Genomic DNA, 54,441 nt, shown 5'->3' on the forward strand with positions numbered 1-54,441 from the left:
TGATGATTTAAGTTTTCTCATGCCAATATTCCCGCGCTCCTGATGATTTAAGTTTTCTCCCGCCAATATCCCCGAGCTCCTGCTGATTTAAGTTTTCTCCTGCCAATATCCCCACGCTCCTGCTAATATAGGTTTTCTCCCGCCAATATCCCCGCGCTCCTGATGATATCCCTACTCCCACTCCCATCCCCAACAAAAAAAAAGAAAGCAAACTACCTAAAAGTAGTCTACTTTCCCTCTCTCCGTTCTTTTTCATTTAATACATCTGCTAATTCGTCCTCTATTGTTGAATCCGCTAGCTTTACCTTTGCACGGTATGCTGCTCGGGTAATTAGGTGACCCGCTACTGGAGATGTGATAAATACGAATATTATTCCTAGCAAAAGGCGTACACTAATGAACCCAGTCGTTGTCACAAAGTATAGGAAGGCACCTAGAAGTGTTAGTAATACTGCTAAAGTTGAACTCTTTGTTGCAGCATGGGATCGTGTGTAAATATCTGGAAAACGAATAATCCCAATTGCACTAATCAAAGCCATGGCAGCACCTATTAATATGAGGAGTGCAGCGATAAACTCAGCTATCGTGCTTGCGTTCAATAATAACACCCCTCTCGATGTATTTAGAGAATGCAATCGTGCTTATAAATGATAATATAGCTAAGATTAGAATAACCTCTAGAAACGCCGTCGTGTGAAATAATACTGAAATAATGGCGATTGCAGATACAAGGTGAACTCCTATCATATCTAAAGCAATGACACGATCTGGCAGACTTGGACCAATGATAATTCTGCAAAGCGAAATGAAAATAGCGATTCCGAACAATACAAGTGCAGCAGTTAACATTATATTAATCATGACCTTGTCACCTCCATAATTGCCTTTTCAAACTTGCTTAATGATCGTAATAACATTTCCTTCGATTCTTTTACATCCATACCATGAATATAAAAGGTGTCGCCCTCAGGTGTTACTTCCATAACGACAGAACCGGGGGTCAATGTTAAGAGCATCGCAAGAGCAGTAACTTCTACATCACTTTCCAGTATCGTCTCATATTTGAATATTCCTGGTTTAATATGAATTTTAGGGCTTAGTATATGCTTCAGCACAAGATAACTAGACTGAATTAATTCGGAAATAAAGAGCAGAACTAATTTTAAAAAGGCATAGAACCTACCTAAATAAAATCTTTCTCCATAAAACCGATGCAATAAATACACAATTCCGATCCCTACTATATATCCTGTAACAAATGTCGTAATTTTAAAGTAGTCCTCATCCTGGAAAAGCGTCCATAGAAAGGCGATAAACAAATTGGTAAAAAATTGAGCCGCCATAAAGCACTTCCTCCCTTATAATATCAATCGATTATTTATCATATAAAATCGCATCAATATATATTTGTGGATTTAATAAGGTGTTTGCTGCATCACTAACATATGGTGCAAATACTTCTGTACCTAGTCCCAAACCAATCGTCGCTGCAGAAAGCAACACACAGGGGATTAACCAACCCATTTTCATCGGTACTTCATCCTCAAAGCTAATCATTGTTTCACCCCAGAAGCAATTTAGGAAGATACGTAAAAGCGAATAAAGTACGACAATACTAGATAGAAAGGCAAGAGCAAGAAGCACATAAGAACCCGTTTCAACTGTTCCCTGCCCGATTAAAACCTTCCCAATAAATCCACTTAGTGGCGGCATTCCGGCAAGTGATATCATAACAATGAAAAATAGCCAACCAAATAGTGGGTAATTTCGAATCAGTCCACTCATCTCATCCATACTAGCCGAGCCCGCTACCTTAATCATTGTGCCGGCAAGCAAAAATAATAATGCCTTTACGATCATATCATGCATTAGATAATAGATAGATCCCTCTAGCGCCGCCTGTGTACCAACAGATAATCCAATAAGAATAAAACCAACACCAATAACCACATTATAGGAGACGATTTGTCGAATATCCTTATAGGCTACAGCTCCTATACTTCCGCCTATTAAGCTTACTCCTGCTAGAATACCGATAATCGTATGTGTAAAGTCTGGATCATGGTAAAAGAATAATGTAAATACACGGATAATAGCGTAAATCCCTACTTTTGTAAGTAATGCACCGAATAAAGCAGCAACCGCAGTCGGTGGTACACTATATGAACCTGGTAGCCAGAAATAAAGTAAGAGGCCAGATTTCAATGCAAACACAGTTAGGAATACCATACTAATCCCAGTCAATAAAGGTGTTTGGCCAGATTCTGCAATTCGTTCAGAAATATGTGCCATATTCAACGTTCCGACAGAACCATATAAATAGGCAATTGCGATTAAGAAGAACCAAGATGAAAGCACATTAATTACGACATATTTTATCGATTCTCTTAATTGAATCTTCTTCCCTCCAAGGGCAATTAATACATAGGATGCTAATAACATCACTTCAAAGTTTACATATAGATTAAATAGATCTCCGGTTAAGAAAGAACCATTCACTCCTGCAATTAAGAAGTTAACAAACGAATAAAAGAGCATTTTTTCATGTGATTTGCCAATTGACGAAAAAGCATAGAGCAAACAAATAGCAGCAACAATGCTTGTAATTAGCACTAAAATAACGGAAAAGGAGTCTGCTACAAATAGAATGCCAAAGGGTGGTTCCCAGCCTCCAAAGTCTAAACGAAGAATCCCCTCTTCTTGAATTCGATTTAACAAATAAATAGCAATCCCAATATTCGCAAAGCTAACACCAAGACTTATTCCTCGTTGCAGCTTTATTTGATTACGGAAGAAAATGAGTATAATTCCAGCGAGAACAGGGAGAGCCATTGGTAATACTAGTAAATTATTCATGCTTATTCCCTCTCAGTTCATCTAGGTTATCCGTACCGGTTTCTTGATATGTTCGATAGGCTAATACAAGAGATAAGGCCGTTACTGCAAAGCCTATTACGATGGAAGTTAGGATAAGTGCCTGTGGAAGCGCATCTACATATGGTCCCTGTTCTTCTCCATCAAGTAACGGAACCACTCCCCCTTTTAAGCCACCCATTGTCATAATCATTAAATGTGCAGCATGTGAAAGAATAGCAGTTCCTAAAATCACGCGTATCACACTCTTCGATAAGAGAAAATAAGTAGCTACTGTCACTAAAACACCTGCTAGGATGGTGATTAACGTTTCCATATATTACACATCCTCACTAATACTTAAAATAATCGTTACGACGACACCAACAACAACTAATGCCACACCTAGTTCAAAGATTGTTACTGTCGTTAATTCTACTTCTCCAAAGAAAGGAAGATTAAAATAGCCAAAAGCCTGTGTTAAGAAAGGAACATCAAAAACGAATGCTCCAAATCCTGTACCAACAGCTAGAAACGCACCAAGCGCCGCTACTTTTTTGAAATCAAAAGGTATCGCTTTTTCTATCGTTTCAATATCAAAAACAATAAACAGCAGAACAAAAGCAGATGAGAGGACCAGCCCACCGATAAACCCGCCACCTGGATTATTATGTCCCGCTAAAAATAAATACACGGCTAGCGTTAATATGATATAAACAACAATTCTAGTGACCGTTCGTAAAATAACATTATTTATTTTCAAGCTCTTCCTCCCCCTTTCTAGCTTTTAGTTTAATTAGTGTGAAGATACCAATTCCAGCTATTAGGAGTACAATTACTTCGAGCATCGTATCAAATCCACGGAAATCACTTAAAATTGCATTTACAATATTCTTCGCTCCTGCAAGTTCATATGAATTTTCGAAGTAGCTTGAGATTGATTCGAACAGTTTACCATTTTGGACTGCTAACGCAACGGTAACAAAGATTGTCCCGACTAAAATTGAGATCAATAAATTGACACTTTTTGTTCGTCTAGGGGAATCCTCTTTCTTCCATTCTGGTAAGAATTTATAGGCTACAAGGAAGAGTACCGTTGTCACAGTCTCAACTACTGATTGAGTCAGCGCTAAATCTGGTGCACGTAGTAATACGAAGAAAAGAGCCACACCATAACCAATAACACCATTTAATAAAATCGCAGTCAGACGTGATTTGGCAAAGATAACTGCAATTGCTCCTACACTCATCGTGATTGCAATTACCCAGTCAATAGGATCAATTGGTGCATCATCCACGATATTAAAGTCGAGTGCACCAGTGTAAATCAATGTACCACCAGCTAAGATTATAAAGAATATATAGATATACACGAGATAATCGCGCAGGTAACCAGTCATATAGTAATTTGTTATTTTATTCGAGTTTATTTCTGTTTTTTCTAAAATAGCATTATATAACGAATCAAAAGACCAGCTTTCTGGTAGAAGTGCGTAAATCCCCTTCCAGTACTTTAATGAAATAAATAGTAAAACACCAAAGACGACAACACCTATCGTCATCCATAATTCCGGTTGAAACCCATGCCAAGCAGAAATCGTCACGCCAAGATCTGTCTCCGCAGCAAACGTTGGAAAAATACTAGCCATTGCTGGGACAATTAAATAATTTCCTAGTACATTCGGGAAGAAGAAAATTACGATAACGAGTATCCCAAGGATGATGGGCGCAATGAGCATACCAACTGGCGCCTCATGTGCTGGTCGCTCCAACCTTTCTTCTTGATATTTGCCAAGAAATGTCTTAAATACGATTATCATACAATATATAAAGGTAAATACACTAGCAACCCAAGCTATTACAGGCAGCATCGTGCCCCAGGTCTCTAGGGAATAAATGTTGAGTTCACGAATATTTAATACTGAAGTAAAGAACATTTCCTTACTTAAAAACCCATTGAATGGTGGTAATCCTGCCATCGAGAAGCTACCAATCATGGCAATTGTAAACGTGATTGGCATATACGTTGCCAGCCCGCCAAGCCGACGGATATCACGTGTTCCAACACCATGGTCAATAATACCAACAACCATGAATAGCGCACTTTTAAATGTTGCGTGATTAATTAAATGGAATAACCCAGCGAAGGCAGCCTGCGTATAGACAACCGAATCTGTTGAATAGCCATTATTAAGGGCTGCTGAACTCATTCCGAACATACTCATAATCATACCTAGCTGACTAATCGTCGAGTAAGCCAGCAATGCTTTAAGATCAGTTTGCCGAACTGCGGTAAAGGATCCCCAGAACATTGTAACTAAACCAATTCCGGTAACGAGCCAGAACCAAGCTACTTCTCCGCCAAATATTGGGGTAAACCTGGCAACTAGGTATAAACCGGCATTTACCATTGTAGCCGAGTGTAAGTAAGCACTAACAGGTGTTGGTGCCTCCATCGCACTTGGCAGCCAAATATGAAATGGAAATTGTGCTGACTTCGTAAATGCACCGAGTAGAACTAATAGCATTGCCGGAATGAATAAATGATGGTCATAAAAATCCGGGATAATTTCGATAATTTCACGAAAACTAAACGAACCCGTAATGCTTCCAATCATAATAAAGCCGGCAAGCATTGAGAATCCACCACTTACCGTAATAAGTAATGCTTTTTGTGCACCTTCCCTTGATCTTTTTCGTTGAAACCAGAAAGCAATCAAAAGGAAAGATGAAATACTCGTTAACTCCCAGAATACATATAAGACCATTATGTTATCTGAGAAGATGACACCGAGCATCGCTCCCATGAACAACATTAAATAAGCATAAAAATGTTCCAACGATTCGTTCTCATTTAAATAGTAAATAGAGTATAAAATTACTAAGGCCCCTACCCCTGTAATAATAAGCCCAAAAATTAAACTAAGTCCATCTAAATAAGTAGAAAAATTAATGCCATATGTAGGAAGCCAATTAACCATAAATAAATACGTCGCTCCACTGGCAATGCTCGGAATATACAGCGCTAGGAAAATAAATAAGATGATGGGTATTAGTAATACGTACCAGCCGATATGTAATCTTGATATCCTTTTATGTAGGAAAGGAATTAGAGCAGCTGCTAAAAAGGGGATCATAATTAATAAGTTCACAGATACCAAAATCAAACCTCCATTTCTAATAGTGAAGTATTATTAAGTGTTTAAGTTTACGTAATAAAGTAGCATCTTGAGCATGTTTCACATTTAGCAAGAATAATTTGCTTTAAAAGATGAAAAGAGATAGAATTTGCATTTAGTGGATTCACCCGAACACAATTTTACAGATTAAAATAGTAATCAAACATAGTAAAACAGGTTTAACATATTAGGATTCCTCGCATAAACATACTTAGGAATACGAATACGAAAACCCTACCTATATATTTCCCCAGTTATTCTTATATTATAGCCAGATTAGATAACTTGGTTGTCACATGCCTTTAGGTGACCACAGTTATGTACTACAGAAAGTTGTTATACTTTCTTATCTACTAAATCTTTCTGACGACTTCTTAATTGGTATACAGCGTTAACCTTAAGGTTAAGATTGTAAAAGAAACCTATTTGCAATAAATATTGTAGAATTACCATTTTAGTTGATTAACAAAGTAGAAAACGCTCCAACCAAGAGTGGTAAGAGGGATTTTTGAATGATTCTAGTTCAGTGGACGAAATCGAGTGTAAAATGAACATGCGATATTATTGAAAGTGGTACCATTATTATTTAATAAACTTTTACACATAAATAATTATAACGTAAATTATCTCTCAATGCACATTTGACAATTGATAAATGGAATTCGTTCCAAGCTAGAAACGTATTAATTAGGGGTTCCCCTTAATTTAATCATTATCTATGGCATTAAATTAAGAGATGGCTTATGCTATAGAAGATGAAGGAATACTTGTAATTTTACTATGTATTTTTTTGATAAATTTTTTTCAAAATAAGGGTTCACGAAATCAATATAACATGTTAAAATGATACGGTTTAATGGATAAGATCATAAAATAGATAATATTTAAATAAGTATATGAAAATTCAAGAGGTGAATTTACCGTCATGAGGAAAATAAAAGGTCGGATGGATGAAAGCATCCTAGTCTGTGTTTACTATGGTCCAAACGGCGAAAGACTAATTAGGCGCGGTCATAAATTAGCTAAAATAATGGATTGTCCTTTATATGTGTTAACAGTTGATTCATTACCCTATGATGAATTCGATGCCGAAAAGTCAGGGTATATTGAACGATGGAAAGAATTATGTGATGAATTAGATGTAGAAGAATTCATTATTCGTGATAATGAGAAACGTTCTTCTGTAAAAGCAATAGCAGAAGTAGCACATAATCATAATATTACGCAAATCATTGTTGGACAAAGCCCACAAAATCGATGGGAAGAGATTACGAAAGGTTCCTTTGTTAATGTATTATTACGGGAAATGACCTTTATCGATATTCATCTCGTTTCTATTGATCGAACCATTAAAAGTGAAGAGGACATTTTATTTGAAAAGGGTGTTCGTGGCTTCTTAAGGAAGGACGAAGACAATTATCGACTTAGCTTTACAAGATCGAAGCAAAACCTCTATGAAGGTATTTTCTATAAAGAGATTGGAACAGATTTTAATAATGGTGTTTTTAAATTCATTAATAATACCGGCAAAACCTGTCAGGTACACATTACCGAGGATATTGTAACAGGAAAGATAAAAGAACCTCCAAATGTGAAAGCAAAATAAGAACAAAAGCAAGCGCAAGCGCCCGTTTAGCGACGTACGGGGGTGAGGGTAGTCTCGCTAGTCGTTGGGCGCTGGAGCTGGACGTAGCCTCTCTTGTCACTTGAGTTGAAAGATGGAAATTTTAATACTTTCTTATTTAGCTAGTAAAATAACCCACGAAAAGCAAATTGCAATTCGTGGGTTATTCTTTCCTCCTAATTGTGAGCGTGCATTATTCATAGAGATCTGGCATCCTACTATCAAATACTGGTACATCCTTTCTAATCTTCGTAACAAGATTAAGCGAAAGTGACGCTGTAATAGTCTCTTCCAATTTCTCACTACCAATTCGTAAGCTGTTTCCCCACGGATTAATGATCATGGAGCTTCCTGCAAACGTTTCTCCATCATAACTACCAACCCGATTACAAGAAACTACGTAATACTGATTTTCAATTGCTCGGGCAATTTGCAATGCCTGCCAATGTCCCAGTCTCACACTTGGCCATTCGGCAACAACATAGAGAATTTGGGCACCTTGAAGTGCTAGACTTCTAGACAGTTCAGGAAACCTTAGATCGTAACAAATAATAACGCCCATTTTTACTCCATCCAGCTCAAACACCTTTACTTTCTCAGTCCCACCTGCTAAATACTGCGGTTCATTCAGCATTGGTACGAGATGAATTTTGTCATATTGATAGACAATGTCCCCATTACAATTAACTACAATGCTAGAATTATAAACTTTCCCTTCCTTTTTATTGGCAAAAGAGCCACCAATAATATTAATCTTGTAATTCTTTGCAAGTCCCTGCAAGAATCCAGTTGTTGGTTCACCGTCTCTATCTGCATAGAGTTCAAGCTCTGGTAATGTATAAGCTGTCGTCCACATCTCAGGAAGGATAACGATATCAGGGTGCTCCGCCTCTACCGTCTCCTTTATCCATTTTCCCACACGCAATCGATTCAATTCAGGTTTGCCCGCAACAATATCCATTTGAAAAATAGCTTGCTTCATATGCAAATCTCCTTTCAAAAGTTAACCCGATTGGTTCAACTAACAATTAAACGATGAAAAACCCCCACTGATCTGGGATAATTCATCCTATTTAAACCATCCTTTTTCTTTAAATCTTGAAATAGCTGCAATCCGATTGCTAACATTTAATTTATCTAAAATAACAGAAACATAATTCCTTACTGTACCATTCGTTAGGTATAGTTCGCTGGCGATTTCCTTAGTATTTTTCCCATCAGCAATAAGCTTGATTATTTGCTCCTCCCGCTCCGTTAACGGGTTTTCCTCTTCATAGGCTATATCAATCAATTCTGGGGCATATACCTTTCGCCCCTCCATAATAATTCTAATTGAGTTTGCTAATTCCTCACTTGGACTATCCTTTAGCAAATAGCCACTAACCTTTGCTTTTCGGGCACGGTCAAAGTATCCTGTTCTAGCAAAGGTGGTTAAAATAATAATTTTGCAAGCGTTATTTATCAATTCTTCTGCGACATCTAGTCCACTTTTCACCGGCATCTCAATATCCATTATACAAATATCTGGTTGCTGTTGCTCCACAAGGACAAGTGCTTCTGCTCCGTTGCTTGCCTTACCAACAACTTCCATATCCTCTTCCAAATCAAGTAATGACCCAAGTGCACCAAGTAATAACCGCTGATCTTCAGCAATTACAATCCGAATCATGCGCGCCCCTCCTATTCTACTCTGAATTAATAAGACTGCTTTCTATATAATATAGCTGCTCTTTCACGTAATTAATAGTCGATGTAAAGCGTTAACTAGTTTAATGTGTCAATGACTCTCGGGCCAGTCGCTTCAGAAATACACTTCGCTTTCCGCGGGGAGCTGGTGAGCCTTCTCGTGCTAGCGCACTTCGTAGTCTCACCTAGGCTCTTCTTCCCGCAGGAGTCTTCGTGTATTTCTTCCGCTGGGGATGTGCGAGTAAAAATAATTTTCTATCCCAATATAAGATAGAGACCAATTTTCCTCTCTTGTGGGTGTTGATTGGAGCCGCGGACAGGAGACTTCTCGAAAATAAAGAACGATTTTCTTTCGAAGGAACTGAAGCGTTGCCCGCGGAAATCAACATTGAGCCTAGTCCGCAGTTTATATAAACAACACCAAACTATTCCTGCTTAATAACAGTCGGAACTTTAATTGTGAGGGTCATTCCATCGATTGATTCGGTTTGTAACGTCCCATTGACAAATTCCAGTCTTTCCCTCATCCCTTCAAGTCCATGCCCCTTAAACGCACCCAATTTATCACGCATACCAATACCATTATCCTCGACAATAATGGTCAATTCGCTAGATGACTGCCGAAGGGATATTTTGCAGAACGTAGCCTTGCTATGTTTAACAACATTTGTAGCTGCTTCCTTTAAACACATACTGAGTACATTTTCTACGAATACTGGAATCCCTATACGCTTAGGATCCCCCTCCAGTTTATATTTAACTTGTGCGGCCTCTAAAACCTGCTGTACGCTTATCAGCTCATCGACTAATTTCGTGCTTCTCATTGTCGAGACGATTTCACGAACTTCTTTTAAAGCAGTTCTGGCGGTTTGATTAATGTCGTATAGCTCAAGTTTTGCCTTTTCCGTATCTCTAACTACTAACTTGCTCGCCAAATCGCTTTTTAAGCCAATCAAAGAAAGCTTCTGCCCCAATGTATCATGTAAATCCCGTGCAATTCGCTGCCGTTCTTCAATAATCATTAATTTTGAGATTCGCTCATTTGCATCTTCCAATTGAATTTCCAGCTTTTCGCGTTTGACTCTATTATACATTTCGAATGGCAGCAGGATGACTCCAATAATACAAAGCACAATGAATGGAATTTGTGAGAAAAAGAGCTGTTCCTGAGTAAAAAACCCAAACCCTACTGCAACAACTGTTGTAACGAGATTGACAACATACAACGCTATAAAACCCGCCCTATTTTGAATATTACCAATGAAAAATGCTAGAAATAAGGAGAAATAGACATAACCAAAATAAACGGTCATGCCAATGCTTATTGCCATTTCTATTCCTACCGAAACATAAACAGTCCAGCCTTTTTTTATAAATGCTAATCGATAAGTAATGAAGAACAAAAGAATCATCAGGATACCAATAATAATTTCTGCAGGTGTTGATGATTTAAAGATAAAATAGAAAGGAAGTAGACAAAATGCAATCCATGCAAAAAGACTAATTCCAGTTTTTTTCGGAAAAATATGATACCACGTTTGCATGTTCTTCCTCCCTATGAATAAAATTACGATTATTTATTTCAGTATAACAAAGTATATAAGAAATAACCCTCAACTAAATGGAAGCTTGAGGGAATCTTTTTATTTCTCTTGGAAACTTGGGCGGCTTGCCTTCATCCGTAGCGTTGTCTTTTTATTACGTTCAAGTGCTTTGAAATCCTTAAAGCTAATAAAAGATCTACTTGCCTGATCATACAGACGAAAACGAATCGATGCTAGGCTTGATGCTAACGTAATCGTCGTTGCTTGATGTAATGGCGGCGTCGATTCATGTGCTCTCTCCAAATTATAATTAGGTACCCTTGGCGCTAAATGATGGACATGATGGTAACCAATACTGCCAGTAATCCACTCTAATACTTTCGGCAACTTATAATAAGAGCTTCCATCTACTGCAGCCTTTACATAATCCCATTCATCTTCATTCTCAAAATAGGAATCTTCAAACTGATGCTGTACATAGAACAACCATATTCCAGCAGAACCAGCAATCATGAGGATTGGAAGTTGGATAATTAAGAATGCCTGCCAGCCAATAGCCCAAATCAAAAGCGCATAAATGACTGCAATTGAAGCATTAATTAAGTAGGTGTTCAAACGCTCCTTCTGTTTCGCACCTTTTCGATTGATTCTATTTTCAATAAAGAACAGATAGATTGGTCCTAAACCAAATAACACAAATGGATTCCGGTATAATCGATATGCTAGTCTGCCCCAGAATGATGCTTCTGCATATTCATCCACCGTCATTACCCATACATCACCAGTCCCACGTTTGTCTAAATTACTACTTGTTGCATGGTGGATTGCATGGTTTCTTTTCCATTTCTCAAAGGCAAAATGGGTAATGATTCCTGTAATCGTACCGACAACTCGATTCGCTTTACTATTTTTTAAAAAAGACATATGTGTACAATCATGAAAAATTATGAAGATCCGCACGACGAATCCCGCTGCGACTATAGAGAATAGAAGACTTAACCAAGTGGAAATGGTTAAACTCTGATATGCAAGAAACCAAAGTAGAAAGAACGGAACAATCGAATTTATTAATTGTATTATACTTAATTTTGTATTTGAGCTCGCATAGGGTGCAACGCTTTTTCTTAATTGTGCCTGTTTTTGTTTACTCATATTATCCTCCTATTAATGCCGAATATTGTTACTATCTAGCATAGAGGAAAACCACCTGGTTTATAAGTCATAAATGTCAAGGATTGCATATGACAAATGTCATGTGTAGACAGGGGGGTGCCTGTAACTCCCTAAATTTTGTCAGAAGATGTTGGTGGTGATAGAGCGTTTTAATGATATGGAAGAGCTCCAAAATGTTTTATCGGAGCGGATTATTCATACTCCTGAGTTCTTATAGGTCCAGTCTAGCTATCAAATGGTCACACGAGCTTTCATGGACCAAGTGGAGCGCACAACGTATAAGCGACTAGGCACGCTAACAAGCTTAAGTCAAAGCCATAAACTAAACATAAAAGACCACTATCCAATTAATTAGATAGTAGTCCATAGCCTAAATTATTGCAGCATCATTTTTTCCAATTCCAATGGTTCAATATATTCGCCGTTTTTATATGCTCGCATATTTCCACCAGAGATTTCATCGATTAAGAGGATTTGATTGTTCGCATCTCTTCCAAATTCTAGTTTTATATCATATAATTCAATATCTTTCTTCGCTAGTTCATCTTTAACAACTTGAGAAATTTGCTGTGTCAATGTTTTCAGTGTTTCATATTCATCATTTGTAAGAATCCCAAGCATATGTAAAGCATCCTTCGAGATTGGTGGGTCTTGACGTTCATCATCCTTTAATGTAACTTCAACAAACGCATCTAAAGTCTGACCATCTTCTGCATATTTACCATATCGTCTAAAGAAACTACCAACCGCACGGTAACGGCAGATTACTTCTAAACCTTGACCAAATACGGATGCTGGCACAACTGTCATCGTAGCTTCTTCAATGTCCGCAGCAATATAATGTGTTGGAATTCCCTTTTCTTTTAAAATCTCAAAGAAAAATTGGGTCAATTTTAAACCTGCTCTTCCAGCACCTTCAATAGATAGTCCAACAGTATTAGCTCCGGGATCAAAAACACCATTCTCCCCTGTTACATCGTCCTTGAATTTCAGTAGAAGATTCCCTTCCTCTAATTCATATACATCTTTCGTTTTACCTGTATAAAGTTGCTTCATCCTTTGCACCTCTCCCGCTGGAATATATCATAATTATTGCATAAAATAGATAGACTGTCACTTTCCGCTTTTTTGCTAATATATATTAAGTGGTCTTTCTAATACATTGACTTGTATAATAGTATGAGGAGGTGACTTAGTTGGACGCATCAGATATTATTAATAAATTGAAAGACCGAGTACCATCTATCCTCGGTTATGAGCAACTTCGAAAATCCGCTGTACTTCTTCCTTTAGTTGAGATAGCGAATGAAACACATATTCTATTCGAGGTTAGATCGATGGAACTTCGCAATCAGCCTGGTGACATCTGTTTCCCCGGTGGCAGAATTGATCGAGAGGACCCAGACCCCAGATATTCTGCCGTTCGCGAAACGACTGAAGAATTAGGTATTAATGAATCAACGATAAGAGATGTTCTCCCACTTGATTATATCGCAATGGAACGTGGCAGATTAATCTATCCATTTGTCGGCAGAATAACAAATCTAACGGAATTGAAACCAAACCCTGCTGAGGTTAGCGAGGTATTCACGGTACCACTAGCCCATTTTGTTAATACAGATCCAGAAAGATATAAAGTAAACTTGCAAGTAGTTCCTGATTCGAATTTTCCTTTTGACTTAATTGTTGGCGGGGAGGATTACAATTGGCGCACACACCATGTCGAAGAGCTTTTTTATAAATATGAAAACAAAGTAATTTGGGGATTAACAGCGAGAATTTTAACCCATTTTATAGAGTTGCTGAACGAGAAATAGAAAACAATCCATCCTTTCGAACAATATTTAGGATGGATTGTTTGTAGTTTTAGAAATCTAAGAGGTAATTGTTATTTTCTTATTTGTGATTTCAAGACTAAACTAATCATTCACAAAAGGTTTATTCACATAATAATACATCCATCCCATAAAGATACTCCCGCCAATTAAGTTTCCAATTGTGACTGGAATAAGATTGTGAATCATACCGCTGACTGTCACTGAATCTGGATGTCCAAGCACGAAGGACACAGCGAACGTGCACATATTAGCAATGCTATGCTCATATCCGGAAATAAAGAAACAAAAGACAAATAAAACCATTGTAAATAATTTAGGGCCATCACCTTTAAGTGTCATCGGAATGAAAAATGCTAAACAGACGAGCCAGTTACAAAGAATCGCTCTGAAAAACAATTCATTCGTGGGTGCTAGTGTTTTATTCTTCGCTACTTCCAATAAAAATCCGTTCACTGATTGATCATCAAAAAGTCCTGTAGCATAAATTAATAATGCAAAAGCAAAAGCTCCTATCAAATTACCGATATAACTAAGTGCCCATAACCTACCTACATCTTTCCAGCGCAATTTTTTCTTTAATGCTGCAAAGGTATAATAAAAAGTATTACCAGTAAATAAATCACCCCCACCATATGCAATAAGAATGATTGCTGCACCAAATGTTACAGCTGCCATTGGATATGCAAATGGAGAATGATCCAAGTAAAAGAAGTTGCCGGTTTTAAATGCGACAATGACCCCAAAACCAATAAACATACTTGCTAGCATCGATCTTAATAAATAGATAAAGGAGCTCTTCTGATAAATACCAAATTTCTTGAGCGCTAATTGTTCCACCTTTAAAAGAGATTCCAACTCCATAAAATTTCACCCCTGCCAATCTAAATGTTTATAAAGCGAAACCTATTGATTAGTTTGGTTTCGCTTCTTTTAGAAAACTTCGTTGTCACCAAGCCTTTCGTTGACAGCCTTAGTTGCACTTATGTAGTTAAGAAAGTTTTTACTTTCTTAGCTACCAAAATACGGAGCAAGGATGCCTTTTAAAACATTGACACTATTATTGAAAAGCATTTTTTCTTCATCGTTTAAGTCAATTTCGATGATTTCTCTTATTCCATTTCTGTTAATAACTGCTGGTACACCTACATACACATGATTATTTCCATATTCGCCATCCAGATGTGCAGAAATAGTTAATATCGTATTTTCATTAGTAAGAATGGCGTTCGTAATTCGAACTAAACCCATTGCAATCCCGTAATAAGTAGCACCTTTGCTTTCGATAATTTCATAAGCAGCATCACGTGTTTGGGTAAAAATCATCTCTAAATCATCTACATTATATTGTTCATTTCTCTCAATCAACTTTTTGATCGGGATGGTACCGATAGACGCAGAACTGTATACAGGAAGTTCACTATCGCCGTGTTCACCGATAATATAAGCATGAACATTTCTTGGTGCAACATTAAAATATTCTCCTAGTGAATAGCGGAAGCGAGCAGTATCTAAAATCGTGCCTGAGCCGATTACACGTTCTTTTGGAAGTCCACTAAATCTCCATGTTGCATAGGTTAAAATGTCTACTGGATTCGTTGCAACAAGAAATATCCCATCGAACCCACTTTCCATTACTTGATCTACAATCGTTTTAAATATATTTAAGTTCTTCTCTACTAAATCAAGCCGAGTTTCACCAGGTTTTTGATTAGCCCCAGCACAGATTACAACGATGTCCATGTCCGTACAATCTTTATAAGTGCCAAAGCGAATATGCATTGGATTTGGAGCGAATACTTTTCCATGATTTAAATCTTTCACATCACCTTTTGCCTTTTTTTCATTAATATCAATCATCAGAAGTTCATTAGCAACACCTTGATTCATTAAAGCAAAGGCATAGCTTGAGCCTACAAATCCTGTTCCAATCAATGCAACTTTGTTTATCTGGTCATTTCTTTCCATCATGATTTACCATTCCTTCCAAAATTAATTTCTGAATTTTCTCCATACATTACCATACCCAAAAACTAGTGGAATTATTAATAGATGGAGCCACTTTATATTGTGAAATGTTTCACAAACATTTATTACTTTTAGTATACATCGATTTATTTATAAAGGCAATAACATTGTTCAATGTTTCACAAATAAAAATAACGATAAAGACATAGAGCTTTTCAAAATTAAATACGTGACTAAAACTCTGATCTGCTATCAATAATCAAGTTCCTCATAATTAGAGGGAAAAAGGCAACAAACTCAAAAGTCCGTTGCCCACTTCAAAAGAAGTCCTACCCCTCAATCCGTACAGGCATAACTTCCGCTATTGATTTTCCGTATTTATCCTTTTCCTCTTCCGTCATCCAAATATGAATGACTCCATGATCCGAGCTTGTCCGAACTAATCGACCAATCCCTTGACGCATTCTTAAGAGCATATAAGGTGCATCCACTTCTTGATCTGGATTTGCTGCGTGTTTGCGCTTCGCCTCAAATACTGCATCCTTTGGTGGGAATGGCAGAGAGGAAATGATGACCTGAGTCAATGGTTCCCCCGGAACATCTAAGCCTTCCCAGAGATGATGTGCGCACAATACTGACGATTCCCCTGACTGGAATTCACGAACCATCGTACTTATTTCCTTATCACCTTCATACATTAACACGAATGGCCATGTTTGATTATTAGCCCACGATCTGAAAAGCTCCATCTCCCGAGCGGTGGAGAATAACACGAGTGAATGACCATTATTTTCTATTAATTCCTCATAAATCCCTTGCCATTTTTCTAAATCACCTGTATCCAAATGACCTTCGATTTTCATCTGTTCGTCATAATCAAACGGCGAGGCAACGGAGAAGGATTCATATGATTCGATCCCTAAACTGTTAGCTAGATAATTGAAGTCTCCATTTTGTGCTAATGTTGCCGAAGAGAATAGGAACGGAATCTTTTGTGAAAATACTTCCTGCTTTAGCACATCCTCTACTAACCGTGGCATAATTACAAAGCTTGTCGTACTCTCATTTTCTTCCAGCCAATATATTCCCTCATCATCTTTTAATAAGATGGATAAACCATAATCGAAGAACTCTAAATACTCTTCAATAATTTTAATATAATAGTCGTCCATCGTGAATAATTCAGAATCAAAAACAAGCTGTTCTAGTAATTGTTGTACTTTGTCATCCAAATTCCTCGCCATTTCCAGCATCATTTTCGATGGGGCTAATTGCTTCCGATTCGACCCTTCGACAGCTGTAGCAGTATCTCCAAGAAGTTCAAACCACGCATCATTTAACTCTAGAATATCTTCTACTAATAATAAGGATTGCTCACGAATATCTTGACCCATATAGCCAGTTAACACATTCGTCAACGTATCCAGATTATAACGATAAGTTAATCCCTTTTGTGCAGCGAACTCTAATAGATGGCCTTCATCAAAAACTACCGAACTAGCTTCAGGTAAGAGTGGCATCTGCCCTTCACGCTTGCGTGATTCCTTCGTCCAAATATGCTCCATGTAGAAATCATGGGAACAAATGATAATATCTTTCGCATGTCGGTAATATTCCCTGTTTAACGTCTGTCCACTTCGGTGTCGGAACTCACAGGTGGAGCACTGTTGCAATGGATCCCAAGCAATCTTCTCCCACGTTTCATTCGGTACCCACGGATATTCTTTCCTGTCGCCATACCGTTCAAAGGTTTTCATTGAAGTTCCCGTATCGTAGACAAAATCAGGAATCTGATCATGCACACGTAAAATATCCTCATCATCTGTCACATTTGCAAGCGGATCAAGCTTCTTCACACAAACATACTGTTCACGCGCCTTTGCTAGCCGTACATCAATTTGTAAGTCTAGTGCTTCTTCTAACTTTTCAATGTCTCCACCTTTTTTCACAAGCTGTTCAATGAGCGTTTCATCCGCACAAGATATTATCGCCGGCTTTCCTATATAACGAGCATAGCAAATTGCATATAATAAATAAACGAGTGTCTTTCCTGTTCCTACACCCGCTTCCGCAAAAATCGTACGTTTATTTTTAATAGCATTTTCTAACTGAAACGCCATGTATATTTGTTCATCTCTTAATTCAAAACCTTGTTCAGGTAAGATTTCATAAAAAACATCACCAATATAATCACCCAAACGATCAAAGAAATTCTCTGTTTTTGAAACAGTAAATGGAAGGGAACGCTTTGTGTCCATATTCATAGTAAACTCCTCTTTATAAAGTGAACCTTCATTGAGTCGGGGAGTCTCTCTCCATCCCACTCAATGTTAGTTTAACGAATCGGGCTTTTGCAGGCAGATACCAATTACATTTCTTTGGCTTCTCTCTAATTCTTGAAGTGAGAGTCTTACTGCCCGTTAATGCGGGATAAATTTCCTAAGCAAACTTATATAATAGCATAGTAAATTACTGTAACGCAAACAATAATAGGATACATCTTGATTAAGAAAAAATAATTGCTAAATATTTTTTCAATTGTACAATATTAAGTATAGCCATAATAGGATGAAACTTACACTATCAAGTTCTAGAAAGCTTGATACTATTTAAATTGAGAGAAGGGAAAGCTGTGGAAAATACCACTAAAGAGAAGGCCCAGATACTAAAGAATAGTGAACCAATCTATTCTATTTTATTCATTATTGGAATATGCCATCTATTAAATGATTCCTTGCAAGCCGTGATTCCTGCAATGTTTCCGATTTTGGAGAAATCACTGGGGCTAACATTTACACAGCTTGGACTTATCGCGTTTACATTAAATATGATTTCCTCTGTTATGCAGCCGTTAGTAGGAATGTATACGGATAAGCGACCGATTCCCTTTGCATTGCCAATTGGACTAACGAGCAGCATGTTCGGTATGCTCGGTCTCGCACTAGCACCTAATTTCTGGATGATTCTTTTAAGTGTTGTCTTTATTGGTCTTGGTTCTGCTGTTTTCCACCCAGAGGGGTCTCGTGTAGCCTATCTTGCTGCTGGTACGAAGCGGGGACTATCCCAATCGATTTACCAAGTTGGAGGAAATGCTGGGCAAGCACTTGCTCCGTTAATCACAGCCTTAATCCTCGTTCCGCTCGGTCAGTTTGGAGCAATTTGGTTCACCTTAGTTGCTGCATTAGCTGTCATGTTTCTCTCATACATAGCAAAATGGTATGCACAGCAAATAAAGGTATTCAAAAGCAAGAAAAAAACACAAAATATAAGAAAACCTAGTAAAAATGTTTCCAAAGCAATTAAAGGCGCTATTATCATTCTTATCTTCGTCACCTTTGCACGTTCATGGTATAGTGCAGCAATCTCTAATTTCTATGCATTTTATGTTATGGATAATTATGGGATCACGATAGCAAACGCACAAGTTTACATCTTTACTTTTCTAGCAATGGGAGCTGTCGGAACATTCCTTGGCGGTCCTTTAGCTGATCGATTCGGTAAACGGAATATTATTCTTTTCTCCTTATTAGGATCTGCACCGCTTGCATTAGCCCTTCCATACGTCGGACCGATTATCGCTATCATTATACTTGCAGTAATCGGATTAATGTTAATGTCCAGCTTCTCTGTCACCGTTGTGTATGCACAGGAGCTCGTACCGGGTAAAATTGGTACGATGTCAGGTTTAATTGTCGGGTTTGCATTTGGCATGGGAGCAATCGGTTCCGTTACCCTTGGTGCCCTAATCGATTTCTCTGGATTAACACCAACGATGATTATGATTTCACTATTACCATTATTAGGATTTGCAACATTCCTATTACCAACCGACGAAAAGGTGAAAAAGTGGTATGCATGAGTAGCGTTTAATAATGTCAATAAGGCCAAGAATATCCTTTCTCAGAGAAATTCTTGGCCTCCAATATAGTGTCTCCTCTTGTTTCATGAACAAAACTATATAACAGAGTTCATGGTCCCTCATTTCCTCATTGTTCTATCTTCCTCTACGTTTTAACCGAAAGATTTCGGCATCACAACAGCATCAACCATACCTTTTGCACAAACCAAATCTTTCGCGAATACTTCAGTGTGTATTTTCCAACGTTTAGGATGAACCTCTTCCAACTTGCCAACTGCTTTTAACCGTACTCCCTGTGGGGTTGGTTTCATAAAATCAATCGAAAGTGACGCCGTAACAAATCTCGGTGGTTCAACTTCATCACCTGGTTCATGACCATTTTTACGGTGTAATGCAAGCGATGCAGACCCGGTACTATGGCAATCTATTAAAGAAGCAATCAATCCGCCATAGACAAAACCAGGTATTGCTGTATGTTCTAAAAGTGGAGTATAAACCGTTATCGTTTCTTCTCCTTGCCACCCCGTTCTAAGATGTAATCCATGTTCATTTAATCTCCCACAACCATAGCACCAAGCATAATCATCTGCATACTCATCTTGAACCGCATGTATCACATTATCCACCTAAAAATCACCCTCCTTATTAAAATGAGTATAACATTTATCATCTATTTTAGAATATTCTGGACTAATGAAATTTGCATTAATGATAAGTCCAATTAATCGATTCTTTAATGACAGACAGACCAATCTTTGCTAATCTATAGATGTACAGGAGAAGACGTTTCATTACATAGTTGGGGGTTATTTACATGAAGAAACTCGTCCTATTAGGCGGGGGTTATGGTGGCATAAAAGTATTAACAGGCCTACTTGATTATCAATTACCTGAAGATTTACATATCACTGTCGTAGATCGAAATCCATTCCGTTCGTTAAAAACAGAATTCTTTACGATTGCGGCTGGAACAGTCGCGGAAAGGGATGTACGCGTTGATTTTCCAGATGATAAACGCGTACAGTACGTTTTTCGTGATATTACAAAAATTGACACGGAAAAACAACAAATTATATTCCAAGATCCTGAAGAAACGATTTCCTATGATTATTTAGTTATTGGTCTTGGATGTGAGGATAATTATCACGGGACACCTGGGGCGGAGGAATTCACTGAAAGTGTACAGACCTTCCAAAAGGCACGTAATACCGGCGTAGCCGTGGGCAATTTAAAGGCTTATGGAAATGTATCCATCGTTGGCGCCGGATTAAGTGGAATCGAAGTCGCCTCTGAAATACGGGAAAGTAGATCAGATTTGAATATCCGCTTGCTTGACCGAGGTGCTACCGTACTGAAAGCATTTGATTCTAAAATTCAATCCTATGTAGAAGATTGGTTTGCGGAAAATAATGTCGAGGTAATTCACCATTCAAACGTTGAATACGTTGAAAAAGACGGTGTATGCAACAATGGTGTTTGCTTCCTTAATGATGTTACAATCTGGACTGCAGGAGTCAGACCAAATTATTTAGTCCGTGAATTACCATTCGCAAAGGATAACCAAGAAAAGATTATCGTAAATGACTATTATCAAGTGCCAACCAATCCAAATGTCTATGTATTAGGTGACTGTGCTTCATCCTACTATTCACCGAGTGCACAGTTAGCAGGACTACAAGGAGAAAGAATTGCAGAGGTATTGCTATCGATTTTCACCGGTAAAAAGCTCAAAACACCTAAAGAGATCAAATTGAAAGGGACGCTTGGTTCTTTAGGAAAATCGGATGGCTTCGGTAACATGATGAAAACACCATTTACTGGATTCTTGCCTCGCTTGGCGAAATCTGGCGTATTATGGCTCAGTAAACGTCATTAAGAACTGGAAAGGAATCTAGATCTCCATTCAGATTCCTTTCCTTTCTCAAAGTAAAATTCACATTTATATCACTTAAGGAGAAAACCAGTGAAGATTAATTACAACCTGACTGAAGATGATTACCTAAAATTTAACCTGTTCCATATGAAAAACTCTAAATCTGTTATGAGATCACTAAATATCCAAAGATTTTTGACCCCAGTATTCTTTATCTTAATATCCTATTTATTTTCTAAGATTGCCGAAACACCATTCTTATTTGCATTTATACCTTTTTTCATTATGAGCATACTATGGATCATTTTTTATCCAAAGTTTTTCTACAAAACAATAATCCGAAATGTAAAGAAAATGATTCGTGAAGGTCAGAATGGCGGACTAATTGGAGAGCATCATATGATATTTACAAAAGACGAAATAACGGAATCCACATCCACTGACGAAACAAAAGTGAAATGGTCTGGCATTCAAGCATTTAAAGAGGACAATGATTATTTCTACCTATACAATAGCTCCGTAAGTGCCTATATCCTGCCGAAAAGGGAATTAACGAATGTCGATGAAGTTAAAGGGTATATAGAGGAACGTTTGATCGTATAATTAATTACTAATTCTAAATGAGAAGCGGACAGTGTGTGATTCTGTCCGCTCTTTTTTCTGTAAATTTACCTAAATTTAATATCCAGTTAGTACTAACTTAACAGTCTTTCGTTATGCTAAAGATATCATTAAGAATATTAATTTGGGAGGTACAGTAATGCGATTTCTAACTAAACTTAGTATCAGTTTCGTTGGCGCTATCCTGTGGTTCTTTTAATACAAATAAGTCTCACTATCGCAAATTTTATCAAATGCGATTTTGTTTTTTCAAACGCTATCTTCAGCGCTTGTGATGATTTAATTCTTCACCGAGTGATTCCCCGTACTTATTCTATTTTTTCTTTCTCCGGACAATATCTTCCCACTCATGTAGAAATAAAAGGATTCATTCCTTCAGATTTCTATTATATACGGTTTTGGCAGCAAAAAATCGCAGCGCTATCCTCAGCACTGCGATTTTCCTTATCTAATTACAAACAATATTCCTCTTGATGACACCGAAACCAGTAAGTCAACACCATCTCTGGTTGCTCTTTCATTTGCTCAATGTGCGCGCTCCCTAACCTATTAGGGATTTATTACATTATGCCTTCACTTCCTGCAGCATCTCTTCTATCGCAGCAGCCACACCATGCTCAATATTGGATTTTGTCGTATAATCACAAAGATCCTGTATACCTTCAGCAGCATTCTCCATTGCAACTCCACGACCAGCCATCTGAAGCATGCTAGCGTCATTCCAATTATCACCTAAAGCCATAACATCATTCATCTCGATGCCCATACTAGCCGCAAAGCTATCCAATGCTATTCCTTTTTGCGCTTCTGGATGATTAAATTCTAGATTAATATCACCTGAAGAGGTAATCGCAATTCCTGTTTCCGCTTCTAATTCCTCACGAACAGCAGCCAATTTTTCTTTATCATGGGAAAAAGATAAAATTTTATATATCTCAACGCTTTCAATCGAAAATATTTCCTCATAATTACCGATAAACGTCACTGGCTCCGCTTGGAAGCGAAGCTCGGCCTTTTCTCGAACCTCTTCATCTGTGATATTTGGATTTGCTGACTTCATAATATCAACAAGTACTTGGAGGAAATACTCTCTGCTCCCTGAATAAATTCCATCATTTGTAAAAAACTCAATATACATATCCCTTTTCTGACAACTTGCAAGGATTTTTCTTGAAATCTCTTTATCCATCGTTACCTTACGAATAATTCCCTGATCTTGTCCATAGGAGACAGCCCCATTCAAACTAATTATCGGGCTCGTGATGCCTACAGCTTGAAGTGGTTTACTTGCTGCCTCATAAGATCTACCCGTCGCAACAACAAACTTAATCCCTTGGTTGATCGCCTTTTTTATCGCTTCGGCATTTTCTTCACTTACAACTCCATCTTCATTTAATAGAGTACCATCCAAATCTGATGCAATAAGTTTCATTTTATTTCTCCTTAATTATTTACTATTCATTCTTTCCTTATTTCTCATTGAATACTACTTTTCATTATACTATGATTACCCCTTTTTTTCAGAGGATACACTATGAACATTAAGAAATCTTAATACATAAAGTCTCTTTAAGAGAGAGAATGATAATGAATAGTTGATACAAACTGCGAACTATGAGCTACGTTGTTTTCCGCTACGGACAGTCGCTTTCCACGGGCAACGCGGTCTGCTCCTTCGGAAGAAGACCACTTCCGATGGATCTTCAGCCGTTGCTATTCCCGCAGGAGTCTCCTGTCCTTCGCTACAATCAACGGCCATGATAGAGGAGTAGCCCTCTCGTCTTATTACATAGATAGAAAGTTGACAGCAATTGCAAAATACCAGCGGAGAAAATACACGAAGACTCCTGCGGGAAGAAGAGCCTAGGTGAGACAGCACAAGAAGGCTCGCCAGCTCCCCGCGGAAAGCGAAGTGTATTTTTGGAGCGACTGGACCGAGAACCCCTAAACTAGTTCACAGTCTATCTAAATTACACAAACAATACAATTGAACCTAAAAAAAGAGTATATGCCACTTTTAAGTAGCACATACTCTTCTTTAATGATTATTCTGCTGAGCCAACGCTAGCCCATTTGTATTCATATGGTGCTCCGAATGGGTTGATGAAAACACCCTCTACTTTAGGTGAAACTAACTGTGCACGTGAGCTTTGATAGATTGGTGCGATTCCTGCATCTTCAAATAATATCTTCTCTGCTTTGAGGAAGTTCTCGTAGCGTGCAGCATTATCTGTTGCAAGCGTTGAAGCTGTCGCCTTCACTAATTCATCATACTCTGCATTTGAGTAGCCCATGTTATTGTTACCACTATCTGTTGTCCAAAGATTCATGTAAGTAAATGGATCAAGGAAATCTGGACCCCATCTAGAAATTTGTAATTCATAATCCATGTTTGTATCCAAATCAAGTCGTTGTTCTTTTGGTACTTGTTTTAACTTGATTGTTAGACCCGGTAGATTCTTTTGTAATTGATTCGCAATGTATTCTGTCATAACTTTTGTTGTTTGATCATCATCAACTAATAATTCAAGTTCCACTGCATCGGTTCCTAGCTCTTCTAAGCCTTTGTCCCAGAATTCTACTGCAGCTTCTGTGTCGTATGTCATTAGGTCTCCATTAACTGCTCGGAAATCCTCGCCACCATCTGGTAGTGGTGTGAAGTCAGCTGGAATTAAACCATTTGCAACGAATGAACCATTATTAAGAATTTCATCAACTAACGCTTGTTTATCGAACGCTCTACTAATAGCAGCTCGAATATTTTCATTTGCAAGTGCTTCTGTTGTTTTTTGATTGAATTTAATAAAGTAAACAAATGTATCTGCTGCAACAGCATAATCATCATGTGATGCATACTGATCGACTAGATCCGATGTTAAATCAACACGGTCAACTTTACCAGTTTCGTACAAATCAACAGCAGTTTGTGGTTCTTTAATCACTTCAAATGTTAGCTTATCCAATTGGACTGTTTCAGCATCCCAATATTCTTCACTTTTCACAAGTTCCCAAGAGTTACTTGTACTTTTCCAGTTTTCAATCGTGAATGGACCATTTCCTAATACTGTTTCGGAACTCGTAGCAAAGCTATCTCCTTGCTCTTCAACGAATTTCTGATTCAACGGAAAGAATGTACCAAACGATGTAAGTGTTTCAAAGTATGCTGTAGGATTTTCAAGCTCGACAACCAATGTGAAATCGCCGTCTGCTTTTACTCCTAATTCTTCAACTGGTAGCTCTCCGCTACTTACTGCTGTAGCATTTTTAATTACATCATTCATCATATATGGACCATATTCAGAACCAGTATCTGGGTTTACTGCACGTTGCCATGCGTATACGAAGTCATGTGCAGTTACAGGTTCTCCGTTTGCCCACTTGCCGTCTTCACGTAGCGTAAATGTCCATGTCAGCCCATCTTCACTTACTTTATGGTCAGTCGCCATTCCATCTACAGGTGCTGCATTCTCATCTAATCGATATAATCCTTCCATTGTCGCCGCCAAATAGATGAATGAAGATTCATCCGTTGCAAGCGATGGATCCATCGATGGAATCACTTCTGGATTTGTTAAATTAAGTACTTGTTCCCCGTTTTCTGCAGCAGAATCCTCTCCTGCTCCTTCTGCCTTTGGTTTATCTTCTGTATCTCCGCCAGAACATGCAACTACTACACTTAGCAATAATCCAAATACTAGTAGCAGCATCCAATTTTTATTTCTCATTGTAAATCCCCCTTACCTCTATTTTTCTGAAAATTTTCGTTGTTTCCATTAAAAAGAAACTTGTAAGTAATTATACCTAAATATTCTAATTTTGCAAGGGAATTTATTAAAATAATAGAATAATGATTGAATTTAAAAACCTAGAGTATCTATCTACTCTAGGTTTTTAAAGATTCCCTCAATTAAATTTGAATTTTTTTCATTTGTAATTTACTCCACTTATTATTCTCATCCAAAGCTGTAATTGCCGTCGTTATTTGTTCCTCTACCCGGTTTTTTGCCGTTCCACCAGCAACATCTCTTGCATTAACGACAGTCTCTGGAGTTAATACATTAAAAATATCTGAATCAATTAAGTTAGAATACGACTGAAATTCTTCTAATGACATATCTAGTAAATATTTATTTTCATTAATACAAGCTAGCACTACCTGACCAACAACGGCATGCGATTCACGAAATGGCATCCCTTTGCCAACTAAATAATCTGCTAGATCAGTTGCATTTGAAAAATCCTCACGAACAGATGCATACATCTCTTCCTTTTTCACTTTCATTGTCTTAATCATCGGCGCAAAGAGCACCAATGCACCTCTTAGCGTTTCTACTGTATCAAACATTCCTTCTTTGTCTTCTTGCATGTCTTTATTATATGCTAGCGGCAATCCTTTCAAAGTTGTCAGCATCCCCATTAAATGTCCATAAACACGTCCAGTCTTCCCTCGGACAAGCTCTGCAACATCAGGGTTTTTCTTCTGCGGCATCATACTGCTACCTGTTGAGAATGCATCGTCCAATTCAACAAAATTGAACTCTGCACTCGACCATTGAACAATTTCCTCACATAATCTTGATAAATGGGTGGAAATCAAGGATGCATTTGCTAGAAACTCAACAACGAAATCACGGTCACTTACTGCATCTAGACTATTTTCACTTATTCCAAAAAAGCCTAGTTTATCAGCGACAAGCTGCCGATCAATTGGAAAAGTCGTACCAGCTAAAGCACCCGCACCAAGTGGGGATTTATTTACGCGCTTAAAGCTATCCATCAGCCTTTCCACATCACGCTGGAACATAAATACATATGCCATCATATGGTGACCGAATAGTACTGGCTGGGCCCGTTGCAAATGCGTATAACCAGGCATGACCGTATCTAAATTTGCTTTCGCTTGACTTAATAAAGATTCTTGGACACCTGCAATTAGTTGTGTGATTTCAATAATCGCTTCACGTAAATACAGTCGCATATCCAAGGCTACTTGATCATTCCTGCTTCTACCCGTATGCAGCTTTCCACCGACTGAACCAATCTCTTCAATCAGCAATTTTTCTACATTCATATGAATATCTTCATTCTCTGCTGTTAATACTGCTGTTCCATCTTCTATTTTCTTAGCTACTGTTTGTAAACCCATAGCGATAGTATCTGCATCCGTTTCCGGGATAATGCCACAGGCCTTCAGCATTTCTACATGTGCGATACTACCCTGGATATCATATTTTGCTAGTTTCTTATCAAAGTAGATAGATGCTGTATATTCATCAACTAATTGATTTGTTGGCTTCGTAAATCGTCCACCCCATAGTTTCACTTCTTAACAGCTTCCTTTACTCCAAGATTAACTTTGTCCATTGAATTGTCTTTCTTGATGTTAGTGCCATTTACAGCAGCATGTACCTTCGTTGGTAATCCCCATAATTTAATAAAGCCTAATGCCGCCTCGTGATCAAATGCATCTTCTTTATTATAGGTTGCAAGGTCAAAGTCATATAATGAGTTCGCTGATTCACGACCAACCACTTGGGCGCTTCCTTTATATAATTTAACTTTTACCGTACCAGATACATAGGTTTGTGTCTGCTCGATAAATGCTTTTAATGAATCGGTCAACGCTGAGAACCATAGGCCATAATAAACCGTTTGTGCGAATTTCTGCTCAATGATAGGTTTAAATTCTGCCAATTCTCTCGGTAATGTCAATGCCTCTAACTCTTGATGTGCAGCAATTAATGTCAATGCAGCTGGCGCTTCATAAATTTCACGAGACTTAATCCCAACTAAACGATTTTCTACATGATCAATTCTTCCCACTCCATGCTTCCCAGCAATTTCATTCAATTCTAAGATAAGTTCATCCAATGGAAGTGCTTTTCCATCAATCGAAACTGGCTTCCCTTGTTCAAAAGTAAGTTGAATGATTTGCGGTTCATTCGGAGCGTCAACTGGATCAACCGTTAATTCAAATGCTTCCTTTGGAGCCTCTGCCCAAGGATCCTCAAGTACTCCGCATTCATTACTACGTCCCCATAAGTTTTGATCAATACTAAATGGATTATCTAAATCTATCGGAATTGGGATATCATGTGCTTTTGCATATTCGATTTCTTCCTCTCTAGACATCGCCCATTCACGAACAGGTGCAACGATTTGCAGATCCGGATTTAATGCAGTAAAGGCAACATCAAATCTTACTTGGTCATTTCCCTTTCCAGTACAGCCATGTGCAACAGCTGCTGCTCCTTCTTTCTCCGCAATATCTACCAAAATCTTTGAGATTAACGGACGTGATAGCGCAGAGATTAACGGATACTTTCCTTCATATAAAAGATTCGCTTGGAGTGCGGGCAACACGTATTCATTTGCAAAAAGTGATTTTGCATCTATGACATACGATTTAATTGCACCAACATCAAGTGCCTTCTTTTGTACAAAGTCCAAGTCCTTGCCTTCCCCAACATCAAGCGCAACAGCGATAACGTCATAATTATATTTTTCCTGCAGCCAATTAATTGCTACTGAAGTATCTAACCCACCAGAATATGCTAAAACGATCTTTTCTTTCCCCATTTTTATTTTCCCCTCTCACTTTTTACTTTGTATGAATTATTATGCAATATAATGCATAATAATTCAAGTGGTTTTTTAACTATTTTAATTTATTTAACTTATTTATCAAAAGTTATTTGTAATTATGCATTGGCCGAAGCTTTTCTTATCCTGTAAGAGGCTCACCAGCCACCCGCGGGAAGCTTAGTGTATTTCCGGAGCGACTGGTCCGAGAGCATTTGGCAGAGTAACTAAAAATTGAGCCCTTCAAACAAAAAAATCAGGCATTCAAAGTAGACTAACTACCTTGAATGCCTGAATATTGAACATTGTCTTACAGATTGTTTAATGCGTCTGCAATAGGCGTATCCCCAGTAATGAGGTCAAATGACTGACGATATGTCTTTTCTTCATTTAGAGACGCAATAATTGTTCGCGCAACATCTTCACGTGGTACTGAACCCCGCGTTAGACTTTCTGCAACAGTTACCTTTCCTGTGCCTGGTTCATTTAATAATCCGCCAGGGCGAACGATCGTATAATTTAATTCACTCGCTATAAGCTCCTTATCCGCATAGTGTTTCGCGGCCATATAAGGTTTAATTGGACTATCTGCCCAAGCATCGCGATTGTCAGCATTAATTGCACTAACCATCACAAAACGTTTTGCACCGACCTGTTCTGCAGCTTCTATCGATTTTACTGCCCCATCTAAATCGACTAATAGAGTTTTATCTGCTCCAGTATTTCCGCCAGAACCAGCCGAGAAGATTATTGCATCACTGCCTTCCATCGCACCTGCTAGTTGCTCAACTGAACCTTCTAAATTAGCAACAACTGCGTCCACACCTGATTCCTTTAGTGCATCGGCTTGTTCCTCTCTTCGCACCATTGCTTTAAGTGAATGTTCCTCACTTTCTTGTATTAGGCTTACTAAATGTTTGCCAATTTGCCCGTTTGCACCGATTAATAGTATCTTCATTGTAATCTCCCCTTTACGATAAGAATACTTACTCTATTCATTGTTTCAGATTATAGAATTTTAATCAAAGCATGTGCTTAATCGAACTTTGTAACATAATTATGCCATCGCAATCCCCATTTCAGTTGATTGTTCTAAGCCAATCCCAGTAATAATAGAGAAAATACACGAAAAGAAAAGTTACAGCAAAAAAAAGACTGGCTGGCCAGTCTTTCGTTCTTAACCAAATCGACCTGAAATGTAATCTTCCGTACGTGAGTCAGATGGATTTGTAAAAATATTATTTGTATTATCGTATTCAACAACTTTCCCATCAAGGAAGAAAGCAGTTCTATCAGAAATACGAGCTGCTTGTTGCATATTATGTGTAACGATAATGATTGAGTAGTCCTTCTTCAATTCCTGGATTAATTCTTCAATCCGAAGTGTAGATTTAGGATCAAGTGCAGATGTAGGCTCATCCATAAGGATAACGTCAGGCTGAACCGCTAAACAACGAGCGATACATAAACGCTGTTGTTGTCCACCTGAAAGTCCATAGGCATTTTCGTTTAGTCGATCTTTTACTTCATCCCAAATGTAAGCACCACGAAGACTCTTCTCTACCACTTCGTCTAAGATTTTCTTATTACGGATACCATGGATCTTTGGACCGTAAGCAATATTGTCATAGATAGATTTAGGAAATGGATTTGGCTTTTGGAATACCATTCCAACTCTAGTTCTTAAATCCTCTACTTTAAATGACTTATCTAAAATATTCTTCGATTGGTATGTGATTGTACCTGTTGTACGCACTCCAGGAACAAGTTCGACCATACGATTTAATGTCTTGATATATGTTGACTTACCACAACCAGAAGGTCCAATAATTGCTGTAACTTCCTTCTCATATATGGACAAATTGATATCTCTTAATGCATGAGTATCCGAGTACCATAAGTTTAGATCTTTCGTATCATAAACAATGTTGCGTTCAGTGTTTGCCGTATCAACTGCAACATTATCAACTTTCAGCTTTACGGTTGATTTCTTGTTTTCTGATGAAGAACTCATCGTTTTCCACTCCTTAATATCTTATATCCAGCTTCGTTAATAACAAACGAATAATCTATACTTGCTAGTATCACGCATTAATATCTTTGTTGGAATTTATTTCGAATAAAGATAGCAATGGAATTTAGGATAAATAATAGTAAAAGTAATATTATAATCGTTGCTGCTGCTAAGTTTGCATATTCAGCAACTAGTGACGCATCAAGTGTCCAGTAATAAATTTGCATTGGAAGTGCTGTAAATGTATCTAGTAAACCATTCGGGAAAGGAATTAAAAATGCAGGTATACCTAATACAGTTAATGGAGCAGTTTCACCGATCGCACGTGATAGGGATAAAATCGTTCCTGTTAAAATACTCGGTAGAGCTGCAGGTAAAATAACGGTTCTGATTGTTTGCCATTTTGTAGCACCCATTCCATATGAAGCTTCCGATAAATGCTGTGGAACTGCTCGGAGCGCTTCCTGAGCGGAAACAATAAGGATTGGTAATACAAGCAGTGATAATGTTAGCCCACCAGCTAGAACAGCATTACCTAGTCCTAAAAATCTGGAAAATACCGTCAATCCTAAAAGACCATATACAATGGAAGGTACACCAGCCAAATTAGAAATATTTGTCTGGATGAAGTTCTGAAACCATCCTTTTTTAGCATATAACTCCAAATAAATCGCTGAGCCTATCCCAATTATTATTGTAACAGGAATGACTACTAACATCATCCAAGTCGTACCGAGAAGTGCTCCCATAATTCCAGCTCTATCAGGATTTGAAGATAGTTTGGCCGTTAAAAAATTCCAATCCAGCCAGCCAATTCCTTGCATAAGAACTCGAATTAACAGGATTGCAAGGACAACTAGTCCAACTAATGTAGAGAGGAAAAAGATTACTTTCCAAATATTATTTTTACGAACGCGGGCATTCATTCTACCTTCTAATTTGGTTGCATCAATTTGTTTCATAATTAATATTCCTCCCTAAATTTACGAGAGACATATCTTGCAAGTAAATTCATAATAAGTGTAAATACAAATAGTGTTAACGCAACAGCATATAAGCTATAGTATATTGTCGTCCCAGCAGCTGCTTCCCCACCAGAGACCTCAACAATATACGCAGTCATCGTCTGCATAGATTGTGTAATGTCAAATGTAAAGTTTTTGGAACTACCACTTGCAATCGTAACAATCATTGTTTCACCAATAGCACGCGAAATACCAAGAACAAATGATGCAATAATTCCTGATAACGCTGCAGGCAATACTACTTTAATTGTTGTTTCAAGTTTAGTTGCTCCCATAGCGAGTGATCCTTCGCGCATTGCATTCGGAACGGATGTCATCGCATCTTCAGATAATGATGCAATCATTGGGATGATCATTACACCCATAACAAGACCAGGACTGAGTATATTCGTAGCTTCGACACCAGGAAATATGGATCGTATTAGAGGTGTTACAAAGGTGAATGCGAAAAAACCGTACACAATTGTCGGTATCCCTGCAAGTACTTCTAATAGTGGTTTGATTACTCTTCTAACTCTTTCGGATGCATATTCACTTAAATAAATTGCAGACATTAGCCCAATTGGACCAGCTACAAGCATCGCAATAATAGTTGATATAATAGTACCATTTATTAATGGTAGAACTCCGAATTCAGGGTTCTGACTTAAAGGCTTCAATACTGTTCCAGTAAAGAATTCCCAGATTGGAACTATTTTAAAGAATTCAATTGCTTCACTAATTAATGTAAGAACAATTCCTATTGTCGTAAGAACTGAAATAAATGCAATAATAAATAGAATTGCTGGAATAGCCTTCTCTAAATAATTAGAGAAACTTTTCTTTTGCTTATTTTTTGCAATCATTTCACCGACGTCAACAGCATTCTTCTTGTTTAAACCGCTGTTTGTTGCCATATTTTGTGTGGCACTCCTTCCGCAACATTGCTTAAAAACTCAGAATAAGATGAGAGCAACGCATTAGTTAGCTCTCATCTTATTAGATTATATATTAATTTACTATGAAATGCTATTGATTATTTAATTGCTTCTAATTCTTCTAGTAATGCTTTTGCTTCTTCATCTGGAATTGGTGCGAAACCAGTTTCTCCAGCGAAAGTATTTGTATTTTCCATTACATATTTAGCATAATCAAGCACTTCTGGTTTATCTTTAGCATGATTTACATTTAGGTAAGTAAATACTGGACGAGTGAAGTTAGCATAAGGACCTTCTTCACCAATAGTATCAAGTGATGGAACAACTGCACCTTCACCAAAGTCAATACCTACTGCATTAATTTTTTCTTTGTTGCTATTATAGTAACCAAATCCGAAGAATCCAATTGCATTTTTATCTTCTGCTACAAGCGTTACAAGTGTTGAGTAATCTTGTTGAAGATCAATATCACTAACTAAATCTTGTTCTTCAAGAATGTTTTCATAGAAGAATTCATAAGTACCATGGTTTTCATTTGGTCCGTAAGTTTGAATCTTTTCTTCTGGCCATTCTGGATTAATGTCAGACCAGTTTGTTGCTGTACCAAGGAAAATATCTTTAACTTGTTGTTCAGTAAGTTCTTTAGCCCAGTCATTATCTGGGTTAGTTACAATTGTTAAACCGTCTAATGCTACTTTAAGTTCTTTTACTTCGATTCCAAGATCATCAGCTTTCGCTTGTTCTTCATCTTTAATTTCACGAGAAGCATCATTAAAGTCTGTTCCATCTTCTGCTAGGAATTTTTCAAATCCAGCACCTGTACCTGCACGACTTACTTCTACAGATACACCTGGTTGGTCAACTGACATATATTCTTCAGCAATTCTTTGCATTAATGGGAAAACAGTTCCTGAACCATCAATTACAACGCTACCTTCTAATTCTTCAGATCCAGCGTCTTCTGATGCTGTACCTTCTTCAGTTCCTTTATCCTCTGTATCTGTTTCGCCTTTGTCCGCTCCTCCGCATGCTACAAGCACAATTGCAAGTGCTGCTACTACTAGGAACATAAGATACTTTTTGAAATTCATGACTAAATGTCCTCCCTATTGTGAACTATTTATTTTCGAGCCGCTTTTTGCTCTCAATTGATAGTATAGTGGGTAAATATTAAGATTGTGTGTACTGAATGTAAAGGTTTTGTAAATTTATGTAGAAAAAGTCCCCCTAATTTCGTAGAATTTTGTAAAAAAACGCGTCATTTATCCCTAATTAACCAGCAATACTATCATGTCCTTATATCATTTGCACTATTTTATTTGTTATACTTACATTTGTTAATTAATTTCTATTAGGAGTGGAAATACGTTGCTTACCTTTTATAAAATCGTGTTTCAGATAGTCATATTGTATTTATTCTTTCTATTAGGTGAGTGGATTCAGCAGTCACTTCATCTATTTATCCCTGGAAGTGTAATCGGAATGATCATTCTCTTCCTTTTATTGCTATTAAATGTAGTCAAACTGTCTTGGATTGATTTAGGATCCAAGTTTATTATTAGACATTTAGCCTTGCTTTTCATACCTGTAACGGTAGGTGTTATTGAATATCTCAACTTATTCAAAGGTGATGGCCTTATTTTGGTTTTCATCGTAATTATTAGTACATTACTCGTTATGATTAGCTCTGGTCTTTTGAGCCAATGGCTAGTGCAGAGAAAGGAAATAAAAAATGACTAACCTTTATATCGGTTCTATCGCAATCATAGGAACTGTAATCCTTTATATTCTATCCGCAAAAATTCATGATCGATTTGCTAAACCCTATACAATACCAGTGCTCACCTCTACTGTTTGCATCGTTATCATCTTGCTCATTTCAGACATCCCCTATGCTGCATATATGACTGGCGGAAGATGGATAAATGAATTTCTTGGGCCTGCAGTTGTTGCTCTTGCCTATCCACTTTACATGCAACGTCATACAATTATAAAACTGTTAATTCCTATCTTAAGTGGAATCATTGCCGGCGCAGTTATTGGCGTTCTGTCTGGTGTTTTTCTCGCTAAATGGACAGGATTCAGTGATGAGATTATCGCTACTATCAGCACAAAGTCTGTTACTACACCAGTTTCAATGGCAATTACGGAATCCATCGGCGGTATTCGTCCGTTAGCAGCTATCCTAGTTATTATTGCTGGTATTAGTGGGGCAGTTCTGAACGATTTGCTTTTCAAACTCTTCAAAATCCACCATTATATTGCCAAAGGTATCGCTTTAGGTAGTGCATCGCATGCTATTGGCACGGCTACATCAATGGAAAAAAGCCTTATCCAGGGTTCTGTTAGTTCTATAGCGATGGTCATTAGTGCGATAACCGTTTCAATAATTACTCCCGGAATAATTACATTTTTGGTGTAGACACTATCTCATTTTTTGCATAAACAGGGCAGTATTATTACTTACACACCCTGTTTATACTAACATTTCAATTTAAAAGTTCATTTATCTTCATTAGTTTTGTGAGATACAAATTCATTCGGCAAATCTCCACCAACGGAATTATGATTCTTGTACTGGCTCTTTCTTCCATTCCGATGCTCTCCACTATTTTCATTTTCTTTAAACTGCCTGTTTTTCTGTTCTTTATTTGTCATGCAATCCCTCCTTATTGACTCGGTTTAGTTTAAGGAGATTATTATTATTTATACACTTCATTTCCACCTTGCAAAAATATCATTATATATCCACCCCAAAATCAAATTCCGATTCGATTGTAATAGTGACCATTGATTAGATGATAGATGTTTTCTGAGTAACTATAAGAAATCAAATGCCCTTGGACCAATCGCTCCGAAAATACACTACGTTGAAGAGTGAGCTAGCTATTATTTAATCACCTCTAAATAAGACGAGAAGACATTTCCGTCATTCCTGGAGTTGGTTTTGTAGCAGAGGACAGGAGAACAGCGGAAATCAAATTTCATCCAGTTGACAGTTTATAATATCAGCATCAATGAATATGGGGTTATATCCGAAACAAAAAGGAGGACAAGTGTGGAATATTAGTAAAAATAGATATAAATCTAAAATATTTTTGTTTAAAACGATAAAGGTAAAGAAAATTAATAAGAATGGAGGAATTTAACTATGAAACTTTATTTAGATCCAGGCCATGGAGGTTCTGATCCTGGTGCTAGTGGAAATGGTTTAAAGGAAAAGGATATTAATATAGATATCGCACTTCGAATTCGCAGCCTCCTGACAACAAATTATGAAAATGTCCAAGTAAGAATGAGCCGTACAAACGATAGCACGAAGAGCTTACAACAACGAACAAATGAAGCGAACAGATGGAGAGCGGATTTTTATATGTCTATTCACTGTAATTCATTTAATGGAGTTGCTAATGGTTATGAAGACTATATACACAATCTGCTATCCGATCAATCTAGAACAGCAAACTACCAAGATATTCTGCATGACGAGATTATTAAAGTTAACAGGCTCAATAATCGCGGCCAAAAAAAGGCGAATTTCCATGTTTTACGTGAATCAACAATGGATGCATTTTTATCTGAAAATGGATTTATCGATAATAGTAAAGATGCGGCTCTAATGAAACAAACCTCATGGCGCCAGAAAGTTGCTGAAGGGCATGTAAATGGTTTGGTTAAGGCCTTTAAATTAAATAGAAAAACAACAAATCCAAGTCCGGGTGACCCCAGCAATCCTAATACACTCTTTAAGGTTATTGCAGGCTCATTCAAATCAAAGAAGAATGCCGATGCGCGCGTTACCTTCCTTAAAGGAAAGGGAGTTGAAGCTTTTGTAACTACTGCAACTATTTCAAATGAACGCTGGTATCGTGTACAAGCTGGAGCATTTTCTAATCGTAAGAATGCAGAAGAACGTTTGAATACAATAGAGAATACAGGCGTAGACGCGTTTATTGAAATCTAAAAAGTGAAAAAACCTTTTTGTCTAAAGGCAGTAAGGTTTTTTCATTACATATGAAAGTGTGGATTATCATTTCCGCATTCCGCACAAACACTCATGCTCCTAGCACCCCCTCTTATGTCGGATTGCTCTTTTGCGCTTACATATTTAGAATCTAATCCCCATACTTTTGAAATATTACGATTCAATAACATTAACGAAACAAACAGAATACGATACAAGCATACCTTAATTCCCTTTTTAAAATGAGGAGCTGTAAATGCCGTAGTAAGGAGAATTCCCACAGGTTTATACCTTTTAGATGTTGTGCGAATCTATAAGTCTAATTGTTTGACCGTATATTATGTTTAGTGTATAATAAGTGGTCGCTACAATAATAAATTGAAATAAAAAATATGAGGTGAGAAAGTGAAGAAATTTATATCATCAAAGATGGGATTCTTCGCGATCGCTCTAGTTCTTTTTTGGATTAAAACGTATATCATTTATTTAATAGAGTTTGACTTAGGGGTTAGTAATGGAATGCAGCAATTTCTATTATTCTTAAATCCTCTAAGCTCAGGGTTGATATTTCTAGGACTAGCTTTGTTCGCGAAAGGCAAGAAAGTTGGAATATGGATTATCATAATAGAAGCAGTATTAAGCTTTTTAATGTATTCAAATGTTGTTTTTTATCGCTTTAATAGTGATTTTATTACCGTTGCAGTACTAATGCAAACAGAAAACTTTGGCAGCCTTGGTGGTAGTATCGTCAGTCTAATGGAATGGCGTGATCTTTTATACACACTTGATATTATCATACTGATTGTATTATTTAAGAAATTGAATATAAATTGGACTGCTGTTCGTACTAAAGCACGCAAGCCGATTACGGTTTTAGCTGCTGGTATTCTTATATTCACAATCAATCTCGGTCTTGCTGAAATCGATCGACCACAATTATTAGAACGTACTTTTGACCGAAACTATTTAGTGAAGTATCTAGGAATATATAACTTCACAATTTATGATACTATTCAAAGCACAAAATCATCTACACAGCGGGTTTTCGCTGATAGTAATGATATTACAGAAGTAGAGAATTACACAAAATCTAAATATGCTAAACCTAATGCCGAATTCTTTGGTAAAGGTGCAGGCAAGAATATTATTAAGATCCATCTTGAATCTTTTCAGTCATTCCTAATTGATTATGAATTACACGGAGAAGAAGTAACTCCATTTCTAAATTCATTAGTACATGACGAGAGCTTGGATTACACGTATTTCGATAATTTCTTCCATCAAACAGAGCAAGGTAAAACTGCCGATGCAGAATTAATTATGGATAACTCTCTATATGGGCTACCACAAGGATCAGCCTTCTCAACTAAAGGGAATAACACTTATCAGGCATTGCCTGCAATTTTGAGTCAACAACAAGGATATACAAGCGGGATATTCCATGGTGATGGAAAATCATTCTGGAATCGCGACGAAGTATACAAAAGCTTTGGCGTAGATGAATTTTATCACGAAGATTATTATGATATGAGTGAAGAAAATGTCATCAATTATGGTTTAAAGGATAAACCTTTCTTTGAGCAATCAATGCCATATTTAGAAGAAATGGCCCAACCATTCTATGCACATATGATGACTCTAACAAACCATCATCCATATTTAATAGATGAAGAGGAAGCTAGTCTTGCACCAGCTGAGACCGGCGACGGATCTGTTGACAGGTATTTCCAAACTGCTCGTTATTTAGATGAGTCATTAGAACAATTCTTTAATGATTTAAAAGAAGCAGGTTTATATGAAGATTCGATTATTATGATTTACGGTGACCATTACGGTATCTCTGATAATCATAACCGTGCAATGTCTGAAATTATTGGTGAAGAAATTACACCATTAAAGAACGCAGAATTACAACGTGTACCATTTATGATTCGCGTTCCTGGAGTAGATGGTCAAGGTACGAATCACGAATATAGCAGCATGGTAGATGTTGTACCGACATTATTGCATATTCTTGGAATTGATTCTCTAGACTATATTGTTTTTGGTACTGATATGTTCTCTGAGGATCATAAAGAGTTTGTACCTTTCAGAAATGGTGACTTTATCACTGAAAAATATAGCTCTATAAGAGGAGTATATTACGACAACGAAACAAAAGAAGTAATTGAAGAACCAACGGAAGAGATAAAAGCAATGAAAGAAACTGTTCTTCATGAATTAGAGCTTTCCGATAAAGTAATGTATGGTGATTTATTACGATTCTATACACCAAATAAAGATTGGACACCTGTTGATGTAAATGACTATTTCTATGTTAAAGAAGAAGCCGAAACAGAATAGTTTCCTAGTCACTTACCGCGTTTTGTCTAATTAGTTAAGAGCAGTTATCTTCTTAAGAAGGTAGCTGCTCTTTTTGCTTTTCATTCTAATTCTATTCTTACAAATTCTATATTCGATCATCGAACCCTAATTTTATTTTTTTCCATCGTTTAATCTTCTAGCTTCTTCTGGACTTGACATTTTTGCTCTCCCTTTAAAACGAAGACCAACATCTCGGTCTGATTCTACACGTCCACTTTCCTTTAATTTCTTTTCTTGACGATCTCTTCCCATGTTAACACCTCCTAATTTTAACATGGGTTATTTAACTAATATTTATTCACTGTGTCATCAATGCTTTAATAATAATAAAAAAGAGCCACTCTACTCAGCATGAGCGGCTAATACCTTTTCTCTTTATCTTCTTCCAACATAACTCCCATTCACCTGCTTAACGAATTCCTTAAGCAATCCAGGTAAGTCAGGCCATGCATGACCTGAAATAAGGTTCCCATCGACATGATTGGATTCCTCGATGTATTTCGCTCCAGCAGCTTCCACTTCCGGTTTGCAAGCAATGTATGCCGTTAATTTCCTTCCCTGTAAATATTCCCTAACCGTTGTCAATACAAGACTTGCATGACAAACAGCGGCAATAGGCTTGTCTGCTTCAAAGAAGTGACTAACAATTCCCGGAACATGCTCGTTAAGACGAATATGCTCTGGTGCACGACCTCCAGGGATAATTAAGCCATCATAGTTCTCCGGATTGACATCAGCAAAAGAAGCAGTTGCCTCAATTAAATACCCTTTACTTTCCGTATACGTCTCCCAACCGATAAAATCGTGGATTACCGTATGCAGCTTTTTAGCTGACGGGGCAGCAATCGTTACCTCATACCCCTCTTCCAAACAACGATAATAAGGATAGTAAATTTCCAAAGACTCTACAGCATCACCAGCAAGAATTAATACCTTCTTCGTCATAATATTCCCTCCAAATATAAAATGGTCGTTGCTTAGTTACTATATTCTATAATGGACAAGGAAAGTCCTACGCGAAATTCCAACAAAATTCTAAACTAGGTATCCTCCACCCTCTTCCTTCATATAATTAATGAACAAATAGGTAGGAGGTGACAAACATGGGAAACAGCTTGATTAAAATCTCCGTAATCTACTTTCTTATCGGAATTACACTCGGGCTCTATATGTCAATTGGGCATGATTATGTATTAACAGGAGTTCATGTTCACATCAATTTACTCGGTTGGGTGTCTCTTGCGATTGCTGGTATCTTTTATAAACTTTTTCCTCACCTTGCCCAAACTGCAACAGCGAAGGTTCACTTTTGGTTACACAACATTGGTCTACCTGTTATGATGATCTCTCTCGCATTTGTAGTAACGGGTACTGGTGGAGTTTTCACTACATTATTATCCATTGGTGGCGTTGTAACTGTCCTTGCAATATATTTCTTCGCGTTCAATATATTGAGCAATTTAAATAAAACGTCTTAAAGCCATGCCGTGCCACACTTCTTTGAGTGGTACGGCATTTTCAAGTGTTAATATTGGAAATATTATTTAAATTTATTTATGATAGGAGGTAATAAGAATAAAGGTGGGATAGCATGGTTGAGAGAGTAGAATTGGGAAAAACGGGGTTGTATGTCCATCCAATTGGACTAGGGGCTAACAAAATCGGCGAAGAGGATAAAGAAACAAATACCGACTATGGAGGAAAGATCATTAACGCTGCAATCGAAAGTGGCCTCAATTTCATTGATACAGCATACATATATGGAAAAGGTCTTTCAGAAGAAATTATCGGTAAAACATTGAAAGAGAATAGGAATAGAAAGAACGTTATATTAGCAACAAAAGGGGCACATCGGTTCGAGGGGGACAAAATGATTGTCGATAATTCTCCCGCATTTCTTATACAAACAGTAGAAGAGAGTTTAAAAAGACTGCAAACAGATGTAATTGATCTATTCTATATTCACTTCCCTGACATAGAAACACCGAAGTATGAAGCAATCGGTACATTACAGCGATTAAAAGAATCCGGGAAAATTAGGTCCATCGGGGTCTCAAATTTTTCATTTGAACAGCTTAAAGAAGCAAATCAAGATGGATACATTGATGTGGTCCAGGACGAGTATAATCTCATTAATCGTAAAGCAGAAACAGCATTATTCCCATTTTTCTTAGATAACAATATCTCATTTATCCCCTATTACCCATTAGCATCAGGTCTTCTAGCAGGGAAATACAGACACGACACCGTTTTTAGTGAAAGACAAAAATCCCGACCACAATTTCAAGATGATGTCTACTTCAATTATTTAGAAAAGGTTGATAAATTTAGAGCAATTGCGGATAAACATAATGTAGATGTTGCGCATATTGTCTTAGCATTCTATTTAACAAGGGAAACAATTGATTCCGTTATTCCGGGAGCAAGAAACAGACAGCAAATTGAAGATAATTTAAAAGCTGCTGAAGTGAAGCTCACAAAAGAAGATATTCAGTTTATTGATGATATTTTTCCTGTTTAAAACTAAAACTCGGAATCAGTGGGTCCTGATCCCGAGTTTTAGTCTGCTTAACGAATCCCACGTTTATATTGAACAGGTGGTGTTACCTTTCCAGTAACAGCCTTTATTGCATGAAGTGCCCAGTATGGATCATTCAGCATCCCCCTCGCAACTGCAATTAAATCTGCGTCACTATTAGCGACAGTCGCTTCGGCAACTAGTGGGTCACTTAATTTCCCTACCGCAATTACTGGCACGTTTAATGCTTCTTTAAACGCCCGAGCGAACGGCACCTGATATGCCGGGTGATTAGCAGGTTTCAACTCTCCTGGTAGCCCCTCTCCACCGCTAGAAATATGAAACATATCAACGCCAGCCTCTTTAAAACGCTTCGCTATTTCAATCGCATGTTCAATTTTGTAGCCACCATCAATATATTCAATTGCCGACAGTCTCAGGATCAAAGGCATATCAGCAGGAATCACACTTTTTACTGCTTGAATTACTTCTAAACCAAACCTTGCCAGGTCCTCACCATACTCATCTTTACGATTGTTAATACTTGGCGACATAAATTGATGAAGCAAGTATCCATGTGCTCCATGAAGTTCGATGGTATCAAATCCAGCTTCAACAGCACGCCTCGCAGCATCTTTAAATTGAATGACAAGTTCTTTCACTTCTTCTGTTGTTAACGCTCTTGGTCGTTTTAGCTTTCCATTGATACTTTCTTCAGCAAGAACTTCGACTGGAATATCAGATGCACCTACTGGCTGTTCTGCATCCTCTGCTTTACGACCTGCATGGGCGATTTGAATACCAATCTTTGCACCATACTTATGAACCTCATCAACAATTCTTCTATAAGCTGGTACATGTTCATCTGACCATAATCCTAAATCACCGTTTGTAATTCGACCCTCTGGATCAACATCCGTCATCTCCACAATAATAAGCCCTGTACCGCCAATTGCCCTTGATACATAATGAACGAAATGCCAATCATTCGGCATCCCATCCTCTGTATCAACGGAATACTGACACATCGGCGCCATCACAATTCTATTTTTTAATTCTAAACCCTTTATTTTATATGGTGTAGGCAATGTAGCCATTCATTTCTCCTCCCTTAATGCTTATGCGTGCAATTTTATATATTGAACATATAAAAGTCAACAGAACTGTTTATCTACGAAATTTGTTAGACGGCAATAAATAAGTCGACTAACAAAAGGAATAAATCTTCATTATCTACTACCCTGAAATAAAAAGAAATTGTATACTAGTAAAGGCACCAAATCTTCAATATTTTATAAAAAAAACATCAATAACCAATAGTGTTCAGTAGAAAATGAAAGGCGGATGAAATGGCTATTTTAATCATGAAAGATATAGAGAAACATGAAAAGGATACGATATTATTTCCTTCTTTTCATTTAGAGATTGCTGCAAGTGAGATAACCGCAGTTTACTCAACATTAAATGTTCGCAGTACAATTCTAGACATGCTAACCGGAAGCATACCCTCCATTAATGGCAGTATAATGATAAATGGTGTAACACTTGCTAATAAAAAGAGCGATTACTTCTCACAGGTGGGAATCTGTTATTTTGAAGATGGACTATATGAGAGACTCACTATCAAGGATTATTTCATGTTTATTGGTCGTTTATATGGATTCAACCAACAATATGATTCAATTTTCCGAATAACGCAGCTACATGAGAAAAGAAATAAACAAATTAAGGAACTAACGTTCTCGGAAAAAAAGCGGGTGCATTACGGAAAATTATTAATTCAGTCCCCCCCTCTATTTATCTTCGAGGAACCCGATTTGAATGTTGATATGGAAACGAAGCGTATTTTTATTAGCATCACAAAGCGATTGCAGGAAGAGAAAAAAGCGGTTCTGCTTTTAACCGGGAATATGGAAACCGCGATCACGATTGCCGATAACGTTTATCGACTAGATGAAAATGGCTTGCGATTAATTCAGACTGAGAACGCAGAGCAAACTATGGAATTATCAGAAGATGAACCAAATGAGGACAATAAGGATAAGGAACCACAACCAATTCAATTTAATAAAATTCCTACAAAAGTAAATGACAAAATCGTTTTATTTGATCCACCGGAAATTGACTACATTGAAAGTAATGACGGACAAGCAAATATTTACATAAAAGGAGAAGCCTTCACAAGTTCACTAACATTAGCGAATTTAGAAGAGCGGCTACAGTATGTTGGATTTTTCAGATGCCATCGTTCATATATCGTCAATTTACAAAAAGTACGAGAAGTAATCACTTGGACACGAAATAGTTATAGTTTGGTTCTAGATGACAGGGAAAAGACACAAATTCCCTTATCCAAGACGAAAATGGCGGAGTTAAAGGATTTATTGGGCCTAAAATAAGCTCCATTCACCCCGAAATTTACTCTTTTCACGGGAATTATAATGTGATTACTCCTTTTTTATCTTATTCTATGGATGTAAGCAAAAATGATTTGCCAGGGGGAGAAAAATTGGAGAACGTTATTGAAGTGAAATCATTAGCTAAAATTTTTGGAAATCAAACTGCATTGGAAGATGTTAATTTCCATGTAAAAAAAGGGGAAACATTTGGATTTTTAGGACCAAGTGGTTCAGGAAAAACAACAACAATAAAAATATTAACCGGTCAATTAGCGCAAACATCTGGTGATGCAAAAGTATTTCAAACGCCAACATCTTCCATAAATAAACCAGCATACCGAAAGAGAATTGGTGTCATTACCGATAATAGCGGTTTATATAGTCGTTTATCAATTTACGACAATCTAAAGCTTTACTGCGACCTATATGACGTACCTACGAAGCGAATACAGGAAGTTCTACAAATGGTCAACTTAACAGATGAACCAAAAAAGCCTATATCGAAGCTTTCAAAAGGAATGCTGCAACGCGTAACATTAGCACGGGCATTCTTACATGAACCTGATCTGCTATTTTTAGATGAACCAACATCAGCACTAGATCCTGCTAACTCCAAGCACATACATGATGGATTACGCAGGCTTAATGAAAAAGGAACAACGATTTTCTTAACGACACATGATATGACGGAAGCAGAGTCATTATGTAATCGCGTTGCATTCCTAAACAGAGGGAAAATTCAGCTACTCGATGAACCAAAAGCACTTCGCAGACAGTTTTCAGATGCCTCTGTAACATTAGAGCTAAAAGACGGGCGAGAAATAATTGTAACTGGCGATGCTAAAGGTGCAGATGCAATTCATCAATATATGGCAACTGGTCAAGTCGTCTCCATTCATTCAAATGAACCAACATTAGGTGATATTTTTGTAGAAGTTACAGGGAGGGAATTAGTATGACATTTTCAATGAAGCGTGTAATGGCAATTTTCCAAAAGGACATGAAGGATTTATCGAAAAATATATATATCACATCAACATTGATTCTACCTTTATTCTTTGCATTCTTTTATGGAAGAATGGATAACCTGACAATTGACGTTCATTATATGGTCATTAATTTGGTTTTAGCAGTAGTTACATCCTTTGTTCAGTGTGCAATTATTGCTGAAGAGAAAGAAAAAAATACATTACGTGGCTTGATGCTTTCTCCAGCAACTTTACCAGAAATACTTGGTGGCAAAAGCTTAGTGTCGTTTATATTAACGATTGGAACAATTTTAATATGTACCATGCTAACAGATTATGAACCAGTAAACTTAAGTTTAGTAGCACTTGCAATTATAATTTCTATCTTATTTTATATTGCGCTAGGAACATTAATGGGATTACTCTCTAGAAGCGTGGTTGAGGCTTCTGTACTCATTATGCCAGTTATTTTTATCTTTGGATTTTCATCTATGTTTCAGCCATTTGCAGAGGAATATCCTATCCTTTCCGTTGTCGATTACTTGCCAAGCATCCAATTAATTGAGGTTGCCGCTGCTGTCGAATCTGGTTCAGGGTTTGCAGATGTAGTAGGAAATTTAGCTATTATCTTTGTCTGGGTTTTAGTAGCTATGGTTGCAACCGCTATTGTATATAAAAAGCGCGAGATGGATGAATAAGAAAACCAGCATATAACGATTTGGTAAGCTTGTAGCGATTATTCCTGCAATCTTACCTTTTTGTGTTATTAGTCGCTTTCCACGTGCTCGAGCTGAGCCCCTAGCAGAAAACACTATGGTATCAACATCTTCGCTGTTCCCACAGGAGTCTCCTGTCTTCCGCTACAATCAACAGCCGAAAGAGAGAGAAATGATATCTCATTTTATAAAGGGACATTAAATAATAATTCCTCGCACCATCCCAGCGGAAGGAATACACGAAGACTTCTGCGGGAAGAAGAGCCTAGGTGAGGCTACGAAGTGCGTCAACACGAGAAGGCTCACCAGCTCCCTTAAGGTGCGCAAAGTGTAATTTCTGGAGCGACTGGTCAGAGAGCCCTTTGCACATTAAACTAGTTCACACTTTATATTAACTCGTCATTATCATAATACTACACATTTCTTATTGTAATAGATGACCGCAGTTCCAATCTTTCAGAAAACCGTCTTAGTAAAATATCATTAGATAAAAGGATGAAGAAAATGAAAATAACCGAGCAAGTTCTTGCATGGGTCAATCAACAAGTAAATAAAAATGCTGCTATCGAATCGGTTGAAGAATTAAAAGGGAGCACTTCTTCAATCCTTCATTTGATAAAGTTCCGTTTGGATTGCGATATTAAGGAAGTTGTCCTACGTCAATTTACTAATCAAGTTTGGCTGCTGGATGAACCAGACTTAGCAGTCCATGAAGCAAGTAGTCTAGGGTTAGCTGTAGGTCGCGGGCTAGCCGCTCCTGAAATTATTGCCTATGATACAGGAGATACTTGTGGTGTTCCCCTTGTACTAATGTCAAAGATTGAAGGTGAAGTCGATATTAAACCAATGCATATGCAGAAGTGGATAAATGGTCTCGCTAAAGAACTGGCAAGAATTCATAGTGTTGAAGTTGACCGTTTTCATTGGAAATACTTTCGCTATCATAATATCGATACTGTTGCGATACCAGCATGGTCGACTGTACCCAATATTTGGAGAACTGCAATTGAACTTGTAAAGAAGCCTCATCCGCCATTCAAAGAATGCTTTATTCACCGTGATTTTCACCCTGCGAATGTATTGTGGAAAAATGGCTCGATTAACGGTGTAGTAGACTGGGTAAATTCATGCCGAGGTCCTGCCGGAATTGATATCGGACATTGCAGGTGGAATCTCGCGATGTTATTTGGTGTCGACGCTGCAGATGCTTTCCTTGCATCATACCAAAAATATGCTGCGGAGGCATTTACATATAATGTATACTGGGATCTTTGCTCCTTAATTGATGTGCTATCTGATCCAATGGAAGTTTATCCAGGGTGGGAAGCTTTTGGTGTGACAGGTATTACAAATAAGAGAATGGAAGAGCAGATGGACGTCTATTTGCTCCGTATATTAGAAAAAATAAGTAACATTTAACCAGAACCTAATTTATAAGAAAAAAGGTGAACCGAAAACAGTCTTGAAACATGACCATTCTAAGTCCACCTTTTCTTTTATTTTTTCTTAATGGATGCCTTTCATAAACCGTTTAAGCTTCGGAGCAAATAGGAACAATATTATTCCAAGAACGATGGCAATTCCACCAATCACTCCAAAATAAAATATTTCTGTTTCCGGATTATAAAAGCGAACAACCTGTGCATTGATTGCTTGTGCAGAAGCGTTTGATAAATTCCAAAGACTCATCATCTGCGCCGCAAAAGCTGCAGGAGCTAACTTCGTTGTGGCAGATAACCCAACAGGTGATAAACATAGTTCCCCAAGTACAACAAGGAAGAAGCTAAGCACAAGCCATAATGGACTTACTAAACTTTCCGTTCCATTAATAAAGGCTGGGATAATCATTACAATAAAGGATAGACCAGCAAATATTAATCCTAGAGAAAACTTCTGTGGTGTCGATGGTTGACGATCACCCAACCTAACCCACATCCACGCGAAAAGTGGCGCAAGAGCAACAATAAACAACGGATTTAATGATTGAAACCATGAGGAATGAATTTCAATTCCCGCAAAGCTTAATTGTGTCCGTTCATTTGCATAGGTAGCAAGAATATTCGACCCTTGCTCCTGAATTGCCCAAAACATCATTGCTGCAATAAACAACGGAATATAGGCAAGCAAATGTGAGCGTTCATCTGCGGTTGTTTTTGGACTACGATACATCGAGATAAAGTAAATCGTAGGAATAATAATACCGAGAATACTAATGAAAAAGATAACTCGCTCAATCGTTAGCCATCCACCCGTAATTCCTAACCAACCAACAATGGCAAGAATGACAACAACTAAGCCAACGACTCTAAATGTCTTCCCGCGCTCTTCTTTTGTCAATGGATTAGGCACATGCGATCCAGCAAGACCTAAATATTTCTTACGTGTAATAACATATACAACCAAACCTGCAAACATACCAACAGCCGCTATCGCAAAGCCGAGATGGAAGTTATAAGTTTGTCCAATTGTTCCGACAATTAACGGTGCAATAAAACCACCTAGGTTAATTCCCATATAATAGATACTAAATCCTGAATCACGTCTTGGATCTTTCGAGCTATATAGATCTCCTACCATACTCGCTACGTTTGGTTTAAGCAGACCTGTACCAAGAACGATAAACGCCATAGAAATGAATAAGGCAGTTACCCCCCCAGGAAGTGATAGAACTATATGACCGATCATGATTAAGACTCCACCGTAAAATACCGTACGGCCAGTCCCAAGAATTCTATCAGCGATCCATCCACCGATGATTCCAGACATATAAACAAGTGATCCATATATCGCCATAATGGAGTTAGCTAGCGTCTGATCCAGACCTAATCCACCATGATTTAATTCGTAGTACATGTAGAATAATAATATGGCACGCATACCATAGTATGAAAATCGTTCCCAAAACTCTGTGAAAAAGAGTGTTGATAACCCTTTAGGATGACCAAAAAAACCCTTCTGTGGAATGGTTTTTAGCATGGCCTCCTTCTCTCGTGAGTCCATCTTGTGTAAATCCTCCTCTAATTTTAAAACTGAATATAGTTACGGCTAACCTGAGCCGTTAAGCAACAACCGAAGTTGCTCCTAAAGCAGTGAGAAAGTTATTATCCCTTCTTATCCGCCAAAAAACATACTTTATAATTTTAGAGTATTTTTCAATACATGTAAAGCCACGATATCGATAGTATTCACTATATAAACAAGCTTATGCATGACTATGTCAACATGATAGCGCTATCCAAATTTTTTTAATTTTTTTTAACGAGATTTTTTGAAATAACATATATTACTATTAATGGTAATATATGGAATCGCAGTTCTTCTGAAAGTATAATTAAAGGAAGAATTATCCTTAACCATCTGTTCCATTCCCATATTCATTCGAACAACAGGAATTACCTTAACTGTCTTATCTAGCATATTTTCCTGCTGAACAGTCTCTTTATTTGAACTAGCTTGGCAAAATAGTAAAAAACATCTCCTTCATCATCGTCTTTTTTACAAACAAAAGAAAATAAGTTGTACTTTTAATAATAAAGTATTAAGAATCCAGATTCCAATAATCATTAAACATAAAAAGGGTTAACCCCTACTACTCCACCTCAATCTATGCTACAATAATATCAAACATAATACCTGCAACGGCAGGAGAGGTTCTAGATCTAACCCTCTATAAAAAACTAAAGAATTAACTGTATCTTTCTTTAGGATATGGTTTTTATTTTTGCTTTTTTTTGGAAATGGTCGTGGATAATAATTAATTTATAATAATCTGTAATGTAGCATGACATAGAAGAGCCACGGTTCATGATCCTCTCATTCGTATGCAGGTGTTCCCAGCAAATTATTTTAAAGGAGCGCTTTTGATGCGAATATTTTTCTATCTTATTGCCATTATTTTGGCAAACGTTATTACTGCAAAGTTTGCACCTTTGCAATTGGGAGTCTTTATTATTCCTTATGGTTCATTTTTAATTGGAGCAACATTTATTTTACGAGATCTAGTACAGAATAAATACGGGAAAAAGAAAACGTATCTGTTTATTGGTTTAGCACTTATTTTATCTGCTATTTCAAGCCACTTATTAGGAGATACACTGTGGATTGTATTTGCAAGTGCGGTCAGCTTCCTCGTTTCGGAAACAATTGACACTGAAATTTATTCCAGACTTAAGAAACCAATGTTAGTTCGCGTGTTGTATAGTGGAACTATTGGTGGAATATTGGATTCTACTCTCTTCGTTATTATTGGCCTGTCTCCGCTTGGTGCAGGATTTGTTCCATGGGATGCCGTATGGATGGCGATTTTAGGCCAAATTATTATCAAGGTTTGTATGCAATTTTTCGGTGTGCTAATACTTCAATTTTCCAGATTTGTAAAAGAAGATTACGCTCATTAATCTGGATTCAAAATGCTCTTCATCAACACTATGTTGGTGAAGAGCATTTAATTTATGCCATGTGATTCATTTTTAGAAATTCCTTATAGCCATTCAACCGTAATTTACAGGAGGGACATGTCCCACAGCCATCACCCTTAATTCCGTTATAGCATGTCAGTGTTTTCGTACGTACATATTCAAGAGCATTCAAATCATCTGCCATCTTCCATGTTTCCGCTTTATTCAGCCACATTAATGGCGTGTGAATAACAAATTTGTGATCCATCGATAAATTTAAAGTTACATTTAATGATTTAACAAATTCATCACGGCAATCTGGATAGCCACTGAAGTCTGTTTCGCAAACGCCAGTAATAATATGTCTTGCACCTAACTGATAACCTAAAATCCCTGCAAACGTTAAGAATACTAGATTTCTCCCAGGAACAAAGGTGTTCGGTAATTCTCCATCCTCGCCGTCCTCTACTTCGATTGTTTCTCTTGTTAGAGCATTTGGTGCCAATTGATTTAGTAGCCCCATATCTAATATATGTTGCTTTACGCCTAGCTCATCCGCAATTTCCTTAGCACAATTTATTTCCGCAGCATGTCGCTGATTATAGTCAAAGGTGACAACTTCCACCTCTTTAAACGTTTTTAACGCCCAGAACAAGCAGGTTGTACTGTCCTGGCCGCCACTAAATACGACAATTGCCTTTTCGTCATTCAGCATGGATTTCCTCCTAACCTGTAAAATGCTAATACTATTATTTAATATAATAACACTAATTTCCATTTCATAAGGGTATACATACATAAAGACTTCATCAAGAAGGAATTAACTTGATTGTATATCGATTTCCAATTCTTATTCTCATGATGGTTTTCGTCTATTTATATATTGTTCCTGCTGAACCATTTATTTTTAAACTATTTTTCAAATTAATTCCTATGGTAATGATCATCATCTATGCATTTCGAAAGCTACCAAGAAAGAAAATATTGACACATTGGCTAATTCTTAATGGGCTACATTCTGTCTAATTGGTGTTGGGTCATTACAGTGGTTTCTATTTGGACTTTCTACATTTTTAATTGGGCATTTGTTTTATAGCATTGGTTTTCTTACAAACTGGAAATTCTCCAAATTTCGCTTTTTGATGCTAGTTCCAATTACGCTTTATGGATTTTCCTTGGGAAAGATGCTGGTTGGATCGTTACATTCTACTGGATTAGACGTTGCTTATTCTAATTCTATATTATTTTCATTTCTTTCATGGCATGGTCAGCAATCATGACTGGAAATACGTGGGCGATATTAGGAAGTATACTATTTGTTATTTCTGATTCGATACTCCTGGAATCTATTCATTTCGCCCGTAAGGTATTCAGAATCACTGATTATGTTAAGTTATTATAGTGGACAATTTCTTATCGCACATAGCTTAGGGACAATTTCTGTGAGGAATGAACGACTTGTTTGGTGATCATATTTAAAGTAGAATTCACTGCAATCATACTAGCAGACTTTCACCTCATTCTTTACTATAATTAATACCGTAGCAACTTATAAAGCATTAGGGGGAAAATATTGTGAAGGTCACTGCAAGAGAAGTTTTTTCGATTCCAAACATCCTATCCTACATTCGGATTCTATTCATTCCAATATTTTTATACTTATACTTAAATGCAACAGAAAGCAAGGATTATTATGTAGTAGGACTTATTATTATATTATCTGCACTAACCGATCTATTCGATGGATTAATTGCAAGGAAGTTTAATCAGATTACAGAGCTTGGAAAAATAGTCGATCCTGTTGCCGACAAATTAACGCAGATTGCAATTGTAATTGCGTTGATGCTTCGCTACCAATTTATGTGGGTTCTCGTTATTCTATTTATTGTAAAAGAGCTATTCATGGTAATTAATGGACTCATTTTATTGCGTAAAGGTAAGAAATTAGATGGAGCGAAGTGGTTTGGAAAGGTTTCTACAGCAGTATTTTACATAGCAATGGGTGTGCTGATTACGTTTTCCGACTTGCATCCCAACATTGCTGCGGTGCTAATGATTGTTACTGGGATTTTTCTAGCATTATCATTTGTATTGTATATCCCTGAGTATGCAAAAATGTATCGTACTGCGAGATGATATGAATAACTAAGTAAGAACTTACGTAATTCTTTTTCCCGTCCCCTACTTCGTTATGATTTTACTGAAGCCTGAAGCCAAACCCTTAGAAACTGTAATTATAAAATTGATTTAAAAGAGAGGATTACTTATGCAACCTGCCTATCAATTAATTTATGACAAGTTATTCGAGCATTATGGGCCACAAAGCTGGTGGCCCGCGGAGACACCGTTTGAAATGATGATTGGTTCGATTCTTGTCCAAAATACGAATTGGCGCAATGTGGACAAAGCATTAATAAAATTAGGTCCGTATTTTGAACCAGAAATAATCGATCACTTTCCAATTGAAGATCTTGCACAACTTATCCGATCAAGTGGATTTTATAATATTAAAGCGAAGCGTATTAAGGCATTCATGGAATGGTTTAGACAATATGATTATGATACCAAGAGAATAAAAGCGATAAATAATACGGAATTGCGTAAGGCGTTAATAAACATTCATGGGATTGGTAAGGAAACAGCTGATGTTATGCTCGTTTATGCATTCGAAAAACCAATATTTGTAGTAGACGCGTATGCACGAAGAATCTTTTACCGACTCGGCTATAATATGCCTACATCCTATGATGGATTTAGAAAGCTAGTGGAAAAAGAATTACCTGAAGAATTAACCCTATATAATGAATTTCATGCACTATTAGTAGAGCATGCGAAACAATTTTGTAGGTCAAAGCCAATTTGCAAAGAATGCCCATTGCTGGATATTTGTGATCAAAGGTTAGAATTAAAATAATAAAGGAGAACGAATGAAGAGAATTACTCTCTCGTTCATCCTTCTTCCTCTACCTAGCATAAAAAGATGCTATTTCACAGCAAAATAGCTATTCTTATGAATTTTTTAGTAGATTGCAATGAATATATTCCTAATTTTGGGAAGCTCCTAGCCCTCTATATAGCTACGAACAATCCAGTCCACCAACCTGTTGCGTGATAAAAAGCCCATTACAAAGATTATTCTCCTTAGGTGGGTAATACTCATGTCGATTTATTATTAAGTCGAACTGTCCATCCTCAAATGGATGATTTGTATCTTCATCATCCTCAATCTGAATAACTTTAACTCTTAGTGGCTCAAGTCTTGCTTTAGCGATTGTCACATTAGGTACATATGCTTCCGTCGCAACAATCGATCTAGGGAGAGGAAGTAACATAGATAATAGCTCGCTTATTCTCTATTAAGAAATAAATCAAATACCAATGATATTCACCCAACCACCTTTCTACGAATACATTATGAAAGGATATTAGCAATTTGGTTTGAAATTCAATACGTTTAGAGGAGTGAGTTAATAAGGTGAATAACTATTTTAATTATATAATCCAACCAGGAGATAATTACTCGTTGCTTGCACAGCGCTTTCATACAACTACTGAGGAAATTATCGCAGTTAATCCTAGAGTAAATCCTTACTATCTTTCAATAGGGCAACAAATTTCCATTCCAATCTCGAAACAAGCATACCGACCTATGCAAGAGAAACATTGTATAAGTCAAGCAGAAGTCGACTACCGAAACGATCTGCGCAGCCTTTGGGAAGAACATGTTGCATGGACTAGAATGGCGATTATCAGCCTAGTCTTTAAATTACCTGATGTAGATTTCGTCATCGCTCGTCTCCTAAAAAACGCTACAGACATGGGGAATATGATTCGCCGATTATATGGTGATGTCGCAGCTGAAACGTATGCTTCTTTAATTAAAGGTCATCTTTTGATTGCTGCAGATCTTGTCAAAGCAGCCTTAGCAGGTGATCAGCAGGCAGTAATGGCAGCTGATAAAAGATGGCATGAGAATGCAGATGAAATTGCTGTTTTTCTTAATAGTATCAATCGGTTTTTAACAGAAAAGGCTGTTCGAGAAATGTTTTATCACCATTTAGATCTAACGAAGCAAGAAGCCGTTGCCATGATAAATATGGATTACCAAAAGGATATTGACGTATATGATAAAATTGAAAAGCAAGCTCGGGAGATGGCCGATGCTATTTCAGATGCCATGGTCAAAGGTTATCCAAGTATGTTCTAATTGGTTCAACTTTAATAATAACTACAAAAAAACACTAAGGATATGAGCATTCATAATCTTAGTGTTTTGTATAGCCTGGCGGCGTCCTACTCTCGCAGGGACAAAGTCCCAACTACCATCGGCGCTGAAGAGCTTAACTACTGTGTTCGGGATGG

54 protein-coding genes, 1 rRNA gene, 1 pseudogene and 1 riboswitch are annotated in these 54,441 nt (G+C 37.4%); of the genes and pseudogenes, 22 read left to right on the plus strand and 34 right to left on the minus strand.

The genetic code is table 11. The features are described 5' to 3' along the window. Positions 1-7: 7 nt before the first annotated feature. Genes CWR45_RS19845 through CWR45_RS12220 form a run of 8 tightly spaced genes read right to left on the minus strand, consistent with a single transcriptional unit; the run spans position 8 to position 6,014 of the window. On the minus strand, positions 8-181 hold the full coding sequence (locus CWR45_RS19845) for a hypothetical protein (RefSeq protein ID WP_170138852.1): 174 nt from the start codon (positions 179-181) through the stop codon (positions 8-10). 46 nt (positions 182-227) lie between these two features. Beyond that, complete coding sequence (locus CWR45_RS12190; RefSeq protein ID WP_115750150.1) at positions 228-599, minus strand: Na+/H+ antiporter subunit G; 372 nt, start codon at positions 597-599, stop codon at positions 228-230. After that, a complete protein-coding gene (locus CWR45_RS12195; protein WP_115750151.1) occupies positions 577-861 on the minus strand; it encodes a Na(+)/H(+) antiporter subunit F1 in 285 nt (94 codons plus the stop codon). Before CWR45_RS12195 ends, CWR45_RS12190 begins: the two co-directional genes overlap by 23 nt. Continuing rightward, positions 858-1,343, minus strand: a complete 486-nt coding sequence (locus tag CWR45_RS12200; RefSeq protein WP_115750152.1) for a Na+/H+ antiporter subunit E — start codon at positions 1,341-1,343, stop codon at positions 858-860. Before CWR45_RS12200 ends, CWR45_RS12195 begins: the two co-directional genes overlap by 4 nt. A 31-nt stretch (positions 1,344-1,374) precedes the next feature. Then, the gene (locus CWR45_RS12205; protein ID WP_115750153.1) at positions 1,375-2,856 is read right to left on the minus strand and encodes a Na+/H+ antiporter subunit D; all 1,482 of its coding nucleotides are present in this window, start codon (positions 2,854-2,856) and stop codon (positions 1,375-1,377) included. Next, positions 2,849-3,190: a Na(+)/H(+) antiporter subunit C gene (locus tag CWR45_RS12210; RefSeq protein WP_115750154.1), complete on the minus strand. Its 342-nt coding sequence runs from the start codon at positions 3,188-3,190 to the stop codon at positions 2,849-2,851. Before CWR45_RS12210 ends, CWR45_RS12205 begins: the two co-directional genes overlap by 8 nt. Positions 3,191-3,193: 3 nt before the next feature. Continuing rightward, positions 3,194-3,616, minus strand: coding sequence for a Na(+)/H(+) antiporter subunit B (locus CWR45_RS12215; RefSeq protein ID WP_115750155.1), 423 nt, complete (start codon positions 3,614-3,616; stop codon positions 3,194-3,196). Further along, the gene (locus CWR45_RS12220) at positions 3,603-6,014 is read right to left on the minus strand and encodes a Na+/H+ antiporter subunit A (RefSeq protein WP_115750156.1); all 2,412 of its coding nucleotides are present in this window, start codon (positions 6,012-6,014) and stop codon (positions 3,603-3,605) included. Before CWR45_RS12220 ends, CWR45_RS12215 begins: the two co-directional genes overlap by 14 nt. A gap of 943 nt (positions 6,015-6,957) precedes the next feature. Between CWR45_RS12220 and CWR45_RS12225 the strand changes: the two genes are divergently transcribed. Then, the gene (locus CWR45_RS12225; RefSeq protein WP_115750157.1) at positions 6,958-7,638 is read left to right on the plus strand and encodes an adenine nucleotide alpha hydrolase family protein; all 681 of its coding nucleotides are present in this window, start codon (positions 6,958-6,960) and stop codon (positions 7,636-7,638) included. A gap of 211 nt (positions 7,639-7,849) precedes the next feature. Here the strand turns inward: CWR45_RS12225 and CWR45_RS12230 are convergent, their stop codons facing one another. The 5 genes from CWR45_RS12230 to CWR45_RS12255 form a co-directional block, all read right to left on the minus strand. Then, positions 7,850-8,638 (minus strand): carbon-nitrogen family hydrolase, encoded by a 789-nt coding sequence (locus CWR45_RS12230; RefSeq protein WP_115750158.1) that lies wholly within the window; start codon positions 8,636-8,638, stop codon positions 7,850-7,852. An 87-nt stretch (positions 8,639-8,725) separates the two neighbouring features. Beyond that, on the minus strand, positions 8,726-9,325 hold the full coding sequence (locus CWR45_RS12235; RefSeq protein ID WP_115750159.1) for a response regulator transcription factor: 600 nt from the start codon (positions 9,323-9,325) through the stop codon (positions 8,726-8,728). 442 nt (positions 9,326-9,767) lie between these two features. After that, complete coding sequence (locus CWR45_RS12245; protein WP_115750161.1) at positions 9,768-10,886, minus strand: sensor histidine kinase; 1,119 nt, start codon at positions 10,884-10,886, stop codon at positions 9,768-9,770. Positions 10,887-10,985: 99 nt separating this feature from the next. Next, positions 10,986-12,038, minus strand: coding sequence for a Delta(5) desaturase DesA (gene desA, locus CWR45_RS12250; protein ID WP_115750162.1), 1,053 nt, complete (start codon positions 12,036-12,038; stop codon positions 10,986-10,988). Positions 12,039-12,434: 396 nt separating this feature from the next. Then, positions 12,435-13,115 carry a phosphoribosylaminoimidazolesuccinocarboxamide synthase gene (locus CWR45_RS12255; protein ID WP_115750163.1) on the minus strand — a complete coding sequence of 227 codons (681 nt, stop codon included), beginning with the start codon at positions 13,113-13,115 and terminating at the stop codon, positions 12,435-12,437. A 140-nt stretch (positions 13,116-13,255) separates the two neighbouring features. On the opposite strand from CWR45_RS12255, the gene CWR45_RS12260 reads away from it, so the two are divergent. Next, a complete protein-coding gene (locus tag CWR45_RS12260) occupies positions 13,256-13,876 on the plus strand; it encodes an NUDIX hydrolase (protein WP_115750164.1) in 621 nt (206 codons plus the stop codon). Between the two features lie 102 nt (positions 13,877-13,978). Here CWR45_RS12260 and CWR45_RS12265 read toward each other — a convergent pair whose 3' ends face one another. From CWR45_RS12265 to CWR45_RS12275, 3 genes are all read right to left on the minus strand, one after another. Then, positions 13,979-14,758, minus strand: a complete 780-nt coding sequence (locus CWR45_RS12265; protein WP_115750165.1) for a formate/nitrite transporter family protein — start codon at positions 14,756-14,758, stop codon at positions 13,979-13,981. A gap of 147 nt (positions 14,759-14,905) precedes the next feature. Continuing rightward, the gene (locus CWR45_RS12270) at positions 14,906-15,865 is read right to left on the minus strand and encodes an L-lactate dehydrogenase (protein ID WP_115750166.1); all 960 of its coding nucleotides are present in this window, start codon (positions 15,863-15,865) and stop codon (positions 14,906-14,908) included. A gap of 326 nt (positions 15,866-16,191) precedes the next feature. Beyond that, positions 16,192-18,120 carry an ATP-dependent DNA helicase gene (locus tag CWR45_RS12275; protein WP_115750198.1) on the minus strand — a complete coding sequence of 643 codons (1,929 nt, stop codon included), beginning with the start codon at positions 18,118-18,120 and terminating at the stop codon, positions 16,192-16,194. 374 nt (positions 18,121-18,494) lie between these two features. Between CWR45_RS12275 and CWR45_RS12280 the strand changes: the two genes are divergently transcribed. Next, positions 18,495-19,721 (plus strand): MFS transporter, encoded by a 1,227-nt coding sequence (locus tag CWR45_RS12280; RefSeq protein ID WP_115750167.1) that lies wholly within the window; start codon positions 18,495-18,497, stop codon positions 19,719-19,721. A gap of 152 nt (positions 19,722-19,873) precedes the next feature. Here the strand turns inward: CWR45_RS12280 and CWR45_RS12285 are convergent, their stop codons facing one another. Continuing rightward, on the minus strand, positions 19,874-20,347 hold the full coding sequence (locus tag CWR45_RS12285; protein WP_115750168.1) for a PaaI family thioesterase: 474 nt from the start codon (positions 20,345-20,347) through the stop codon (positions 19,874-19,876). Positions 20,348-20,535: 188 nt separating this feature from the next. Here CWR45_RS12285 and CWR45_RS12290 point away from each other — a divergent pair, with 188 nt between their 5' ends. Continuing rightward, complete coding sequence (locus CWR45_RS12290; RefSeq protein WP_115750169.1) at positions 20,536-21,597, plus strand: NAD(P)/FAD-dependent oxidoreductase; 1,062 nt, start codon at positions 20,536-20,538, stop codon at positions 21,595-21,597. An 87-nt stretch (positions 21,598-21,684) separates the two neighbouring features. After that, on the plus strand, positions 21,685-22,197 hold the full coding sequence (locus CWR45_RS12295) for a YcxB family protein (protein WP_115750170.1): 513 nt from the start codon (positions 21,685-21,687) through the stop codon (positions 22,195-22,197). Positions 22,198-22,780: 583 nt separating this feature from the next. Here the strand turns inward: CWR45_RS12295 and CWR45_RS12300 are convergent. From CWR45_RS12300 to CWR45_RS12340, 9 genes are all read right to left on the minus strand, one after another. Further along, entirely contained in the window at positions 22,781-23,647 is an 867-nt protein-coding gene (locus CWR45_RS12300; protein ID WP_115750171.1) for a Cof-type HAD-IIB family hydrolase, read from the minus strand. 613 nt (positions 23,648-24,260) lie between these two features. Beyond that, on the minus strand, positions 24,261-25,940 hold the full coding sequence (locus CWR45_RS12305; protein WP_115750172.1) for a peptide ABC transporter substrate-binding protein: 1,680 nt from the start codon (positions 25,938-25,940) through the stop codon (positions 24,261-24,263). A 182-nt stretch (positions 25,941-26,122) separates the two neighbouring features. After that, positions 26,123-27,538, minus strand: coding sequence for an argininosuccinate lyase (gene argH / locus CWR45_RS12310; protein ID WP_115750173.1), 1,416 nt, complete (start codon positions 27,536-27,538; stop codon positions 26,123-26,125). Beyond that, complete coding sequence (locus CWR45_RS12315; RefSeq protein ID WP_115750174.1) at positions 27,535-28,794, minus strand: argininosuccinate synthase; 1,260 nt, start codon at positions 28,792-28,794, stop codon at positions 27,535-27,537. The genes argH and CWR45_RS12315 overlap by 4 nt, the downstream gene beginning before the upstream one ends. Before the next feature lie 313 nt (positions 28,795-29,107). Beyond that, a complete protein-coding gene (locus CWR45_RS12320; protein ID WP_115750175.1) occupies positions 29,108-29,755 on the minus strand; it encodes an SDR family oxidoreductase in 648 nt (215 codons plus the stop codon). A 219-nt stretch (positions 29,756-29,974) separates the two neighbouring features. Then, positions 29,975-30,811, minus strand: coding sequence for a phosphate ABC transporter ATP-binding protein PstB (pstB, locus tag CWR45_RS12325; RefSeq protein WP_115750176.1), 837 nt, complete (start codon positions 30,809-30,811; stop codon positions 29,975-29,977). Between the two features lie 77 nt (positions 30,812-30,888). Then, positions 30,889-31,773 (minus strand): phosphate ABC transporter permease PstA, encoded by an 885-nt coding sequence (gene pstA / locus CWR45_RS12330; protein ID WP_115750177.1) that lies wholly within the window; start codon positions 31,771-31,773, stop codon positions 30,889-30,891. Between the two features lie 2 nt (positions 31,774-31,775). Beyond that, on the minus strand, positions 31,776-32,732 hold the full coding sequence (gene pstC / locus CWR45_RS12335; protein ID WP_115750178.1) for a phosphate ABC transporter permease subunit PstC: 957 nt from the start codon (positions 32,730-32,732) through the stop codon (positions 31,776-31,778). A 119-nt stretch (positions 32,733-32,851) separates the two neighbouring features. Further along, on the minus strand, positions 32,852-33,844 hold the full coding sequence (locus CWR45_RS12340) for a PstS family phosphate ABC transporter substrate-binding protein (RefSeq protein ID WP_115750179.1): 993 nt from the start codon (positions 33,842-33,844) through the stop codon (positions 32,852-32,854). 277 nt (positions 33,845-34,121) lie between these two features. Here CWR45_RS12340 and CWR45_RS12345 point away from each other — a divergent pair, with 277 nt between their 5' ends. Continuing rightward, a complete protein-coding gene (locus CWR45_RS12345) occupies positions 34,122-34,493 on the plus strand; it encodes a CidA/LrgA family protein (RefSeq protein WP_115750180.1) in 372 nt (123 codons plus the stop codon). Further along, positions 34,486-35,175, plus strand: coding sequence for an LrgB family protein (locus tag CWR45_RS12350; protein ID WP_115750181.1), 690 nt, complete (start codon positions 34,486-34,488; stop codon positions 35,173-35,175). Before CWR45_RS12345 ends, CWR45_RS12350 begins: the two co-directional genes overlap by 8 nt. A gap of 80 nt (positions 35,176-35,255) precedes the next feature. On the opposite strand, the gene CWR45_RS19850 is transcribed toward CWR45_RS12350, so the two are convergent. Beyond that, positions 35,256-35,411, minus strand: a complete 156-nt coding sequence (locus CWR45_RS19850) for a hypothetical protein (RefSeq protein WP_170138853.1) — start codon at positions 35,409-35,411, stop codon at positions 35,256-35,258. A 493-nt stretch (positions 35,412-35,904) separates the two neighbouring features. Between CWR45_RS19850 and CWR45_RS12355 the strand changes: the two genes are divergently transcribed. Beyond that, positions 35,905-36,717, plus strand: coding sequence for an N-acetylmuramoyl-L-alanine amidase (locus CWR45_RS12355; protein WP_115750182.1), 813 nt, complete (start codon positions 35,905-35,907; stop codon positions 36,715-36,717). 405 nt (positions 36,718-37,122) lie between these two features. Then, a complete protein-coding gene (gene ltaS / locus CWR45_RS12360) occupies positions 37,123-39,060 on the plus strand; it encodes a lipoteichoic acid synthase (protein WP_211315970.1) in 1,938 nt (645 codons plus the stop codon). Positions 39,061-39,192: 132 nt separating this feature from the next. Here ltaS and CWR45_RS12365 read toward each other — a convergent pair whose 3' ends face one another. Continuing rightward, on the minus strand, positions 39,193-39,333 hold the full coding sequence (locus CWR45_RS12365) for a YpzI family protein (RefSeq protein WP_115750183.1): 141 nt from the start codon (positions 39,331-39,333) through the stop codon (positions 39,193-39,195). 123 nt (positions 39,334-39,456) lie between these two features. Further along, positions 39,457-40,026 carry a DJ-1/PfpI family protein gene (locus CWR45_RS12370; RefSeq protein ID WP_115750184.1) on the minus strand — a complete coding sequence of 190 codons (570 nt, stop codon included), beginning with the start codon at positions 40,024-40,026 and terminating at the stop codon, positions 39,457-39,459. 158 nt (positions 40,027-40,184) lie between these two features. Between CWR45_RS12370 and CWR45_RS12375 the strand changes: the two genes are divergently transcribed. Then, positions 40,185-40,559 (plus strand): cytochrome-c oxidase, encoded by a 375-nt coding sequence (locus tag CWR45_RS12375; RefSeq protein ID WP_115750185.1) that lies wholly within the window; start codon positions 40,185-40,187, stop codon positions 40,557-40,559. Positions 40,560-40,672: 113 nt separating this feature from the next. After that, a complete protein-coding gene (locus tag CWR45_RS12380) occupies positions 40,673-41,602 on the plus strand; it encodes an aldo/keto reductase (protein WP_115750186.1) in 930 nt (309 codons plus the stop codon). Positions 41,603-41,649: 47 nt separating this feature from the next. Here CWR45_RS12380 and CWR45_RS12385 read toward each other — a convergent pair whose 3' ends face one another. Further along, the gene (locus CWR45_RS12385; RefSeq protein ID WP_115750187.1) at positions 41,650-42,696 is read right to left on the minus strand and encodes an NADH:flavin oxidoreductase/NADH oxidase; all 1,047 of its coding nucleotides are present in this window, start codon (positions 42,694-42,696) and stop codon (positions 41,650-41,652) included. Between the two features lie 252 nt (positions 42,697-42,948). On the opposite strand from CWR45_RS12385, the gene CWR45_RS12390 reads away from it, so the two are divergent. From CWR45_RS12390 to CWR45_RS12405, 4 genes are all read left to right on the plus strand, one after another. After that, the gene (locus CWR45_RS12390; protein ID WP_115750188.1) at positions 42,949-43,998 is read left to right on the plus strand and encodes a LytTR family transcriptional regulator DNA-binding domain-containing protein; all 1,050 of its coding nucleotides are present in this window, start codon (positions 42,949-42,951) and stop codon (positions 43,996-43,998) included. A gap of 110 nt (positions 43,999-44,108) precedes the next feature. Further along, positions 44,109-44,957, plus strand: coding sequence for an ABC transporter ATP-binding protein (locus tag CWR45_RS12395; protein ID WP_115750189.1), 849 nt, complete (start codon positions 44,109-44,111; stop codon positions 44,955-44,957). After that, entirely contained in the window at positions 44,954-45,664 is a 711-nt protein-coding gene (locus CWR45_RS12400; protein ID WP_115750190.1) for an ABC transporter permease, read from the plus strand. Before CWR45_RS12395 ends, CWR45_RS12400 begins: the two co-directional genes overlap by 4 nt. A 522-nt stretch (positions 45,665-46,186) precedes the next feature. After that, positions 46,187-47,101 carry a phosphotransferase family protein gene (locus CWR45_RS12405; RefSeq protein WP_245975417.1) on the plus strand — a complete coding sequence of 305 codons (915 nt, stop codon included), beginning with the start codon at positions 46,187-46,189 and terminating at the stop codon, positions 47,099-47,101. An 87-nt stretch (positions 47,102-47,188) separates the two neighbouring features. Here the strand turns inward: CWR45_RS12405 and CWR45_RS12410 are convergent, their stop codons facing one another. Further along, the gene (locus tag CWR45_RS12410; protein WP_115750192.1) at positions 47,189-48,682 is read right to left on the minus strand and encodes a peptide MFS transporter; all 1,494 of its coding nucleotides are present in this window, start codon (positions 48,680-48,682) and stop codon (positions 47,189-47,191) included. Positions 48,683-49,323: 641 nt separating this feature from the next. Further along, a riboswitch (PreQ1 riboswitch) is annotated at positions 49,324-49,369 on the plus strand. A gap of 176 nt (positions 49,370-49,545) precedes the next feature. Here CWR45_RS12410 and CWR45_RS12415 point away from each other — a divergent pair. Next, positions 49,546-50,079, plus strand: a complete 534-nt coding sequence (locus CWR45_RS12415) for a VUT family protein (protein ID WP_115750193.1) — start codon at positions 49,546-49,548, stop codon at positions 50,077-50,079. A gap of 52 nt (positions 50,080-50,131) precedes the next feature. On the opposite strand, the gene queC is transcribed toward CWR45_RS12415, so the two are convergent. Further along, positions 50,132-50,791: a 7-cyano-7-deazaguanine synthase QueC gene (gene queC / locus CWR45_RS12420; protein WP_115750200.1), complete on the minus strand. Its 660-nt coding sequence runs from the start codon at positions 50,789-50,791 to the stop codon at positions 50,132-50,134. A 113-nt stretch (positions 50,792-50,904) separates the two neighbouring features. Here queC and CWR45_RS20395 point away from each other — a divergent pair, with 113 nt between their 5' ends. The 5 genes from CWR45_RS20395 (at position 50,905) to CWR45_RS12435 (ending at position 52,993) form a co-directional block, all read left to right on the plus strand. Next, complete coding sequence (locus CWR45_RS20395; protein ID WP_342770180.1) at positions 50,905-51,105, plus strand: hypothetical protein; 201 nt, start codon at positions 50,905-50,907, stop codon at positions 51,103-51,105. 50 nt (positions 51,106-51,155) lie between these two features. Next, entirely contained in the window at positions 51,156-51,359 is a 204-nt protein-coding gene (locus CWR45_RS20400; protein WP_425453625.1) for a hypothetical protein, read from the plus strand. Beyond that, on the plus strand, positions 51,356-51,481 hold the full coding sequence (locus CWR45_RS20405) for a hypothetical protein (RefSeq protein ID WP_425453624.1): 126 nt from the start codon (positions 51,356-51,358) through the stop codon (positions 51,479-51,481). The genes CWR45_RS20400 and CWR45_RS20405 overlap by 4 nt, the downstream gene beginning before the upstream one ends. Before the next feature lie 173 nt (positions 51,482-51,654). Then, positions 51,655-52,215 carry a CDP-alcohol phosphatidyltransferase family protein gene (locus CWR45_RS12430; protein WP_115750194.1) on the plus strand — a complete coding sequence of 187 codons (561 nt, stop codon included), beginning with the start codon at positions 51,655-51,657 and terminating at the stop codon, positions 52,213-52,215. 130 nt (positions 52,216-52,345) lie between these two features. Beyond that, positions 52,346-52,993 carry an endonuclease III domain-containing protein gene (locus CWR45_RS12435; protein ID WP_115750195.1) on the plus strand — a complete coding sequence of 216 codons (648 nt, stop codon included), beginning with the start codon at positions 52,346-52,348 and terminating at the stop codon, positions 52,991-52,993. Positions 52,994-53,159: 166 nt separating this feature from the next. Here CWR45_RS12435 and CWR45_RS12440 read toward each other — a convergent pair. Further along, positions 53,160-53,423 (minus strand): annotated as a pseudogene (locus tag CWR45_RS12440) (SAM-dependent methyltransferase); the annotation flags it as partial. 179 nt (positions 53,424-53,602) lie between these two features. On the opposite strand from CWR45_RS12440, the gene CWR45_RS12445 reads away from it, so the two are divergent. Next, on the plus strand, positions 53,603-54,286 hold the full coding sequence (locus CWR45_RS12445) for a LysM peptidoglycan-binding domain-containing protein (RefSeq protein WP_425453626.1): 684 nt from the start codon (positions 53,603-53,605) through the stop codon (positions 54,284-54,286). 73 nt (positions 54,287-54,359) lie between these two features. On the opposite strand, the gene rrf is transcribed toward CWR45_RS12445, so the two are convergent. After that, a 5S ribosomal RNA gene (gene rrf / locus CWR45_RS20500) occupies positions 54,360-54,441 on the minus strand; the annotation flags it as partial.

The sequence above is a fragment of the Oceanobacillus chungangensis genome, assembly GCF_003369565.1.
Taxonomy (GTDB): domain Bacteria; phylum Bacillota; class Bacilli; order Bacillales; family Amphibacillaceae; genus Oceanobacillus; species Oceanobacillus chungangensis.

Bases quoted from the DNA above. Each gene is read 5' to 3' on its own strand.
- CWR45_RS12400 (WP_115750190.1), top strand. From the start codon at position 44,954: ATGACATTTTCAATGAAGCGTGTAATGGCAATTTTCCAAAAGGACATG.
- CWR45_RS12255 (WP_115750163.1), bottom strand. From the start codon at position 13,115: ATGAAGCAACTTTATACAGGTAAAACGAAAGATGTATATGAATTAGAG.
- CWR45_RS12210 (WP_115750154.1), bottom strand. From the start codon at position 3,190: ATGGAAACGTTAATCACCATCCTAGCAGGTGTTTTAGTGACAGTAGCT.
- CWR45_RS12275 (WP_115750198.1), bottom strand. From the start codon at position 18,120: ATGGACACAAAGCGTTCCCTTCCATTTACTGTTTCAAAAACAGAGAAT.
- CWR45_RS12305 (WP_115750172.1), bottom strand. From the start codon at position 25,940: ATGAGAAATAAAAATTGGATGCTGCTACTAGTATTTGGATTATTGCTA.
- pstC (WP_115750178.1), bottom strand. From the start codon at position 32,732: ATGGCAACAAACAGCGGTTTAAACAAGAAGAATGCTGTTGACGTCGGT.
- CWR45_RS12290 (WP_115750169.1), top strand. From the start codon at position 20,536: ATGAAGAAACTCGTCCTATTAGGCGGGGGTTATGGTGGCATAAAAGTA.
- CWR45_RS12350 (WP_115750181.1), top strand. From the start codon at position 34,486: ATGACTAACCTTTATATCGGTTCTATCGCAATCATAGGAACTGTAATC.
- CWR45_RS12230 (WP_115750158.1), bottom strand. From the start codon at position 8,638: ATGAAGCAAGCTATTTTTCAAATGGATATTGTTGCGGGCAAACCTGAA.
- CWR45_RS12225 (WP_115750157.1), top strand. From the start codon at position 6,958: ATGAGGAAAATAAAAGGTCGGATGGATGAAAGCATCCTAGTCTGTGTT.
- CWR45_RS12195 (WP_115750151.1), bottom strand. From the start codon at position 861: ATGATTAATATAATGTTAACTGCTGCACTTGTATTGTTCGGAATCGCT.
- CWR45_RS12205 (WP_115750153.1), bottom strand. From the start codon at position 2,856: ATGAATAATTTACTAGTATTACCAATGGCTCTCCCTGTTCTCGCTGGA.
- CWR45_RS20405 (WP_425453624.1), top strand. From the start codon at position 51,356: ATGACTGGAAATACGTGGGCGATATTAGGAAGTATACTATTTGTTATT.
- CWR45_RS12315 (WP_115750174.1), bottom strand. From the start codon at position 28,794: ATGGGGAAAGAAAAGATCGTTTTAGCATATTCTGGTGGGTTAGATACT.
- CWR45_RS12375 (WP_115750185.1), top strand. From the start codon at position 40,185: ATGGGAAACAGCTTGATTAAAATCTCCGTAATCTACTTTCTTATCGGA.
- CWR45_RS12365 (WP_115750183.1), bottom strand. From the start codon at position 39,333: ATGGGAAGAGATCGTCAAGAAAAGAAATTAAAGGAAAGTGGACGTGTA.
- CWR45_RS12265 (WP_115750165.1), bottom strand. From the start codon at position 14,758: ATGGAGTTGGAATCTCTTTTAAAGGTGGAACAATTAGCGCTCAAGAAA.
- CWR45_RS12300 (WP_115750171.1), bottom strand. From the start codon at position 23,647: ATGAAACTTATTGCATCAGATTTGGATGGTACTCTATTAAATGAAGAT.
- CWR45_RS12390 (WP_115750188.1), top strand. From the start codon at position 42,949: ATGGCTATTTTAATCATGAAAGATATAGAGAAACATGAAAAGGATACG.
- CWR45_RS12385 (WP_115750187.1), bottom strand. From the start codon at position 42,696: ATGGCTACATTGCCTACACCATATAAAATAAAGGGTTTAGAATTAAAA.
- pstB (WP_115750176.1), bottom strand. From the start codon at position 30,811: ATGAGTTCTTCATCAGAAAACAAGAAATCAACCGTAAAGCTGAAAGTT.
- CWR45_RS12235 (WP_115750159.1), bottom strand. From the start codon at position 9,325: ATGATTCGGATTGTAATTGCTGAAGATCAGCGGTTATTACTTGGTGCA.
- CWR45_RS12245 (WP_115750161.1), bottom strand. From the start codon at position 10,886: ATGCAAACGTGGTATCATATTTTTCCGAAAAAAACTGGAATTAGTCTT.
- CWR45_RS12405 (WP_245975417.1), top strand. From the start codon at position 46,187: ATGAAAATAACCGAGCAAGTTCTTGCATGGGTCAATCAACAAGTAAAT.
- desA (WP_115750162.1), bottom strand. From the start codon at position 12,038: ATGAGTAAACAAAAACAGGCACAATTAAGAAAAAGCGTTGCACCCTAT.
- CWR45_RS12380 (WP_115750186.1), top strand. From the start codon at position 40,673: ATGGTTGAGAGAGTAGAATTGGGAAAAACGGGGTTGTATGTCCATCCA.
- CWR45_RS12355 (WP_115750182.1), top strand. From the start codon at position 35,905: ATGAAACTTTATTTAGATCCAGGCCATGGAGGTTCTGATCCTGGTGCT.
- CWR45_RS19850 (WP_170138853.1), bottom strand. From the start codon at position 35,411: ATGACAAATAAAGAACAGAAAAACAGGCAGTTTAAAGAAAATGAAAAT.
- CWR45_RS12415 (WP_115750193.1), top strand. From the start codon at position 49,546: ATGCGAATATTTTTCTATCTTATTGCCATTATTTTGGCAAACGTTATT.
- CWR45_RS12320 (WP_115750175.1), bottom strand. From the start codon at position 29,755: ATGAAGATACTATTAATCGGTGCAAACGGGCAAATTGGCAAACATTTA.
- CWR45_RS12370 (WP_115750184.1), bottom strand. From the start codon at position 40,026: ATGACGAAGAAGGTATTAATTCTTGCTGGTGATGCTGTAGAGTCTTTG.
- CWR45_RS12340 (WP_115750179.1), bottom strand. From the start codon at position 33,844: ATGAATTTCAAAAAGTATCTTATGTTCCTAGTAGTAGCAGCACTTGCA.
- CWR45_RS12270 (WP_115750166.1), bottom strand. From the start codon at position 15,865: ATGATGGAAAGAAATGACCAGATAAACAAAGTTGCATTGATTGGAACA.
- CWR45_RS12435 (WP_115750195.1), top strand. From the start codon at position 52,346: ATGCAACCTGCCTATCAATTAATTTATGACAAGTTATTCGAGCATTAT.
- pstA (WP_115750177.1), bottom strand. From the start codon at position 31,773: ATGAAACAAATTGATGCAACCAAATTAGAAGGTAGAATGAATGCCCGC.
- CWR45_RS12410 (WP_115750192.1), bottom strand. From the start codon at position 48,682: ATGGACTCACGAGAGAAGGAGGCCATGCTAAAAACCATTCCACAGAAG.
- CWR45_RS12200 (WP_115750152.1), bottom strand. From the start codon at position 1,343: ATGGCGGCTCAATTTTTTACCAATTTGTTTATCGCCTTTCTATGGACG.